Origin of the sequence: Chryseobacterium populi (assembly GCF_000282115.1) — a bacterium.
GTDB lineage: Bacteria > Bacteroidota > Bacteroidia > Flavobacteriales > Weeksellaceae > Chryseobacterium > Chryseobacterium populi.
The window spans coordinates 57,672-115,342 of record NZ_AKJY01000012.1; the positions used below are offsets into that span (position 1 = coordinate 57,672).

Sequence of the window (57,671 nt, forward strand, 5' to 3'; positions counted from 1 at the left end):
GTGCACTGAACGATCTAAAAAAAAATATGGCTAAAGTTTTAAATAACAGTACCGGAAGAGTTCAGTTAAGTTCTCTGGTCATTACCAACAAGGCCCGTTTCTATATCTCGGTTTCTTTAGGTGAGTTCTTTTTTGAAGGTGATCGTTTTTATGCTATTTCCCCTGAAAGCCCGATGGCTAAAAAAATGATGGGAATGGTACCTGGTGATTCATTTACTTTAAATAATATTCACCAGGAGATTGTTGAGGTACTTTGATTTTATTTAATGTATCAGGATAAAAATATTCCAAATATTCTATAACGTTCATCTTTTAGCTTATTCTCCATGATATTTGAGAAATTACGAAGAAACAGATTTAACCAGTGGATTATTATTCACTTAAGGTACTTGATAGGGTTTGCCTTTTTCCCATCTGGCCTGGTAAAATTATTGGGAAACAGATTTACCGTTCTTTCGAAAGATACTCCGATCGGGTATTTCTTTGAAGCCATGTATCAATCAGGATTTTACTGGAATTTTTTAGGGCTTTCCCAGGTTATTGCCGGAATTTTACTTATGACACAGCGTTACGCATTATTGGGCACACTGATGTTTTTAGCTATTTTAAGCAATATCTGGATCATTACCATCAGCCTTTCTTTTACCGGAACCTGGGTGATCACCTCTTTAATGATGATTGCGGTGGTGATATTAATCATCTGGGATCATCATAAACTGCTTCCTCTCTTTACATACAACCGTTCTGTTACGGTGAAAATGTACCCCGATCCGGGACGTTCCTGGATGGTTGCGGGAATGATCTATACAGTTTGTTTTTTAGGGTTGTCATTACCGGGGCCAATACAGAAAGGCCTACAGCAATGGATTTCAGTAGGGTTGGGCTTGTCAGTACTGTTTACATTTGTGCTCACCAATTATAAAGCTTATAAAAATCGGGGGGTATTGTTAAAAAATCATATTTAATTAAGTGTCATGCATTCAATTACATATTGTAAATTTGTCTCATGAATAAAGCGGAAATTTTAAAAGAAATTATAGAACAAAGAAGAAGTATTTTCCCAAAAGATTATTCTGAAAATGAAATATCAGGGGAAGTTATCAATGAAATACTGCATTCAGCCTCATTAGCTCCCAATCATAAACGTACGAAACCATGGCGTTTTAAAATCTTCAAAGGAGATGAAAAATCCCGCCTGGCTTCAGAAATGCAGGCTATCTATAAAACTACCCAACCCGAACAGCTTTTCCTGGAGAAAAAATACCAGGATATAGGTTTTAAAATTAATAAAGCGGATGCTGTTATTTCCATTATAGTCAATTTCAGCGGAATGGTGCCTGAATGGGAAGAAATAGCTGCCGTTTCCATGGCGGTTCAGAATATGTACCTTACCTGTACGGCCAATAATATCGGCTGCTATTGGAGTTCTCCCGGTATTGTAAATCATCTTAAAAAATCTTTAACCATTGAGGAAAATCAGAAATGTCTGGGACTTTTCTATATGGGAAGTATTGATTAAAATGATTTTGTCTGAAAAATATTATTTACAAATAATGTTCTTTTAGAGGTTAATCTTACGTGAAAATATCAAATGTTTTTTAATACATATTTCAGCAGGTTTAAATTAAAGAAAATTCTGTTTTCATAGAGCCCTGATTAGGGTTTGGGTTTTTTGATTTTGTCCAGATAAATATTATCTTGGCCATGAATTTAAAACCAAATGTTATGAGAAAAAAAATATTATTAAAGGCTGTACTCTTGTGTACAGCAGGTATTTTCAGTGGTCTGAGTAGTCAGTGTCCAAGTACCACAAGTATTTATACCCTTACTACTAATGGAAAAAAGTATGAAGTTGTGAAGTTGGGAGCATCTTGGCCGCAGGCAGCACAATGTGCTGTGCAGAGAGGCGGATATCTGGCAGAAATTAATAGCATGGCTGAGCAAAATGCTGTTTTTACAATGCTTCAGAGCACAGCAGCGGGTATTAATCTAAATAATACCACGGCTCCGGACGGAGGAGGAGCTTCTTATGTTTGGATCGGAGGATATACAAATTTTCCGAATCAATGGCTATGGGATGGCAATAATGATAATTCCGGGACTTTCTTTTGGTCTGACGGTCCACTGACAAGCGGTGGAGTACCAATCTATACTAATTGGGGGTTTGGTCCTGGAGGAACAGAACCAGATAATTTTCAAGGAGTGCAGAATAATTTGGGGCTTGCATTAACAGCATGGCCAATGGGACAGGCAGGGCAATGGAATGACTTGTATGGAGGAACTTTATTATACTATGTCATCGAATATGACTCTACATTAGGAACAGATGATCTTAAATCAAAACCGGAAGCTGTTCGCCTGTATCCGAGTGTAGTGAACGAGTTCCTGCAAATTAAAGCAAATAAAAATATAACAGGCATTGCATTCACAGATGTTACCGGAAGAAAACTGAAATCAGTTTCTATAAACAACAAATCTGATGAAAAAATAGATTGTACCTCATTGGTCAACGGGATTTATTTTGTTGAAATTATATATCAGGATAACACTTCATCTAAGCATAAGATCATAAAGGCTGTTTCAAAGTAAACAGCCTTTTATATGAAAATTTATTTCTTTTTAACCAGTTGATAAGTCGGGCGTACCGGATTGGTCGTATTGAAAATAATATCGTAAGTTCCGGCTTCCACGTTGATATTTCTGCCATATTGCACAAGCTGATTGCTGTCATTAATACCGGGATCCACTGTCCATTCGTTATTGCCTCTGAATTTTATCTGGCCGGATTTTAATTGAACATTTTTAGCTTCAAGAACATCCATGTTCTTTTCATTCGGAATTAATTTGATATCCGGACCGTTCCAGCCATTTGCTGTTGCGTTTCCCGTAACGCCGATAAGAAAATTGTCACTGATCTTTTTCGCTTCCTTTACTACTTTATCTTTAATAACAATGTTTAAGATGGTGTTTTTACCATTGCTGTCGGACTTGAATTCAAAAAAAATTGTTTCACCATTTTGATTGTTAATGTAAAATTTTGTACTGTTTTCCGTAAAAAGATTACCCTCACCCTCATTGGTTTCTTTAAAGCTTAGCGCATTATCATTAGCTAAAATATAAAAATAAGAGTTTTTTGACTGATATAAACCGGACAATGCTTTTTCATAGGTTGTTCCAATGGTGTTTTTTTTCGGAAGATCATACGTTTGATCAGCAAAAATAGCGATGATCTTGTCAGCTATTTGAAAAACACTGTGGTCTCTAACATTACTCAAAACAATAATAGAAACATCGTCACCCGGAATCGTTAAAAAACGGCATACAAAACCTGGCCCGCCACCATCATGGCCAATGGTTGTTTTTCCTTTCAATTCCTGCTCTTGCCAACCATAGCCGTAATGGTAATTTTTGAAGGGAGTTTGTGCTTTTTCCAAAGTTTCTTTTTTAAGGATTTTATAAGCTTTGAGGCCCTGGTAGAATTTATATAAATCTTCAACCGTAGAATACATGTCACCTGCTGCATGAGGATGGTTGTAATCGTAAACCACCGCTTCACGATAGTTGTGGGCAGACAAATATTCATAGCCGGTTGTTTTGTTTTTATCCTTTAAATCTTTAAAATCAAAACCCGTATTTTTCATTCCGAGCGGATCCAGAATATACTGTTGAATGGCTTTTTGGTATGGTATACCGCTTACCTTTGTGATAATATGCCTAAAAGATAATAATTGGGATTGCTGTAGCCCCAGCTGGTTCCCGGAGAAAAGGCAAAAGGTTTTCCGTAAAGAGATTTCAGAAGCAGGGCTTCACTTTTTGTTTCCTCCGGATTGGTACCTTCAGGAATTCCGGAAGTATGGGTAAGTAAATTCTCTATGGTAATACTATCTCCCTTAGGAAAATCGGGATAATATTTGGAGAGTTTATCATTCAGAGACAATTTTCCTTCTTCGTTTAAAAGGAGAATTATGGTAGCAGTAAATGTTTTTGTTGTAGAATAGATGCGGTATCTGCTTTGGTTGGTGTTTTTTTTCTGGGTTTGAAAATCCTGAATACCAAAGCTTTTTTCGAAAATTATTTTTCCTTTTTCTGCCACCAGAACACTTCAGTTAAAATGATTCAGACCATGATAAGTATTGACTAATGTATTCATTTTTTCTTCTTTTGTCTGGCTTTGAACTTTTACAGCAGATAAAAGAATAAGGATAAAAAACAGTTTTTTAGCATTTTGTAATTTTGTGGGTCAAATATCCTGATTTTTCCAGTGATTTATTGTGGCGGAATAAAAATATTAAGATAAATTTTGCAGAAAGGGATTTATTATATGAGGGATTAATTTTTTTTATTATCTTTGCACTCTTAAATATTTAACTGGGACGAGTTCCCATAAAATTCAAACATTATGTCAGTAAAAATCAGATTACAAAGACACGGTAAAAAAGGGAAACCTTTCTTCCACATCGTGGTTGCAGATTCTAGAGCAAGAAGAGATGGTAGATTCATCGAAAAACTAGGAACTTACAACCCAATTACTAACCCTGCAACTATCGATTTGAACGTTGATTCTGCTGTAAAGTGGTTAAACAACGGAGCTCAACCAACTGATACTGCTAGAGCGATTCTTTCTTACAAAGGTGCACTTTACAAAAAACACTTACAAGGTGGTGTTGCTAAAGGAGCTTTTGATGAGGCTGAAGCTGAAAAAAGATTCAATGCTTGGTTAGAAGCTAAAGATGCAAAAGTACAAGGAAAAGTAGAAGGCTTATCTAAGGCTCAGGCTGATGCTAAAAAAGCTGCTTTAGAAGCTGAAATCAAAGTAAACGAAGCTAGAGTAGCTGCTGCTGCACAAGCTGAAGCTGATGCTAAGGCTGCTGAAGAAGCTGCTAACGCACCTGCTGAAGAAGTTGTTGCTGAAGAAACTACAGAAGGAGAAGCTCCTGCTGCTGAGACTGAAGAAAACACTGAAGCTTAAGAAAAATCCTGTATGCGTAAAGAAGATTGCTATTTATTAGGAAAAATCACACGCAGACATGGCCTTGCGGGAAACGTTATCCTGAAACTGGATACTGATCAACCCGAACTTTACAATAAACTGGAATCAATATTCGTTGAAATCAACGGATTATTGGTTCCTTTTTTTATTGAAAGATCATCCTGGAGCAAATCTGATGCCCTGAATATTGCATTTAAAAACTCTTCTGAAGCACTGGTAGACCAATCACTGGGCAAAAATGTATACCTGCCGCTTGCTACCCTCCCGAAACTTTCCGGAAAACAGTTTTATTACCACGAAGTAATAGGTTTCAATATTCTTGATGAAAATGACAATGACTGTGGAGTGATCAGATCTATCAACGATCAGACTGCCCAAAACTATTTTGTGACCAACTTAGACGGAAAAGAAGTGGTGATTCCAATCATCAAAGACTGGATTTTTGAGGTTAACAGAGACGAAAGATTCATTAAAATGCAACTGCCGGAAGGCCTTATCGATGTCTTTTTAGTTCCTTCTAAAAAAGACGAGTAATTTTTATTTATTACTCATTTCCATCCATTCATTTTTATTACTCATTACTATTCACGATTAATGCAGGTAGCAAATAGTCCTGAACTATCATATCAGCCTGTGAATGAGCGTAAGGCTTATTATAAGCTCTAGCTGTAATTACAATCACCAAAGGAAGCTCTGTAAATATAATGATCTTATTTCCGCCGTTTCCGCTCGACTGGAAAGCTTCAAATTTTTTATTTCCCACTGCATATACTTTTCGCCAGAATAAATATCCATATCCATCAAAATCCTTGTTATCTGAAAAATAATTGGTAAATGATTTTCTGATCCAGTTTTGATCAATGATTCTCTTTCCATTCCATGTTCCGTTATTTTTATACACTTGTCCGAATTTTGCAAAATCAAGGGCTCTCATCCGTAAGCCACCTGCCATTGACACTTTATGCTGTGGAGTGTACTGCCACTGATATTTATTGATTCCTAAGGGGTTAAAAAGCTTTTGATGGGCATAATTTTCCAGGCCTCTGGGAACCGATTGATCCAAAATATCCCCTGCCAGTACAACACCTGCCGTAAAATAAGCCCACGTTTTTCCTGCCGTATTTTCTGTCATGGGTAAATCCAGTACAAATTTAACCCAGTTATCGGTAGGATACATATTTTCTTCATTTCCGGGAGAATCATAGTTGTCGTCATTCCCGTCAAATCCTGAACTCATCGTCAGCAGGTTTTTTATGCTAACATTATCTTTCCTGAATGAATGATTTTTAAACGTTTTTACCTCATAGAATTCACTGATTTTTTGATCTTCATTTTTGAGATAGCCATCTTTTATCGCTATACCTGTCAAAGCAGAAGCAAATGATTTTCCAACCGAACGTGTATCCTGCAGGCTGTCTCTTCCGGACTGGCTGAAATATTCTTCTAAAAGCAGTTTGTTATTTTTAACGACAACAATACCGGTAATATCCCTGAATCTGTTTTCTGCTATTTTCTTATTTAAAGTTTTAATTTTTTCTGTATTTATTTTTTCATCCGAAATTTTCCATCCGCTGTTGGGCCGAATAGGCTGAACATTAGTCTGCTGTTCAGAAACCTTTTTTTCAGGAATTACCAGATTAATCTCACCTTTTGCGATAATATTTCCTGTTTTTAAATCACCTGTTTTCAGATAAGGGCGGATTTCAATTTTCATGATATGGTTTCCCGGTTCCAAAGCATCGATTCCGTTGTTACCCAGGTAAAAGCGCATCCATAAATACCTTCCCCAGGAATCTTCATTTTTTACACTGATCAGAGGAATTCTGAAGGTGGTTTTCACTTTTTTGCTTTCCGGGGATCCTGCTCCCGGATTCAGGTTTTCCTGATAGATTAATTTTCCGTCAACATAAAATGAAAACTGATAATTTCCTTTTTTAATCAGTTCATCAACGGATAAAGAAGAATCGAGCTGGTGAAGATAATTGGCCAGTGAATTATCCATGAAAATCCTGATGTCAAAATCTTTGTCTTCCTGTAGTACCATCGTGGTGAGAAAATCAGTTTCTTTTATACTTTCCAGAGGTATGGGCTTGTTCAGGAAAACAATGGTGTTCAGGTTGCTTTTTTGGACCGGAAGTTCGATTTTATCCGGATTGGTGATATTTTGAGCTTGTCCGGAAATAAAACCGGATATGGAAAACAGAATACATAAAAACAGGGTTCGCATATTATTTTTTATATGAACAAAAATAGACAACCGTTTTCAGATAAAATAGAACAGAATTAACATCTGCTATCGTTGCAGTATCTTTTTATATTTCAAAGGGGTAAGGCCGGTATTGTTTTTAAAACAACGGATAAAATGGCTTTGGTCCGAAAAGCCGCATTCAAGGGCAATATCAGATAACGATTCCGCTTTATGAAGAAGGGTTAAAGACTTTCTGATTTTCAGTTTTCTGATATATTCGCCCATATTACAGTGAAAATATTTCTGAAAATCCCTGCTGAGATGTATCGGATGAATATCCAAAATTTGGGAAAGATCTGTTAAATTGAGTTTTTCGGTGAAATTTTCATGCAACAGCTCATCAATACGATTCACCCAGACCGGTTTTTTTTCAAGCCTATGAATGTGCCGGGCCGATAACTGACTGAAAATATCCAATAAAAGCTGCTGAACAGACAGGTCTGATGCCTGGTCATTGATTTTTGTTTCTTTGAAAATCTGGTAAACCAACAGCTGTAATGACGGATTTTTAAGATTAAAGCTCCCCTCAATACGGTCTTTTGAAACCTGGTATTGCTCAAACCAATCCTTTGAAACCTCAATATGAAACCCTCTTGTGAAGCCGTCAGGTTTAATGTTGTAATGCGGATCTTCCCAATGATGGTACAGCAATGTTCCGGCAGAGCATTCATAGGTTTCTTTTTTATTGGTTTCGATAACATTTCCCTGTAGAAGAAATGTGAAATAGGCATTTTCATGATAATGCCAGTCTACATAAGAATGGGTGTACTCTGTATCCGTAATGGTGAGCCCACCGAGATGGAGGATCTTATTGGTTTGTCCGAAAAATTCACCATTACTGAGGGTATTCATGATAATTTTTGTTTTAAATTTTCAATCTGTTCATACATTTTGTTAAAAAACATTTTTCTGTCCCGGTTTCCCGATTCGTTCAGTGACCTTGAGTTTTTGATCTGATGTTCAAAATAATTCAATGTTTCACTGCATGTTTTGGAATCGTTGATCAAAATATATCCAAACATATTGGTAGGTATGGCAAAAAGTGACTGCTTCGGATGATGGAAAAAGATGTCATTGGAAAGGTGCATCAATTCATTTTCATATAGGTGAAACTTGGGATTGTTTTCTGTCTTCTGCTCGATATATTCGATTAATTCTTTAAGTTCGCTAAGGATAATTTTAGCTTCTTTTTTTTGTAAAAGTCCGGTGTCACAGTAAAAAGAAATTTGCTGTAAAATACTGGAAATTGTCATATTATTCCATAATTCCACTACATTTTGTTCTTCATATTTTTTCCTTAATTCTTTTGTATCTTCTTCAAAGTACGGAGATGAAAATTGTAGAAAAGGAATAAAGACCTGTTTCGCGTTCAGCAAATTCATCCAGACATAAACTTTGAAACGGGAAAGTAAAGTATCCGAAAGGGTATAGAAAAACGGAATATCTTTCGCCGAATAATAAATCGTCATCTCATCAGAAAGCGGCAGATTTTCAAAAACACTGAGATTATTTTGGAAAAAAGACTGCAGATCTTTCGTTTCCGTCACTGCCGAAGTTTTTTGTACTACGATTTGATGGTCTGAAGTGATAAACTGATTTAATGAAATCTGATAATATTTAGCTAATTCCAAAGCCTCCTCAAAACTGAGTTTTGTTTTCAGAGAAGTTCTTCTGTGTGCTGCATCATAGCTGATAGTAAGAACATTGGCAATCTCGTCATTCAATGATTTGAGGCCAATTTTTTTCCGAATTTCCTTAAGCAAACCTTCCTGATGCATTTTTTTGTGATTTTCACAAATGTAGTCATTTATTTTAATTTTTTTTCGCATTGAGTTTTGTGTATTCCACAGATAATTTTGAGGAATAATTTTAAAGAATGAATTATGAAAACACGGTTTGTAATAATTATTGTATTGCTGATCAATAGTTTACTTTACGGTCAGGATAGTTTACAGTCAAATCAAAAAATTAGACTGATTGCTTTTACACCTTTAAAAGATAAAATAGAAAAAGTAAACGGGTTAGCTGTAGGATTGGGGCTTGATCCTAAATTTGATTTTAAGAGTACCGGAGAAACTAATTTTCAAAAAATTAATGGAATTAATTTGGAAGTAAATCCACTGGGTCTTCTAATTTGGATGTTTTATGATCCGTCTAAAAGTAAAAATTCAGAATCTTTTAAAGTTAATGGGCTTTCTATTTCTGCTGGCGGATATCTGCGCGGGATAAGTCACAACGGACTTTCCGTTTCAATGTACAATTACGGATATAAGATGGCCGGAATTATGGTTTCTGCACTTTATACAGATGTTGAAAAAGGAAAAGGTATTTTAATTTCCGGATTGCTGATTTCAACAAAAGAAATGAAGGGAGTAAGCATCTCCGCAGTCAATGATACCGAAATGTTGAAAGGATTACAGGTTGGAATGTATAACAGAGCTGCAAAATCTGGCGGTTTACAGATTGGTTTGATCAATAAATCGGACAATATGCGGGGTTTACAGATAGGTCTTTGGAATAGAAATAACAAAAGAGTTTTGCCTCTTATAAATTTTTAAAATCATGAAAAAGTTACCATACATTTTAATTGCAACAAGATTTATTTTTGCTCCAGCTATCATTTCTTTAGCTTATTTTAAAGGAGATGAATCCAGATTTTTAATTCTGATATTAATGTATTTTGGATTATTAACAGACATTTTCGATGGAATTATTGCCCGAAAAGCCGGGGTTTCCTCAGAAAAATTACGAAGAATTGATAGTCAAACTGATCTCGTGTTCTGGCTTTCACTAGGCTTTGCTTCATATTTTCTCAATCCTGAGTTCTTAAAAAGTGAATACAAAGGGATTCTTTTGATCTTTGTTATGGAAGCACTTTGCTACCTTGTTAGTTTTCTGAAATTCGGGAAAGAAACTTGTACGCACGCCTTTTTGTCAAAAATGTGGGGCTTGAGTTTGCTGATTGCATTTACTTATTTAATAGGATTTCAGGAAGTGGGTTGGGCTTTTTATCTTACGGTTATGCTGGGGTTTGTTTCTCACATCGATGTCATTCTTATTATTTTGTTGCTTCCGAAATGGCAATACGACATTCCCAGTTCTTATCATGCCTGGAAAATCAGAAATGGTAAGCAAAGAAAAAAGACAATATTTTTTAATTAAATGATATTTGAAGCATAGTTTTTAGTTAAATAATTGATAAATGATTTTGTAAAAAGGCAGCGTAATCATCAAATTGCGCTGTTTTTTTGTAACTTTGCCAACATTAATTTTTATACGAAAATTTATAATCAACAAATGAAAAAGCAGACGATTAAAGAAATCCTACAGGATTACAAAAAGGTATTACATCATGACATTACGGTTTACGGTTGGGTAAGGACTTTCCGTGCAAACCGTTTTATAGCGCTTAATGATGGTTCTACAATTAATAATTTGCAGGTAGTTGTTGATTTTGAAAATTTTGATGAAGAGATCATTAATAAAATCAGTACCGCTTCTTCCCTTAAAGTAGTAGGTGAAGTGGTGGAAAGCCAGGGCGCGGGCCAGGCAGTGGAAATTATTGCGAAGAAAATTATTATTTTAGGGGATAACTTTACGGAAGAAAGGGATAAAACAATTCTTCAGCCCAAAAAACATTCACTGGAAGTTTTAAGAGATCAGGCTCATTTAAGATTCAGAACGAACTTATTCGGTGCGGTTTTCAGAGTGCGTCATGCAGTAAGCTTTGCGATCCACTCATTCTTTAACAAAAACCAGTTCTTTTATATCAACACTCCGATTGTTACGGGTGCTGATGCAGAAGGAGCAGGTGAAATGTTTGGGGTAACCAATTTTGACCTGAACAACATTCCAAGAACGGAAGAGGGAGATATTGATTTTGCACAGGATTTCTTTGGAAAAAAGACCAACTTAACGGTTTCTGGGCAGCTTGAAGGAGAAACTGCCGCCATGGGATTAGGAAGAATTTATACATTCGGCCCTACTTTCCGTGCAGAAAACTCCAATACAACCCGCCACCTTGCCGAATTCTGGATGATTGAACCGGAAGTGGCTTTCAATAACCTTGAAGATAACATCGACCTTGCTGAAAACTTCCTGAAGTATGTCATTCAGTATGTGTTGGATCACTGTAAAGATGATCTTGAATTCCTTGATAAAAGATTTGAGGAGGAGCAAAAAACAAAAGCAGAAAAAGAAAGAGCAAAAGAAGGTCTTATTGAAAAGCTTCAGAATGTGGTAGCCAAACGTTTTATGCGTGTAAGCTATACGGAAGCGATTGAGATTTTACTAAATTCTAAAGAAAATAAAAAAGGAAAATTCCAGTATCCTGTTGAAAAATGGGGAACGGATCTTCAGTCTGAGCACGAAAGATTTTTAGTGGAAAAACACTTTGAAAGCCCGGTAGTTTTATTTGATTATCCGAAAGAGATCAAAGCATTCTATATGAAGCTTAACGATGATAATAAAACCGTTGCTGCGATGGATGTCCTGTTCCCGGGTATCGGAGAAATTATCGGAGGTTCTGAAAGAGAAGCAAGGCTGGATGTACTGAAGCAGAAAATGGCAGATATGCATGTAGATGAGCACGAGCTTTGGTGGTATATGGATACGAGAAAATTCGGTTCAGTGCCTCACGCAGGATTTGGATTAGGTTTGGAAAGGCTTGTCCTTTTTGTAACGGGAATGACTAACATCAGGGATGTGATTCCTTTTCCAAGGACCCCTAAGAATGCTGAATTCTAGATATAAAAAAGCCTTAAAAGTAAATTTTAAGGCTTTTTTTATTTTTCAATAGCTTATTATGTTGAGTAAGTTACAGCAAAAATCATGCTAAATATAGTTTTTATCGGATAAATTTATTAAATTCGTAGAATATGTTATGGTAAAACACAAAGAGGACTATGCTTAAACAACATTTACAACTCAAGTTAGGACAGAAATTAGCGCCTCAGCAAATCCAGTTGATGAAGTTGATCCAACTTCATACATTGGAGTTTGAAGAGGAATTGGAGAGAGAGTTAGAAGAAAACCCGGCACTGGAAATTGTAAAGGAAGAATCTAAAGAAGATGAATATTCTTCCCTGGAAGATACTTATGAAAGTGAAGGTACGGAAAGCATTGAAACTGATTTTGATGTGAATGAATATATTTATGATGATGAGCCGAGCTATAAAACGGCATCAAGCAATTATTCAGCCGATGATGAAGAATTTGATAATGAAAGTCTTTTAACGGAAGGGCAGTCTTTATACGATTATCTGCTGGAGCAGATTCACCTTGCCAATATCCATGAAGAAGATGTAAAGATTGCGGAATATATTATCGGAAATTTAGATACAGACGGATATTTAAGAAGGGAAATAAAGTCGATCGTTGATGATCTTGCTTTTTCACAGGGGATTTATACAACTAAAGAAAAAGTGGATGATATCCTGGAAAACTACGTGCAGAAACTGGATCCGCCGGGAGTGGGAGCAAGAGGTTTACAGGAATGCCTTTTACTGCAGATTGAGAAAAAAGTAAGCTCGGATAAAGCCGTTTCTTTAGCAGCCAATATTCTGAGGCACCAGTTTGATGCCCTTACGAACAAGCATTATAATAAAATCATTCAGAAGTATGATATTGATGAAGAAGATTTAAAAGATGCATTGGAAGAGATTTCAAAACTTTCTCCTAAAGTAGGCGGTAATTTTGATACCCAGACAATTACGATCAACCAGGAGATTATTCCGGATTTTGTCATTCAGGTGAAAGACGGAACGGTAATTCCTATGTTGAACAGTAAAAATGCTCCGACTTTAAGGGTTTCCGAAGAATATAAAGATATTCTGACCACTTATTCACATGATAAAAATTCATCTGAGCATAAGCAGGCCGCTTTGTTTATCAAGCAAAAACTGGATGCGGCAAAATGGTATATTGATGCCATCAACCAGCGTCAGAATACTTTGTTACAGACGATTACCGCTATCGTTAAATTTCAGAAAGATTATTTCATCACCGGTGATGAAAAATCATTAAAGCCAATGATCCTGAAAGACGTTGCAGATATTACAGGCTTTGATATTTCCACGATTTCAAGGGTGGTTAAAAGTAAATATGCAGATACCCCGAACGGGATTGTTTATCTTAAAGATTTATTTTCCGACAGTTTAACGAATGACGATGGTGAAGAGGTTTCTACAAAAGAGATCAAAACCCATCTTCAGGAAGTGATCAGCAAGGAAAACAAAAGAAAACCGCTTACCGATGATGCATTGGTAGTGATCCTGAAAGAGCAGGGCTACAATATTGCGCGGAGAACCATTGCAAAATATAGGGAACAGCTTAATATTCCTGTAGCGAGATTAAGAAAAGAACTTTAAATAAAAAAGCATTTCAATCTGAAATGCTTTTTTATTGGTTTAAATTTATCTGATATTATCCAGCCCCAATTCTTTCATAGAAATTTCACGCATTTCCACTTTTCTGATTTTTCCGGAAATGGTCATTGGAAATTCATCAACAAATTTCCAGTATTTTGGGACTTTATAATGGGCAATTCTTCCTTTACAATAATCGAGAAGTTCATTTTCCGTTATCTCAAAGCCCTTCCTTATTTTTACCCAGGCCATTACTTCCTCACCAAATTTTTCACTTGGTACCCCGATAATCTGTACATCGAGAATATTACGATAAGTATACAGGAAATCTTCAATTTCTTTAGGCGAAATATTTTCCCCGCCACGGATGATCAGGTCTTTGATCCTGCCGGAAATGGTAATATAGCCCTCATCATCCATTACAGCCAGATCACCGGTATGCATCCATCTTGCATCATCCAGTACTTTTCCGGTGTTTTCAGGATCGTTCCAGTATTTCAGCATGACAGAATAGCCCCTGGTACAGAGCTCTCCGTGTTCTCCACGGTTGACTACTTTTCCGTTTTCATTGATGATTTTTATTTCAAGGTGGTCCTGAACAGTTCCCACAGTGCTTACCTGCTTTTCAAGAGACGTCCCGATTAAAGTCTGAGTGGAAACCGGGGAGGTTTCCGTCATTCCGTAGCAGATACTCATTTCTTTAATATTCATCAGGTTTTCCACTTTTTTCATGATCTCTGGCGGGCATACAGAGCCGGCCATCACCCCGGTTCTCAGACTTGAAAAATCATAGGTTTCAAAATCTTTTACGGCCAGCTCGGCAATAAACATAGTAGGAACACCATACAAAGATGTACATTTTTCATCTGAAACAACTTTCAATGTAATATCCGGATCAAAGCTGTCATTCGGGATCACAATACACGCACCGTGGACTGTACAGCATATATTTCCAATCACCATTCCAAAGCAGTGATAAAATGGAACGGGAATGCAGACCCGGTCTTTTTCAGTATAATTCAGCCGTATCCCGATAAAATATCCGTTATTCAGGATATTGTGGTGGGAAAGGGTAACACCTTTCGGAAATCCGGTAGTTCCGGAAGTATATTGAATATTTACTGGATCATCAAAATCAACTTTGTCTTCAATGCTGTGTAGTAATTCGTCAGGAATATGTTCACCGTTTTTCAGAAACCGTTCCCAATTGTCATCGAAAAAAATTTCTTCTTCAAGATTCGGGCAGACTTCTTTGGCATATTCCACCATTTCTTTATAATTACTGTTCTTAAAATATAAAGAGGAAAAAATAAACCTGATTTCGGATTGATTGAGAACATAGGTAAGCTCATGGGTCCTGTAAGCAGGATTAATGTTTACCAGGATTGTTCCTATCCTTGCCGTGGCATATTGCAGCAATACCCATTCATATCTGTTGGAAGACCAGATTCCGATTCTGTCCCCGGAATTTGCTCCTAAATGGATAAGGGCTTTAGCGACTGCAGTTGTCTGATTGTAAAATTCTCTGTAAGTGGCACGGTAATTCTGATGTACGGAAATCAGTGCTTTCTGGTCAGGATATTTTTCAGCGGTTTCTTTTAAATTGTTTCCTATTGTTTGTCCTAAGAGAGGAATATCCGAAGCTCCGGATACGTAAGATAAAGCCATAATAAAAGATTTGGTTAATTAAAATTAACAAATAAATCTCTAAAATAAGGGCAATGAAACTTTAATTTTCCTGGGATTCGATGTCTTTCAGCTGCTTTAGGTTTTTATCCAATCTTTTCATGATAATTCCGTAAACCAATCTGTAATATATCCAAACCAGGAAAACACTCATGGCTGTACTTACTACAATACCAATAATGAAACCGATAAGTGAGGAGCCGGTAACCTCAATATTCTGAGTATTGAGGATATAAAATATAAAGACCGTAAAAATTGACGTAAAAGCAATTAATAAAGCGATGTTGATTAAGATAAAGGCATTCACCGTTTTTTTGAACTGAATGATTCTTATGATAAACTGTTTTAAATTTTCTTCAATTTTTATTTGTTTGTAATTCTGATAGAACTTATAAACAAAATAGGCGGTAACTGATAAGCTTAAAACTTTTAATGCCAGATAGATATTGTCGAAAGAATTTTCAAGTTCAGGAGTTCTTTTTGCTCCCATTCTTTCTAAAATATTAAGGAAACTATTAGATTCTTTACCCTGTATAATGTAAAATAATCCTAAAATAGTAAAGAACAAAAATTCTGCGACGCTGATCCAATAAATATATTTCACATAATTACGTGATTTCTTATTCAGCATCTGAAGGATCTCATTGTTGTCGTATTTTTGCTGAACAGGTTGTTCCTGCCAAGTTTTCTTAAAGTTGTCTAAATCAAATTCAGGCATATTTTTCCATCTGTTCTTTAAGGGTTTTCTTTAATCTGTTCATCTTCACACGTGCATTTACTTCGGTGATCCCGAGGTTTTCTGCGATATCCTTATAAGGCAAATCATCCAGGTACATCATGACAATAGCTCTTTCTACATTCGGTAAAGTTTTGATTACGGTGTACAAAAGAGAAATCTGCTGCTGTTTATCATCATCTTCCTCCAGAAAGTCCCTGTGATTGATATCCAGTTCGTTGGTAGGAAGGCTTTTGCTTTTTTTTCTGAAAAGGGTAATGGCTGTATTAAGGGCTACACGGTACATCCATGTAGAAATTTTTGAATTTCCTTTAAAAGAATCGTAGCTTCTCCAAAGCTGTAAAACGATTTCCTGAAAAAGATCTTCCTCATCTTCCAGAGAATTGGTATATAAACGCGAAACCTTGATAATCAATCCCTGATTATCTTTGATGAGTTGCGCAAATTCTTTTTCTTTAGAAGCCAAAATAGATTTATAATGGCACGAAGATAATAATAATACGTTAATTGATGAATAGTTATGAATTATAAATTATAAGTTATGAATTTTGATGGCTGATTTTCCTTTCTTTTTAAAGATTTACCAGGCTGGGAACTCATAATTTATAACTCATAACTAATTTGTATCTTTGCACCCACGAGAAAGTCGGCTTGTTGATCTCTGTTTTGGCAGAGGTAGGAAAGTCCGGACACCACAGAGCAGCAAAGCGGATAACATCCGTCACCCGTGAGGGTAGGACAAGTGCAACAGAAAGCAGGTACAGTTCGGCTGTAGTGAAACCAGGTAAACTCTTTGCGGTGCAATGGTAAGTATATCGGTTCTTTTCAGCAATGAAAATAGGAGTTGCTCGCTCTGAAAACCGAGGGGTAATCAGCTAAAGTTTTGCAGTAATGTAAAGCGCAGATAAATAACAGGCACTTCTTTCAGGAGTACAGAATCCGGCTTATAGATTTTCTCGTGATTTTTTTATTTTGGCGAGTGCCAAAATAATCTGAGTGTCTTATTCGTTTTCCAATGTTTTTTTAGCTTCCAGTAAACCTTGCCGATCTTTTTCAGAAAGCTGCGGATATTTCAGATTCATTTTTTCTAAGGTATCAATGATGATCTGTATAGCTGCTACTCTTGCAAACCATTTATCATCTGCCGGCAATACATACCAGGGTGCATGGTCTTTGGAAGTTTCGTTAATAGCATTTTCGTAAGCTTGCATGTATTGATCAAAGAGGGCTCTTTCAGGAAGGTCTCCGATAGAAAATTTCCAGTTTTTATCCTGTTCATTAATCCGGTCCAGAAGTCTTTGTTTTTGTTCTTTCTTAGAAACATTCAAAAATATTTTTACAACGGTAGTTCCGTTTTGGGAAAGATTTTTTTCAAAATTACGGATGCTTTCATACCTGTTTTCCCAGAATGTGCTGTCGAAATCTTTTATGGACTTCCAGGTTTTTTCACTGAGGTTATACTCAGGATGTACTTTACAAACCAATACACTTTCATAGTGTGAACGGTTGAAGATACCGATCATGCCTTTTTGAGGCAGTGCCAGATAATGTCTCCATAAAAAATCGTGGGAATATTCTTTTGAGCTTGGTGTTTTAAAACTTGTCACATTACATCCCTGAGGATTTACCCCTCCGAATACATGCTCAATTAAGCTGTCTTTTCCCGCGGCATCCATTGCCTGAAGAACAACGAGAAGAGATTGGCTTCCGTCTGCATATAATTTTTCCTGAAGCTCACGAAGTTTTTCTTTCTCTGCAATTAATAACTGGGCTCCTTCTTCTTTGGTGAGCTTACCATTGTATTCTGTTGAAGTTTTTTTTATTGAAAATTTTCCTTTTACCAGGAAATCATCTGAGAAATTGGTGTCCATAGATTGATTATAATTTAATTAATGATGACTCATTTTATTTCTAAATTAATGTTTAGCTGTAAGTGTAAATATCTAAAGCCTGATATCTTACTTCAACATAAATATAATAAAAAACCGCCTCAACGAGACGGTTTCTTTATTTTTTTGAGTAAAGATTACTTCACAGCGGCAACTTTTTTAGCTTGTTTTGCAGCTTTCTTAGCAGCTTTTATTTCCGATTTAGTTTCTACTTTTGGAGCAGCAGCTACCTCAGGAGCATTAGCGTCTACGTTACCTTTAATATAGATTACGCTTCTGCTGTTGGCAGGGTCGTTAGAGAATACTTCAATCATTTTGTTGAATCCTCCGTTAAGAGCTGTGTTGTATCCAACTTTGATTTTAGCAGATTTCCCGGGCATGATTGGGTCTGTGCTGAATTCAGGAGTTGTACATCCACAAGATGGTTTTACGTTTGAAATTACCAAAGGCTTATCACCAGTGTTAGTTACTGTGAAAAATCTGGTACCGTCAGAGCTGGGCTTAATAGTACCATAATCGAAAGTCGTTTTATCAAAAGTGATAGTTTGTGCAGATGCCAAAGCAAATGTCCCGAATAATGCAATTCCTGCAATTAATTTTTTCATATTCTTGAATGTTAATATGTTTGTTAGATAAATTTTGAAAAACAAAGTTAAAAATTATTTTAATTCATACTTAAAATTTTTTTTCTTTAGACTATTTTTGCAAATTGTAAGCCAAAGAAATAGAATTTATGCAGATTTCAGAAAAATATAATCCACAGGAAACAGAACAAAAATGGTACAGCTATTGGTTGGAAAACAAGTATTTCCATTCAGAGCCTAATGACAAACCACCCTATACTGTGGTAATTCCACCGCCAAATGTAACAGGGATTTTACACATGGGACATATGCTGAACAATACCATTCAGGATGTTCTGGTCCGCCGTGCAAGAATGCAGGGCTTTAATGCCTGCTGGATTCCTGGAACAGACCACGCTTCAATCGCTACCGAAGCGAAAGTGGTTGCCAAGCTGAAATCTGAAGGAATCAGTAAATCAGATATTACCCGTGAGGAATTTTTGAAGCATGCATGGGAATGGACCAATAAGTATGGCGGAACGATCCTTGAGCAGCTGAAAAAACTGGGATGCTCCTGCGATTGGGACAGAACCCGTTTTACGATGGAAGAAAAACTTTCCCAGCAGGTGATAAGAAGCTTTGTTGATCTTTATAACAAAGGTTTGATTTACAGAGGCTACAGAATGGTCAACTGGGATCCGGAAGCAAAGACCAATATTTCTGATGAGGAAGTAATATTTAAAGAACAGAATGGAAAATTATATTTCCTTAAATATAAAATTGAAGGCTCGGAAGAATTCCTTTCTGTAGCAACCACACGTCCCGAAACTATTTTTGGAGATACTGCTGTTTGTATCAACCCACATGATGAGAGATACACTGGTCTGAAAGGTAAAAATGTAATTGTACCTATTGTAGACAGAGTGATTCCTATCATAGAAGATGAATATGTGGATATTGAATTCGGAACGGGTGCGTTGAAAATTACGCCGGCTCATGACATTAATGATTATGAAATAGGGCAGAAGCACCATTTGAAAATGATTGACGCTTTGGATGATGACGGAAACCTCAACGAGCACGGATTGCATTATGCCGGGAAAAACAGATTTGAGGTAAGAAAACAGATCGCAAAAGAGTTGGAGGAAAAAAATCTTTTGTTAAAAGCAGAAGATTATGTGAATAAAGTGGGAACTTCCGAAAGAACAGGGGCTATAATTGAACCTAAAGTTTCGGTTCAGTGGTTCCTTAAAATGTCTGAAATTGCTAAACCTGCTTTGGATGTAGTAATGGATGATGAGGTAAAATTCTATCCCGAAAAGTTTAAGAATACTTATAAATACTGGATGGAAAATATCCGTGACTGGAATATTTCCCGTCAGCTGTGGTGGGGACAGCAGATCCCGGCATTCTATTATGGTGATGGGGAAAATGATTTTGTAGTTGCAGGAACGAAAGAAGAAGCCTTAATTTTAGCCAGACAGAAAGTTAATGATGATCAACTGACCACTGACCACTTAAGACAAGATGAAGATGCTCTTGATACCTGGTTCTCATCATGGCTATGGCCAATGTCTGTATTCGACGGGCTGCTTGATCCTGAAAATAAGGATATTCAGTATTATTATCCTACTTCAGATCTTGTTACCGGTCCGGATATTATCTTTTTCTGGGTGGCCAGAATGATTATGGCCGGGTTGGAATACAGAAGAGAAGTTCCGTTCAAAAACGTTTATTTTACGGGAATTGTAAGAGATAAGCAGAGAAGGAAGATGTCAAAATCTTTAGGGAATTCTCCGGATCCGTTGGAACTTATGGATAAATATGGAGCAGATGGAGTTCGTGTTGGAATTTTATTGAGTTCTGCAGCAGGAAATGATTTGCTGTTTGATGAAGACTTAATGCTTCAGGGAAGAAATTTCATGTCAAAGATTTGGAGTGCTTTCCGATTGATCAATATGTGGAATCATGAAGATAAACCTGCAAACTCAACCGAAATACAGGCAATTGAATGGTTCGAAAACAAATTAAATAAAACTATCGCTGAAATTAACGATCAGTTTGAAAAATTCAGAATTTCTGATGCTTTACATTTGATCTATAAATTAATTTGGGATGATTTCTGTTCCTGGTATTTGGAAGCGATCAAACCTAATTATGGAGAAGGAATTTCTAAAGAAGTTTACAATAAAACAGTTGCTCTTTTTGAAGAATTAATGAAATTACTACATCCGTTCATGCCTTTCTTAACGGAAGAATTATGGCAAACAATTTCAGAAAGAAATATTGAAGATGCATTAATTATTGCGCAGCAGAAAAAAGCAGGAGAATTTAATGAAGATATCATTAAAAACTTTGAAACTGCATCTGAAATTATTTCAGGGGTTAGAAATTACCGCCAGACAAAAGGAATTTCACCAAAAGAAGCAATTGAAGTTTTTACAAATGTTTCAGAATTTCCGAATGAATCTATAATTAAAAAATTAGCTAATGTTTCGGATGTTCATTTTGGAGAAAAAACAGATAAACCCAGTTTTACTTTCCTTGTCGGATCCACCGAAATTTCGATTCCGTTAAGTGAAAACCTGGATTTAGGGGAAGAAAAAGAAAAAACGGAAGAAGAACTGAAATATTTGAAAGGATTCTTAATCTCTGTTGAAAAGAAACTTTCCAATGAAAAGTTTGTCGCCAATGCAAAGCCTGAAGTAGTAGAGGTTGAGCGCAAAAAACAAAAAGATGCGCAGGATAAAATTGCCATTTTAGAAGACAAGCTGAAGAGTTTGTAAATCTGAGATAAATAAATTTGTCGGAATGTCAGGCTGAGCATACGCTCAGCCTGACACAAATAAATGAATAGAATAGCGAAATGACACATCTAGAAAATATAAAAAAAATATTCTCAAAAGACTTTGTTGAAAGCCCTTTACTGGAGAGTTTTGAAGTTGGGAAAATTTATCTTTCCAGCGGAAAACTGGTTGCTTGTGATCCTTTGATCACGAATGATATGCAACCTTTTTCCACCACATTTCCGAAAGGGGATTTTTCTGTTTTACTGCATAAAGAAAGAGAAAGTAATTGTGTAGCTTATGCAGAAATCATTTTTGGAGATGCTGAAGTATCGGAATGGGAACTGGCTACTACACCGGGACAGAAAATAAGAGACCTGGCAGAAGGGGAAGTTTTCGGTTACCCTGTAGAAAGTGGAATGGGGTGTTTTATGGATGTTGATACACAGGAACGGCTTAATGAGCTGGAAAAAAAATTATACCATAGTAAAGGAGTGGATTTCCGGGGAATTTATGAAGAATTTTTTCATGAATATTTCTTTGATGAAAATGGTGCTATAGATCAGTATGCGTTTTTAAAGCCTGCAGAACAGCATCCGGGAATCATCTTTGCTTTTGAAACAGGATATGGAGAAGGTTTTTATGCAAGCTATATAGGATACGGCAAGAATAACAATCCTATAAAAATAGTGACTGAGTTTATTGAAATAAGTTAATTATTTTTTATATTGTCCTTCCTCTTTTGTTACTTTTGTATAATTAATATAAAGCACAATGAATTTCTCCTCAGAACAACCCAAAATTATTGTTGTAGGTAGCTCTTCAATCGATTTGGTCCTGGAAACAGAAAAGCTTCCTGTATCGAATGAAACCGTTATGGCTGTGAATTCAGACAGTTATTTTGGTGGAAAAGGAGCCAATCAGGCTGTTGGAACAGCCAGATTGGGAGCGAGTGTATATTTCATAGGCTGTGTAGGAATGGATCCGCTGGGGCAGCAGATCATGAGAAACCTGGTAAGTGAAAACGTTAATGTAGGATTTGTTGTTGAAACTGATCTGGAATCTACAGGAACGGCTTATGTGACCACTTCAGACGGAAATGCTGCAATTGTAGTCATTCCGGCGGCTAATAAGCTTTTAGGTATCCAACATGTTGAAGATGCAGACCGGTATTTTCATACTTCAGATCTTGTTCTCGTACAGCTTGAAGTATCAATGGCGGTGGTAGACTATACAGTCAGAAAAGCTAAGAAATATGGAAAGAAAGTAGGTCTTTATGCTTCGCCGGCAGCAAGGGTAAGCGAAGAAATTTTAGAAAATGTAGATTTTGTAATCGTTAAAAGCAGTGAATTATACATTGTTTTTGGTGAAGAGCAGCGGGAAGAAGTTCTGAGAAAATACTTCAACAAAGTTTTCGTAAGGGACGATACCAATTCCACTATTTATTTTAATGGAACTGAAATGAAATATTTCAGGAATGACAGGGATAACAAAACCGTTCATAAAATGGGAATGGGAGATGCGTTCACTTCGGGATTTGCAATTGCCCTATGTCACAAAAACTCTATCGAAGATTGTGTGAAGTTTGGGAATGAGGTTTCCCTGAGGGTTTCCATGAAACAGGGTTCGCAAACCGGATTGCCGAGAATTGAAGATTTCTTTTCCTAAAGCTATTTACTACATATCGAAAGTTGAAGAGTCAGTATTCTAGTCATAGATAAAATTTCCACTTTTATAGTGGATTTTTTCTTTTACAATATGGAAAAACTTTTTCTTACTACAAAAGATCATGTTTCTGTTACGGCACATCTTTTCTTGCCCGAAAACAATAATCACAAGCTTTTGCTGATTAATTCCGCGACAGGAGTGAAACAGCAGGTCTATTTTTCTTTTGCCAGGTATTTTTCCGAAAAAGGATTTACAGTGATTACTTATGATTACCGGGGAATCGGGTTCTCAAAGCCGGAAAATATGAAAGGTTTTAATGCTTCCATGAGAATCTGGGGCTCTGAAGATTATAAGGCTCTTACAGGCTATATAAGAACCCGTTTTGCAGATTATGAAAAGTTTTGCCTGGGGCATTCTGTAGGTGCTTTGATTCTTGGAATGAATGAAGACTCTGAGATCTTTAAAGAATTTATTTTTGTAGGAACCCAGAATGCCTTTGTGGGAAACCTGAGATTTAAAACCAGAATAGAAGCTTATCTTGGCTTTGGAATTGCCCAGCCTCTCACCACACAGCTGTTGGGTTATTTTCCGGCCCATTGGTTCGGATTGGGAGAAAGTCTTCCGAAAAATTGCGCTTATGACTGGAGAACCTTAATTTTGAATAGAAAATCTACCAACGGTTTGCTGGAAAAAATTAATGATTATTCTAAAAGATTAAAACAGAAGGTTTTTGTGATCCGTGCGGAAGATGATACCTGGCTGACGGAAAAGGGAGTTAAAAGTCTTCTGAATAATACTTACCCTAATCTTAAACCTACGTACAGGCTTATAAAGACTTCCGAATCCGAAAAAGGGGAAATAGGGCATGTTAATTTCTTTAGAAGCTATAATCAAAAGCTTTGGAACATTATTTTAAATGAATTGATATAAATGAAAACTACGATTGAAAAAACAATAGAATTTGTAAAGGAAAAACTGAAAGGAGCAGAAGCGGGGCACGACTGGTTTCATATTGAAAGAGTTTGGAAGCTTTCCAAAAAAATAGCCCGGGAAGAAAATTGTGACCAGGAAGTTGTGGAACTTTCAGCTTTGCTTCATGATATTGCCGATCCTAAATTTTATGACGGAGATGAAACAATAGCATTAAAAGTTTCCCGTGAGTTTTTAGAAAGTCAGCGTGTTCCTGAAGAAATGATTGAAAAAGTGCTGTTTATCGTTAAGAATATTTCATTTAAAAACAGAGGCGAGGCACCGAAAGATCTCCCGATAGAGCTTAAAATTGTGCAGGATGCCGACAGGCTTGATGCCATCGGGGCAATTGGTATTGCAAGGACATTTAATTTTGGAGGGTTTAAAAATAACCTGATGTATCATCCTGATATTGAGCCTAAAATGAATATGTCTAAGGAAGAATATAAAAAATCTGACGGAACCACGATCAACCATTTCTACGAAAAGCTTCTGCTTTTAAAAGAACTGATGAATACGGAAAAAGGTAAAGAAATGGCTCAGGAAAGACATCATTTCATGCTGGCATTCCTGGATGAGTTTTATAAAGAATGGAATGTTGACTAATATTCTGCTCAAGACTTCTTAAATAAGTATATTTGCAATATGGGATTAATCGTCTTTGTTATCTTTTTATGTCTGCTTCTCTCTCTCTTTTTATCAAAGGTAAAATCAGGAAGAGCAGCTAAATGGGTAAAATTATTCCGTATTGCAAGTCTTATATTTTCAATATCTATTTTCACATACTGGTTTATCAAGAAGAGTGCGGTCGGTATTGTCAGCAATTCTGTCGGACTACAGGTGGTCAATAAGCTTCCGCAAAGCCTGGATTTTTATGTAGTCAACGTTAATAATCCGGATAAAAGCGGTGTTCTGGAAGCAAAGCACATCGGAAAAATCCGTCCGGAATATTACAGGATAGAGTACCTTAAGATGGAAAAATCTGATGAGTATTGGATCGTAGGATATCTTGGGAAGAAAAACCTGGTGTATTTTTCCCAACATTCGGTTCCCAATAAGAACATTGATCAGATTGTTGAAGTCCGAAATTACATCAATCAGAGTGTAAGGCTTTCCGACCTGGCAAAAAAGCAGGTAGAAGCCTACAACTATGAAAATGTAAAGCTTGGGATCTGGGTTACACTGGATCTTCTTCTTCTCTTCCTTAATCTCGTTCTCCTGCTCAGGGTGAGAAAGTAAAATCTTATTGTTGACCTTAATGATCAAAAGCTTCTGCGAATTAAGGATAATCCAGGATCTGCATAATTCTTTCTTTGAATTCTTCAGGGCAGTTTTTTACCAGTTTGTCTTTATTCTGTTTGCTTATTTGCTGAGGTTTCAGCCATTCGATCACATTGGTGGTAAGGCTGTTATGGTCACTCAGCCTTTTTATGGTATTATTTTCAAAAAAAGTATATTGATCGGCAAGCCAGTTTCCGGTAATACTGATCGTACAAATTTCCTTTTCCATAATCATTATTTTAGAGGGTTTCAATATCGATTATCATACTCTCTAATATATTGATTTTTTCGTTGTGAAAGGGCATTTCAATAATAAAAAATATTTTACACATAATGGTGATTTATATGTAAAAATAAAATATATTTTAACAAATAATTGTAAAATAATTAATGAAATTAATAAAATAATTAAAGTTGTTAAAATAAAGTTCCGGTACTTTCAGTCGCCATTGTTGGGATTGGTAAGTCGGTTTTCCAACTCTCATTCATTTTTTTGATGAAATAAGCAGATAAGAGCGGGGATGCTTTTTCAATATTCTGGTGTACAAAAAAGTAAAGATTCTGAAGGCCTTCTTTTTTCCATTTTGTTAAATGTTCCAGCCAATCATCTAATCTTTCATAATCACTTTCTGCATTAGCACCAACATACCGGATGAATGCAGTAGGAGTTGTAAGCCTCATATGAAGCATATCTCTTCTTCCGGCAGTATCCACAATAATATTAGTGATCTGATGGGCTTCAAACAGGTCGCAGGTGGTATTGAAGACCTCTTCATCAGTAAACCAGTCCGTATTTCTAAGCTCAATAGCCAAAGGAACCTCTTTCGGCCATTCTTTAACGAATTTTTCCAGCCTGTCATAATCTTTTGGCTTGAAATTATCATGAAGCTGCAGGAATACCATTCCCAGTTTTTCATCAAAATTCATTACGGAAGTTGCAAACTGAGTTACGGGTTCAGTGACATCAATAAGCCTTCTGAAATGAGAAACGGTATTGGTGATTTTAGGGAAGAATTTAAAATGTTCCGGAGTTTTCTCTTTCCATGTTATTACCTGTTCGGCGGTAGGCATTCCGTAGAATGTAGCATTAAGCTCAATAGAATTGAATTGTGTGGCATAATAGGTCAATTCATCCTTTGTTCCTTTAGGGTAAAATCCTTTAAGATCGGTTTTATTCCATTTTGCACAGCCGATAGAAATATTTTCCAGTCCTTGTTTATTCCGGCTTAAAATTTCTTTCGTTCTGGAATGGTCTTTTGGTAACGTAAAATCTATCTTTGAAGGATCTTCTACTTGTCCGAATTTCATATATGAGGTTTTTGGAAATTATACTGTATAACAAATATAAAACAAAGAATCCGTCTCACCATAAAATGTGACGGATTCTTGATTAATATGCTGTGTTTATTATTTGTAGTTTATGCTTCGCAGGCAGAGCATGTTACAAAGTTAACCATCATTTCTTTGGACACGGAAGAACTTCTTTGATAGTAAAGAGTTTTCACCCCTTTTTTCCATGCTTCTATGTAAAGATAATTGACATCTTTTACAGGCATTGTAGAGGGGATCTGAAGGTTCAACGACTGAGCCTGGTCGATATACTGTTGTCTCTGGGCAGCCTGAGAGATGATTTCCATCGGAGAGATCTCTTTGAATGTTTTGAATACTGCTTTTTCTTCGTCAGTCAATTCCGTTAAATGTTGTACTGAACCGTGGTTCAGCATGATTGTTCTCCATGTTTCTTCATTGTCAAGCCCTTTTTCTTCCAGCAATTTAGCAAGGTATTTGTTTTTACGCATAAAGTTTCCTTTAGCTAAACCTGCTTTGTAATAGTTGGATGCGAAAGGCTCAATTCCCGGAGAAGTCTGTCCTAAAATTGCAGAACTTGAAGTGGTAGGAGCAATGGCCATTGTTGTGGTATTTCTCACTCCGTATCCTTTCAATAATTCAGGTTCTCCATAGATATTGGCTAATTCTTTTGAAGCCTGGTCTGCCTGTTCTTTAATATGTCTGAAAGCTCTTGCATTGAATTGGGTAGCTTCAAAACTTTCAAACGGGATCATATTTTTCTGTAAATAAGAATGGTATCCTAAAACTCCTAATCCCAGGGCTCTGTGACGCATTGCAAAGTTTCTTGCCCCTTGTAAGTAATAGTTTCCTTCAGTTTTCTCAATAAATTCTGACAAAACAGCATCTAAGAAATAGATCGCTAATTTTACCGCATCCGTATCTTTCCATTCGTCATATAATTCCAGATTCATTGAAGACAGACAGCAGATGAAAGATTCTTCTCTGGTGGAAGGAAGCATGATTTCAGAACAAAGGTTACTTGCATTTACGGTTAATCCTAAATCTTTGTAAACCTGCGGCTTGTTTCTGTTGACGTTGTCTGTAAAGAAAATATAGGGAAGACCTTTTTGCTGACGGCTTTCCAACACTCTCGCCCAGATTTTACGTTTTTCCATATCACCATCGATCATATCCTGCATCCAGTAATCCGGAACACAGATTCCTGTAAACAGGTTCTGGATTGGGCTTCCGATGTCTTTGATAGATAAGAATTCTTCGATATCACCGTGGTCGATGTCCAGGTAAGCAGCAAAAGCTCCTCTTCTTACACCTCCCTGAGATACTACATCCATTGCAGTATCAAAAAGTTTCATGAAAGAAACGGCTCCTGAAGATTTTCCGTTATCGGTTACTGCAGTTCCTCTGTTACGAAGTTCCCCGAAATATCCTGAAGTTCCGCCTCCGATTTTAGTTTGCATAATGACCTCACCCATTTTGTGAGTGATTCCTTCAATGCTGTCCGGAATATGAACGTTAAAACAAGAAATAGGAAGACCTCTTTGTGTTCCCATATTGGCCCATACTGGGGATGAAAAGCTGATCCATCCTTTGGTGATCATTTCCTTGAAAGCAGGCTGTAGTTCAGGCTTATATAATTTTTTGGCAGCTGCAGTAGTGATCCTGTCGATAGCTCCTTCTACGGTTTCTCCTTTTAACAGATAGCCTCTGTTAAGCATTTGCTCAGACTCTTCATTGAGCCACCATATATTTGTAGTTTGTTCTTCCATAGTTGTTATATTTTCGAATTCCGGGCAATTGTATATCCAGGAATTTTGCTTTTTATATTGATTGTAAAATTTCTACTTTGTGGGAACCGTTCAGTCCGCTTTCATCTCTTAATCTCTGAAATTCTTTAAAAGACGGAACATTCAAAACCTCATGCTGAACCTCTTCATTGATATAATTGGAGTAATGAACAAAGGTAACACCGTCTTCCTTTATAAACACTTTATATTCAAATGTTTCCTGGTTTAAATTTTTGAAATCATTCAGGAAGTTCTGAATATTGGCTTTGTTTTCTGAAACAAAATCAGGGTTTATAGTGTAAGATACAATTACATTGATCATTATTTATGTTTGGTTTGTGCTGATTATGGTCATATTGGGGAACAAAGGATCTTTGTTACAGATACTTTGATCCGGTTATCATAACGTTGCGAATACTAACTGCCCTGACGCTCGCTTCGCTCGCGCCATTTCTCTATTTAAAACAAATCGTTCGCAGTAATGCTCTTATCGTGTTTTGTATAATCTACAGGTCTTTTGGCGAAGAAATCATCCATAGAATTAGCAAAAACTTCTTCCTCAAACCATTTCATCGGACGGTATTGTTCCGGAGAAACATTGTAACGGGTATTCATGTTGATTTTCTTTAAGCTGTCATCAACACGGTATTTCATGAAGTTTAGAAGGTCTTCTTTTGAGAAAACACTTAATTCTCCCAATTCGAAGATCCAGTTAAGGATTTCACCTTCCAGTTCTACCGATTGGTCTACCAGGGTATAGATGTCTTCGATATCGGAATCTGTTAATAATTCAGGTTGTTCCTCACGGATTTTGTTGATTAAATAAATTCCGGCATTTGCGTGGATTTGTTCATCTACTGAAGTCCATGCAATGATATTGGAAACATTTTTCATGTATCCTTTAAATCTTGTGAAAGAAAGGATAATGGCAAACTGAGAGAAAAGGGATACGTTTTCGATCAGAATGCTGAATAACAATAGAGAAGAAACGTATTCTTTCGGGGTAGCAGAGTTGGCGTGTTTAAGAACGTTTGACAGGAAGTCAATTCTCTTTTTCACAGCAGGAATTTCTATTACATGGGTAAATTCTTCATTATATCCCAATACTTCCAATAGACGGGAATAGGCTTCGGAATGACGGAATTCACATTCTGCAAAAGTAGCTCCCAACCCATTAAATTCAGGCTTTGGAAGGTGATTGTATAGGTTTCCCCAGAATGTCTTTACAGACACCTCGATCTGTGCAATAGCCAGAAGTGCATTTTTCACAGCATGTTTTTCGTGTGGCTCCAACTGCGAATGAAAATCCTGAACATCTGCAGTAAAATCCACTTCAGAATGCACCCAGAATGATTTATTGATTGCCTCTACAAATTGAAGAACCTCAGGGTATTCAAATGGTTTATAACTTACTCTTTTATCAAAAATTCCCATATTAAAATGTCTTTAAAATTAAAATAATTAGATCACTGTGGATAAAATGCAAGAAATATTTAACGTTCTGATTGTTTGGAACTTATATTTAAAAGTTATTCACTTACATGAAGTATGTATTTCTTGTTACGTGCGAAGCACAAAGTTCGAAAAAAAGAACTGATTTTAAAAGGGGTAAATACTAATTGGCTGAGTTTTAACCGTAAAAGTTTTCCACATTTACATGAAAGGTGCACGGATATGGACTTACATACAATTATCCGTGAAAAATGAATGAAATTGTGAAGTTACAATTAAACACATTATTGTAAACGTCTATAAATAAGTATAAAATTAATTAAACACTAATTTATTTGAATAAATTTTAATTCTTGTAACAAATCAAAAGTAACTTCTACTTATTAGATATAAAAACAAACATCACTTAATGTTAGTAATTCAGGATTTACATAAATCATACGATACGGGTAAAAGTAAATTACACGTTCTCAAGGGGATCAATCTTAATATTTCCGAGGGCGAGTTTGTTTCTATTATGGGAAGCTCCGGTTCCGGGAAATCTACACTCCTTAATATTATAGGTATTCTTGATGAAAAAGATTCAGGAACTTATGAATTAGATGGGGTACCCATTGAGCATTTGTCCGAAGTGAAAGCAGCAGAATACAGAAGCAAATTTCTGGGATTCATTTTCCAGTCTTTCAACCTGATCGGTTATAAAACGGCTTTGGATAATGTCGCCCTTCCTTTATATTATCAGAATATACCAAGGAAAGAACGTAATCAGAAAGCAATGGAATATCTGGAAAAAGTGGGACTGGCACAGTGGGCCAATCATCTTCCCAACGAACTTTCCGGAGGGCAGAAACAAAGGGTTGCGATTGCAAGAGCTTTAATCACCAATCCTAAAGTGGTTTTGGCAGATGAGCCTACAGGAGCATTGGATTCTAAAACGACCCATGATATTATGAAGCTTCTTCAGGACATTAATAACGAAGGGAAAACCATCATTGTTGTAACCCACGAGCCGGACGTTGCAGCACAGACGAAAAGAAACGTTATTTTAAAGGACGGAATCATAGAAAGTGATGAGTTTATAAAGCAGATTGTATTATAACAATTTGAAAATTTGGAAATGAGATAATTTGAAAATTGGAGTTAAACTTTAATTTTTCAATCTTTTAATACTATAAAAAATGTTTGACCTAGATCGTTGGCAGGAAATATTCAGTTCTATCCGCAGTAATGTATTGCGGACGGTACTTTCGGGGTTTACGGTGGCTTTGGGACTGTTTATTTTTATTGTTCTTTTCGGGATTGGAAAAGGGCTTCAAAATGCTTTTACAGAGGGATTTGCTAGAGATGCACAGAATCTTATCACGATCTATACCGGTAAAACCACAATGGCTTATAAAGGACTTCAGTCTGACAGAACAGTCACGATGGATAATGAGGATTATGATTTTCTGATCAATACTGATAAAGAAAAAGTGGGTGATGCCAGCCCAAGATACAGCACCAGCTTAATGGTGAAATACGGGAAAGAAAGTGGTACTTACCAGATCAACGGGGCAAAACCGGGAGAGCAGGTTATTGAGAACAGGAAAATGCTGGACGGACGTTATCTTTCACCTATGGACCTTGCAAAAAAGCAGAATGTGGCTGTGATCGGAAGAATGGTGCAGCGTGACCTGATCAAGAACGGGAGCCCGGTAGGAAAAGACCTGAATATCAACGGAACCATGTTCAAAATAGTAGGTGTGTTTTCTGATGACGGTGGAGACAGGGATGAAAGACATATTACAGTTCCTATTACAACCCTTCAGCAGATGAAAAAGGGATCAGACACGGTAAATACCGTATATATTGCCTATAATGAAAAACTGACCCCTCAGGAAGCCATAAAATATGGTGATGAGCTTAAAGATAAATTGAAAGCAAGAAAAAATGTTGCCCCTGATGATGAAAACGGAGTGGGAGTCTGGAATAATGCCCAGAATATGGAAGGAACATTTCAGTTCATGTTTGTGCTTACAATCATTGTAGGATTTATTGGAATGGGAACACTGCTTGCGGGAATTATAGGCATCAGCAATATCATGGTGTATATCGTAAAGGAAAGAACCAAAGAGATCGGGGTGCGTAAAGCTATCGGAGCCAAACCGAGGAGTATTGTGGCACTGATTGTACAGGAAAGTGTCGTGATAACGGTAGTTTCAGGTATTGTTGGGGTTGCAGTGGGAGTACTTGCTCTTAGTTTAATAGGAGACAGTCTTGAAGAATTTTTCATCAAAAACCCTGGTGTAGGATGGGGAACCATCTTTATGGCATTTATAGCTTTGGTGTTTGCCGGGCTTATTGCCGGGTTCGTTCCTGCATACAGGGCTTCCAGGATCAAACCGATAGAAGCATTGAGAACGGAGTAAGCAAAAAAGGTAAAAGGCAAAAAGCGAATTTGCTGATAAAGAAAGAATGTTTAATCAATTTTGCTGTTTCGCAGTTTTGCCTATTAACATATAACAAATAACTCAAAGAAGTGAACATTTTATTTAAAAAAGATACTTGGCAGGAGATTTATTATTCACTGAGAAATAATAAGCTTCGGACGTTCCTTACCATGATTGGTGTGGGCTGGGGAATGTTTTTATATGTGAGTCTTCTTGGAGCAGCGAAAGGGATGGAAAACGGTTTTGATAAATTGTTTTCAGGATTTGCAACCAATTCTATTTTCTTATTTGCACAGGCAACTTCCATTCCGTATGACGGGTTTCCCAAAGGGAGAGAAGTTCATCTGAAGCTATCCGATATGGATATGCTGAAACAGAGAATTACGGCGATAGATTATATCTCACCACAGAATTCCAGGGGAAGCTTTACCGGAACACCAGGAGAAACGATGTCAAGAAATGGTAAAAAAGGAACCTATGGCCTTACGGGAGATTATCCGGTAGGAAATAAAATTTCAGAGAAGAAGCTTATTTTCGGGCGTTATATCAATGATGCCGATGTAATGGGCAATAAGAATGTAGCCGTAATTGGTGAAGAGATCTATAAGAACTTTTTTGATGCCAAGAAAAATGAAAATCCAATCGGAAAATCGATCAATGTAAAAGGAATATTCTTTAATGTTATCGGGGTTTTCCGGGTGAAAAAAGGCGGTGGCTTCGAAAGTGACCAGATGGCATTTATTCCACTTTCTACCTACACAAAAATGTATAATGCCGGAGAGCAGATTGATATGTTTGCCATTGTAGGTAAGCCTAATGCAGATTTAAATATAGTAGAGGAAGATGTAAAGCAGGTGCTGAAAGCTGAAAATAAAGTATCTCCGGAAGATACCAATGCTTTTGTAAGTTTCAATATTGGAAAAGAATTTAAAAAACTGACAGGTTTTCTTACCGGGATGCAGCTTCTGACCATTATCGTAGGAACTCTGACGATCCTTGCCGGAGTTATTGCGATCTCTAATATACTTCTGATTACCGTAAAGGAACGGACTAAAGAAATCGGGATACGAAGAGCTTTGGGGGCAAAACCTGCTGAAGTAAGAAATCAGATCCTGCTGGAAAGTGTTGTGATTACACTGTCTTCAGGATTGCTGGGCTTCATGTCAGGAATTTTTGTCCTGATTATTCTTAATATCGTTACCCAGAATCAGGACAAGTTCCCGTTCTATAACCCGACCGTTAATTATGGAAACGTATTCGGAGCCATGGCAGTAATGGTAATTCTCGGTTTGATCATCGGAATGATTCCGGCACAGCGTGCAGTGAAGATACGGCCGATTGAAGCCCTGAGATCAGAGTGATGATGTGTGATATGATGATGTGTTGATTTAGAAATGAAATAATTTGGAAATGATAACAGGCTTTCTTAAATATTTAAGTCTTTAATTAATTTTCTCCCTTTAATTAAATAGTAAAAAATAAACTAGATATATGAAAAAGAAATTCACTTGGAAAAAAGCCATTTATATTGTACTGGGGCTTTTATTTGCAGTGGCATTGTTCTCCGGGATCGGGTATCTCGTAAAATCAAATTCTAAACAGAGTGAAGCCTTCCTGACCAGAAAACCAAGCTACCAGAATATGGAAGACAAGGTAATGGCTACCGGGAAAATTATTCCAAAAGAAGAGATTGAGATCAAGCCGAACATTGCAGGAATCATTGATAAAATTCTGGTAGATGAAGGAGACAAAGTAGTGGCGGGACAATTGATTGCAACAGTAAAAATTATTCCTAATGTGGCAGAAGTAAACAATGCCCAGCAGGAAGTGGTGAATTCTCAATTACAGATCAGTAATGCTAAAATGAATGTGGATAATATGCAGAAGCAGTTTTCTATGCAGGAAAAACTGTATAAGCAGGGCGTGATTTCCAAGCAGGAATATTTAAACTCGCAGCAACAACTGTTTTCACAGCAGCAGGCTCTTAAAAATGCCAATCAACAACTGGCTACAGCTCAAAAAAGGTTACTGATTGTAAAAACAGGTGCCACTCCGGAACTGCAAGGTCTGGCAACAACCCAGATACGTTCTAAAGCAGCAGGTACCGTTCTTGAAGTTCCTGTAAAAGTGGGAAGTCAGGTAATTGAGGCCAACTCGTTCAACGCGGGTACAACGATCTGTTCTATTGCAGACCTTAATTCACTTATCTTTCAGGGAGAAATAGATGAAGCCCAGGCCGGAAAGCTGAAGCAGGGAATGGACATGAAAATCGTGATCGGTGCCCTTCAGAATAAAACATTCCCGGGAAAACTGACCATGATCGCTCCTAAAGGAAAAGATAACCTTGGAACCATAAAATTTCCTGTAGAAGGAGATGTAAACAACCCTAATAATGAATACATCAGAGCCGGATTTTCTGCGAATGGCGAAATTGTCCTGAAATCTGAAAAAAATGCACTACTGTTAGATGAATCACTGATCCAGTACGAAAAGAAAAACGGTAAAGACATTCCTTTTGTAGAAGTGAAGCAGCCTGACGGAAAGTTCAAAAAAGTCTACGTAAAACTGGGAGCCAGCGACGGGATCAATGTTCAGATTCTTTCAGGAATTACCAAAGACTCCGAAGTGAAAGTGTGGAACCCTTCTGATAAAGATAAGGAAGAGCTTAAAGAAAAGAAAAAATAATAAACTAACCAGATAAATGCATCTGAGGTCCCGGGAATTTTCCGGGATTTTTTTATGACTTAAAATATCCTCAGGATTGTTATGTAATAAAATGATGGAATGGGATGTCTCTTAATAAACTAACTTCACCCCTAAACCTAATATTTCCATATGAATAAAAACACCCTGATTTTACTTTTGCTTATTGTTGCCAAATTTGCCCTGCAATATTCATTAATCGGTCCTGGATATGAATTGCATCGCGATGAATATCTACACCTTGATCAGGGAAATCATCTGGCCTGGGGATATTTATCAGTTCCGCCGGTCAATTCCTGGTGGGCGTGGATAATTAAAATGTTAGGCGGTTCTGTATTTTGGGTCAAATTTTTTCCGGCTTTATTCGGGGCATTAACGATTGTTGTGGTCTGGAAAATAATTGCAGAATTAAAAGGGAATTTATTTGCTCAGGTTTTAGGGGCGACAGGTGTTTTGTTTTCGGTCTTTCTTCGTGTGAATATGCTTTTTCAGCCGACTTCTTTGGAAGTAGTGTGCTGGGCCATGATCTACTATTTTCTGATTAAATATTTAAACACGGAAAAAGTGAAATGGCTGTATTTCGGGGCAATTGTTTTTGGAATTGGTTTTTTAAACAAATACAATATTGCTTTTCTGTTTTTCGGACTTATTTCTGCGATCTTGTTGACAAAGCAAAAGAAGGTCTTTTTACAGCCGCATCTTTATTGGGCCGGTATTTTAGCATTATTGATCATTTCGCCCAATATTGTATGGCAGTACAACCACAATTTTCCGGTCATCCACCATATGAAGGAACTTTCGGAAAGACAGCTTGTGAATGTTGACCGGCTTGATTTTTTAAAGGCACAGGTTCTTTTCTTTATTGGATCTGTAATTGTGATTGTTGCCGGGTTTTATGCGTTGCTGTTTGATAAAAGATTTGAGAAATACCGGTTTTTCTTCTGGGCTTATGTGATGACCATTGCTCTGTTTTTATTTTTTAAAGCTAAAGACTATTATGCGATTGGGCTTTATCCCGTTTATATTGCTTTCGGGTCTGTTTTTCTGGGTTATCTTTTTGAAAAAGGTTGGAAAAGGTTTCTTCAGCCTGTCAGCATTTTAATTCCTGTTATATTGTTTGTACCCCTGTACTATGTGGCGTTTCCTAATAAAAGCCCGGGATATATCGTCGGTCATCAGGAGGAATACAGAAAATTCGGGCTGCTTCGATGGGAAGATGGGAAAGACCATTCCTTACCGCAGGATTTTGCAGATATGCAGGGCTGGAGAGAGCTGGCTCAGAAAGTAGACCGGGAATATGCTCAATTTCCAGTTTCAGAAAATACTTTGGTTCTTTGTGATAACTATGGGCAGGCAGGAGCAATCAACTATTATACAGAAAAAGGAATAAGAGCAGTCTCTTTTAGTGCAGATTATATCAATTGGTTTGATTTGGGTAAAAAATATACTAACCTGATAAGGGTTAAAGGATCATCAGAAGAAGGTGCCGAACTGAAAGAAACAGGCCCTTACTTTGAAAGTTCTGAAACTGTGGGCTTAATAACCAATACATTTGCGAGAGAGCACGGTACAACCATTTTTAGTTTTAGAAAAGCAAAAGTGGATATCAATGAAAAAATAAAAAAAGAAATTGAACATGAGAAAAATGAGTATTAAATTATATTTTTGTTCAAAAGAAGTTTATTTATGAAGTCATTATCCGGAATCCTGTTTTTATTTTTTACGATGATTATCTTGAATTGTCAGCCTCAGAAAACATCCTCTGACAAGACTAAGATTGTTTATCAGTCTGATAATTTAATCATTACCCAACTTTCAAAAAATATCTATCAGCATATTTCATTTTTAAATACGGAATCTTTCGGAAAAGTTTCATGTAACGGGATGATTGTGGAAGATGGGAATGAAGCGGTAATTCTGGATACTCCGACTAATGATGAAAGCTCTGAAGAACTGATTTCCTGGATTAAAAATAACCTTCATTCAAAAGTAAATGCTGTTGTGGCAACCCATTTTCATGATGACTGTGTGGGCGGGCTGAAAGAATTTGATAAAAATAATATTCCGTCTTATGCGAATAATACAACTATTGAGCTCGCCAAAAAAAATAATGCCAACGTGCCTGGTCATGGATTTAATGATGCAATAACACTGAATGCCGGAAAACAGGAGATTGTAATCAAATACTTTGGAGAAGGGCACACAAAAGACAATGTTGTAGCTTACGTTCCGGAGCAGGAAGCAATGTTCGGTGGCTGTCTGATCAAAGAAAAAGATGCTACAAAAGGATATCTTGGCGATGCCAACGTTCATGCCTGGTCAGAAACTGTTGAAAAAGTGAAAAAAGCTTATCCGGATGTAAAGATTGTTATTCCGGGTCATGGAGATACCGGCGGTCAGGAATTATTAGACTATACGATACAATTATTTAAAGAAAATTAATTCGAACAATTGGAGCAATACCCCGAAATAAATCCGTTAAAATTAACAGGTCGGTATCCTTTTGGTAGCGGAATTTCCAGCTCATTTGGGAGACATTCAATGTTTCCACATTGCAGGCACCTGAAATGAAAATGATTGTGCTGATGTGCCTTTTCTGAACAATGGATACAAAATGCAAAATAATATTTTCCGTCATCACCCAGAATTTTGTGCACAATCCCGTCATCACAGAAGCTGTTGAGTATTCTGTAAATGGTCGCCCTGTCTACCTCTGTGCCTAATTCTTTCTGTAAAATTTCCTGACTAACCGCCGATTGAGAATTCCTTAAAGAATCTAAAATCAGCTGTTTTGCTTTTGTATTTCTCTTAGCCATATGCAAATATAAAAATTATTATTGCGATTTTATCGCAATAATGAAAATTTATTTTATCTTTGTAAAGAGTTGATGAGACAAAGTTGACTGTTGAGACATTCTCACAACCCATCCTCACTCAAACTCAAAACTCATAATTTATAACTCATAACTAAAAATATTGCTCATGGACAACCGATTTTTTGACGTAATCATAATAGGCGGAAGCTATTCCGGTCTTTCAGCCGGAATGGCTTTAGGAAGGTCTTTAAGAAATATTTTAATGATCGACAGCGGAAAACCCTGCAATGAGCAGACTCCTCATTCCCATAATTTTCTGACGCAGGATGGAAAAACTCCGAAAGAAATAAGCACAATAGCAAAAGAACAGGTTATGAAATATGATACCGTACAATTTCATAACGGGCTGGTGATAAAAGCTGTGAAAACTTCTGAAGGCTTTGAAATTGAAACAGCAGCGGGAGAAAAATTGAGTTGTAAGAAGCTGATTGTTGCCACAGGAATTAAAGATAGTAAACCGGATATTCCCGGCTTTAATGAATGTTGGGGAATTTCTGTTATCCATTGCCCTTATTGCCATGGATATGAAGTAAAAAATGAAACGACCGGAATTCTTGCCAATGGAGATATGGCTTATGAGTTTGCTAAAATGATTGCGCACTGGACAAAAGACCTTACTCTATTCACCAACGGAAAAGCTGCTTTCACTTCTGAACAGCTTGAAAAATTAAATGAGCATCATATCGTTGTAAATGAAGATGAAATCAAGGAAATTATCCATGAAAACGGGTATATTCAGAAAGTGCTTTTCCACAATGAAAAAGAAGCCTCATTAAAGGCTTTATATACCAAACTGCCTTTTGAACAGAATCTGAATGTTTCTGAAGACCTGGGCTGCGAATTGAATGAACACGGATTTATCATAACAGATCCTTTCCAAAGAACAAACATTTATGGATTGTATGCCTGCGGTGATAATGTAAATATGATGCGTTCCGTTGCTAATGCAGTAGCCCAGGGAAGCCTTGCGGGAGTTATGGTAAATAAAGAACTTATTGAAGAAAGTTTTTAACTTAATTATAAATGTTTTTGGTGTCCTTGCTGTTCAACGGCAAGGATTTTTTTGTGGAATATACCGGATTAATGTAAAATTTTAATTGCAAAAATCATATTTCGGGGTGTTGAAATCTAGTTGGAAATTCCGTACATTTGGGGGTGAAAAATCTCAAAAACTAAAAGTAAATGGATATTATTTTCGACCTGATTGAAAAAGAAAGACAAAGACAATCCCATGGATTAGAGCTGATTGCATCAGAAAATTTTGTTTCTGATAATGTAATGAAAGCAATGGGAAGCGTATTGACTAACAAATATGCGGAAGGATACCCCGGAAAAAGATATTACGGAGGTTGTGAAGTAGTAGATGAGGTTGAAACTTTAGCGATCAACAGGGCAAAAGAACTTTTCGGTGTAGATTATGTAAATGTTCAGCCGCACTCAGGATCTCAGGCGAATGCCGCTATTTATCTGGCAGTTTTAAAACCCGGAGATAAAATCATGGGAATGGATCTTTCAATGGGAGGCCACCTTACCCACGGTTCTGCAGTAAACTTTTCAGGAATTCAATATAATGTGGTTTCTTACGGAGTGCAGCAGGAAACCGGGTTGATCGACTATGATCAGATGAGAGAAGTGGCTTTAAGAGAAAGACCGAAAATGCTTATTGCTGGTTTTTCTGCTTATTCAAGAGATCTGGATTATGCCAAATTCAGGGAGGTTGCTGATGAAATCGGAGCTACACTTTGGGCAGACATTGCGCACCCTGCAGGTTTGGTCGCAAAAGGATTATTAAATTCTCCGTTTGAGCACTGCCACGTTGTGACCACTACTACTCACAAGACTTTAAGAGGTCCGAGAGGGGGAATGATCATGATGGGTAAAGATTTCGAAAATACATACGGTCATAAAACACCAAAAGGAGAAATCAAAATGATGAGCCAGGTATTGGACGGTGCTGTTTTCCCTGGAATTCAGGGAGGCCCGCTGGAGCACGTTATTGCAGGGAAAGCAGTAGCTTTCGGTGAAGCTTTGGATATTCAGTTTGAAACCTATGCAAAACAAGTGAAATCTAATGCACAGGCTTTGGCAAAAGCAATGATCAGCAGAGGGTTTGATATTGTAAGTGGAGGCACAGACAATCACCTGATGTTGGTAGACCTTAGAAATAAAGGGGTAAATGGAAAGGAAACTGAAAAAGCTTTGGTATTGGCAGATATTACCTGTAATAAAAACATGGTTCCGTTTGATGATAAATCACCATTCACAACTTCCGGAATCAGATTGGGAACGGCTGCAATTACAACAAGAGGCTTAAAAGAAAATGATATGGAAACAATTTCTGAGTTGATCTCTGAAGTAGTTGACAATATCAAAAATGAGGAAGTTCTTGCTTCAGTTAGAAAAAAAGTGAATGAATTAATGGAAGGTAAGGCATTATTTAATTATTAATCGTTACCGGAATTGAAAATATAAAGAATGGGCTTGTGCTCATTCTTTTTTTATAAATATTATGGAAAAGAAGTCTTTTACTTTTGATGAAATAAAACTAAAACTGGTCAATTATTGTGTTTATCAGGACCGTTGCCATGCAGAAGTAGAGCAGAAGATGAGGGAGTTTTTATTAATAGATGAAGCTAAGGAAGAAATTATGCTTTATCTCTTAAGAGAAAATTACTTAAACGAAGAAAGATTCACCAGAAGCTATATCAGAGGGAAATTTTATATAAAGCATTGGGGACGGAATAAAATACGGATCAGTTTAAAGCAGAAGCAGGTTCCCGAAAAGCTGATCAATAAATCTTTTGATGAGATTGATGAAGCTGATTATGAAAAAACCATCAGAAAGATTTTTGAGGATTATTATGAAAAACAGAAAGATTTAAAAGAATACCAAAGAAAATCTAAAACAATAAAATATTTAATAAGTAAAGGTTTTGAGTATGATATTATTCTTAATATTATAGAAAATTAATACAATCATACTTATTTTGATAGCTTTTGGAATTATAATAGCTTAAGAAGTAAAATCTCAGAATAATATTTAAAATATCTTTATTAACACCTAAAGCATTAAGTTTTAGGTGTTTTTTATGATATATCACTTCTCTTCTTTTAATCGTTTTTTAATAATATGTGAAAGAATATGTTTTGAACTAATAATGGCACGAATAATGCATTGTCATTTTACAAATATTAAAAAAATATTAAAATATTTGTTTGCTGAGATGAGCTGTGAAAAAATAAAATCAGGCACCACATTTTTCAAATGGATAATATCCATTATCTTTGCACAACTAATAAAAAATCACTCAAGATTGGATGAAAAGGCTGTATGACGCTTTTAGTGCTCTGTATAACGGAGATAATATTGTGAAAATCACAGAATTGAGATATGTACCCAGATGGCTGGTTATTATTATTGATATTCTGATTGTTTTATTTTCTTTATTTCTTTCACGTATATTTCTGGATAATTTGGCTGTAAAGGTCAATTTTCCGGAATACCGCATGGAAAAAAGATTTCTTCTTATCTTTGTCAATATCCTGTTTATGTATGTTTTTAAAACGTATGCAGGTATTATAAGACATTCTACTTTCTTTGATTTTTTTAAGATCATATTATCTTCAGGAAGTACACTTATTACTCTATTATTCCTCAATTATATAAGTGAATTGATATTGGGTGATTCATTATACCTGTATCCTAACCTTTTTCTTTATTTCCTTATCTCTGTTTCTATAATGTTCTTTTTCAGGATGATTACAAAGCAGTTCTTTAATGCCTTAACAGATATTAAAGGTGCTTCTTCCAAAGTAAGAGTTGCTGTAGTAGGAGTAGGTGAGGTATCGGTAGCATTGGCCAGGGCTATTATGCATAACCCTAATTATCCTTACCGTTTAGCCGGATTTCTTACGAACAGATCGGATTCCAGCAGAGCCATTTTGCTGGGGCATAAAATCTATACCAAAAATCAATTCTTTAGCAACGAGAAACTGATAAAACAATTTGATGCAGTTTTATTGATTAAAGAAATTATGACCAAGCAGGAAATTGAAGAATGGATGACACTGGCGTTGGATAGCGGATTGAAAGTATTGAAGGCTCCTACACTCAGTAAAATGAGAGATTCGGATCTGGTAGGAGGAATCAGCCAGCTTCAGATAGAAGATTTGCTGAACCGTAAGCCCATTAAAATAGAAAGTGAGGATGTAAGGAAAAGACACTTTGAAAAAACAGTTTTAGTAACGGGAGGAGCAGGATCAATCGGTAGTGAAATTGTAAGACAGGTTTCACAATTCAGCCCTTCATTGATTGTAGTGCTTGACCAGGCAGAATCACCTTTATATGAACTGGAATTAGAATTATATGAAAAATTCCCGAATCAGAAATTTAAATTTATTCTGGCGGATATCTCCAATAGCTACAGACTGGAAAAATTATTTAAAACATACCAGTTTTCTATGGTATATCATGCTGCTGCTTATAAGCATGTACCCCTTATAGAAGATAACCCGCATGAAGCTATCTTCGTCAATATATTAGGAACTAAAAACTTAGCTTTGCTATCTAAAAAATACAGAGTAAATCGTTTTGTAATGGTTTCTACGGATAAAGCAGTGAACCCTACCAATGTAATGGGGGCCTCAAAAAGAGCGGCAGAATTATTTGTTCAGTCACTTCAAAATTCACAAGGAAATATCACTAAATTTATTACAACCCGTTTTGGGAATGTTTTAGGATCAAACGGATCGGTAATTCCTCATTTCAGGAAACAGATTGAGAAAGGGGGACCTGTAACGATTACGCATCCGGATATCATCCGTTATTTTATGACTATTCCGGAGGCTTGTGAGCTGGTATTGCAAGCTGGAACTATGGGAAATGGTGGCGAGATCTATGTTTTTGATATGGGTGAACCTGTAAAAATTTTAGATTTAGCTAAAAGAATGATCAAACTATCAGGTTATACACCGGATGTTGATATCAAAATTACATTTATTGGTTTAAGACCTGGAGAAAAGTTATATGAAGAACTTTTAAGTAATAACACAACTACAATTCCTACACATCACGAGAAAATCATGATTTCGAGAGATCCGCTGATGGAATTTGAAGAAGTGGAGGTTCTTTTTAAACAAATTATCATGTCTGCAATCAAAAGAGATAAACTGCAGGTTGTTAGCCTACTGAAAACAATTGTTCCTGAATTTATAAGTAATAATTCAGAATTTGAAGTGCTGGATAAAAAAACAATTCTGGATGAAAATTTGTAAAATAATTAATAATGTTATTTTTGTGAAAAAAATATCAAGAATGAGTTTTAAATATTTTATGTACGGTGGTACTTTAAGTCTGACGTTACTTTCTTGTACGGCAAAACAGGAAATCAATTATATGAAGGATATTGATAGTGTTGCCCTTGAAAATTCCATTAAAAATAGTAGGAGTACTTTACAGCCTGGGGATCAACTAGTGATTACGGTATCGGCAAAAGATACAGAAGTCGTAAAACCATTCAACCAAAATTATTCCTCGGCTGCTACAGTTGCTCAATATACTCTGCCAAGTTCAAATAATCTGCCACAACAGGTTCCTGTTTCAGGACCTACTTATCTTGTGGACACGAATGGAAATATTATTTTTCCTCAGATTGGAGAAATAAGCACTAAAGATGAAAATATTGAAACTCTTAAAGTAAAACTAGCAAACCTTATTAAAGAGTATGTGAAAAATCCTATTGTTGATGTCAAGATTACTAACTTTAAAGTATCTGTTCTGGGAGAAGTTACCAAACCGGGAACTTATGTAATCCCTGATGGAAGTACAACTTTATTAGGAGCTTTGGGATTGGCTGGGGATCTTACCCCTTTTGGAGTTAGAAACAATGTATTGGTAATTAGAAATATAGACGGGCAGATCAGTAAAGAAAGAATAGATCTTACAAGTGCGAATTTTATCAATTCACCTTACTATTATTTAAAACAAAATGATGTGATCTATGTTCAGCCAAATGTTAATAGAGAAAAGGCTGCAAGGTTGGATCCGAATACAGGATTATACATTTCTGTAGCATCAGTAATAGCCTCAATTGCAATAGGGATTTTGGCCTTAACCAGAAACTAATACTTTTAAAAGTTTATCAATTTTTGATATTTTAAGTTTATGTTTATTCACAAATTAAATAAAAATAGATACAGAAGGTTTTGGGTACAAAACTTTTAGTATGGATTTAAATAAAAATATGAAAAAAACAATTATTGCATATTTTGCGTTGCTTGCATTGATTTTTACATCATGTAAACCAAAGCAGCATATGGTATATATGTCAGAGCATAATATGGAGCAGGAGATTTCTCAGGCGAAATTTCAAGGCTTGCATATTCAGGAAGGAGATGTTCTTCTTATTCTTGTTTCCGCTCTGGATGAGGCAGCTGTAAAGCCCTTTAACCTTAATACCACAAACCGTGTGGGAAGTGAGGCTGCCAATGGAGTAAACCAATATGTGCAACCCAGTGAATACCTGGTGAATGCAGAAGGAAATATCAATTTTCCGGTATTAGGTGATGTATATGCTAAGGGAATGACCCAGGTTCAGTTAAAACAGGATCTTGAATCCCGTTTAAAAAGATATCTTACTGATCCTTTGGTAACCATCAATCTCAAAAATTTCAATGTAAGTATTTTAGGCGAGGTTAAAGTCCCGGGACAAAAAGAGAGTGTTTCACAAAAGCTTAATATTTTTCAGGCATTGAGTCTTGCAGGAGATATGACGGATTTCGGAGATCGGAAAAATGTAAAACTTATCCGTACTGGGGATGATGGTGCCGAGCAGGTGATCAATCTGGATATATCCAGATCAGATATTGTAAACTCTCCATATTATTACATGAAGCAAAATGATGTGCTTTATGTGCAGCCCGATAGAAACAAGCAGGTACAGGCTAATTCTAATCCCAACAGAGCCCTTACTTTTCAGATTATTGCCTCTGCATTGGGAGTAGCAACTCTTATTATTTCTTTAACCCGATAACTTAAAATATGCAGCAGATAGAATTTCAGGAAAAAGAAGAAATACTGGATCTTAAAAAGAGTATTAGAAAATATTTACGTAAATGGCTATGGTTTGCCATATCCGTTTTTATATTTATGATTGGGGCATACATTTATCTTAGATATGCTGTCCCAAAATATCAGTCTGAAACAACACTTAAGTTTGACAAGAAAGAGACGGATATTTCGTCTGCTTTATCTGATCTAAATAATTTGGGGATAGGGTTAAACAATGCTGATGAACTAAAAAGTGAAGTCGCAGTAGTAACTTCAAGACCTATTCTTACTCAAGTTGTTAAAAACCTTAATCTCAATGTAGAATATTTCAGTGAGGGAGAAATAAAAGATTCAGAAATATTCACTAAATTACCTGTAACGGGTAAAATATTAACATATAATGAAGATGAGAAATTTAAATCTTCAGAATTTACAGTTAAAGATATTGGTAATAATCAGTTTACTTTAACAAATGAGAAGAAAAAAAATAAAGGGACTTTTGATCAACCGTTACAACTTGATTTTGGAACAGTAATTTTACATAAAAATGAAGAAATTCCTAAAAATTCTAAATATAAAATTGTTTTTCTGAATCCCTTAGAAAAGGTAAAGAGGTTAGAAAAGCAAATACAGGTTGATCTACCTGATCAGAAAGCTTTGTTAATGGAAATTAGTATAATTGGTACTGTTCCTGAAAAATCTGAAGCCATTTTGAATGAAGTTGCTAAACAATATAATCAGGATGGTTTAAGAGATAAAAATTTACAAGCTCAAAATACGCAGGAATTTATAGATAAAAGACTTGAAGTAATTACTCGGGACCTCTCAGGTGTTGAAAATCAAAAAGAAGATTTTCAAAATCGTAATCGTATTGTCGATTTAGAGGCTCAGGCACAATTAGCACTTCAAAATACAAGTGATAATACCAAAGCTCTTCTTCAACAACAAACCCAGTTAGATTTATTAAATTCTCTTAGTGCGGAAGCTTCTAAAGGAGGAAATAACCAGCTTATGCCTTCCAATCTGGGACTTAACCCATCATTGGAACAGGCTATTTCTCAATATAATACGCTACTCATCAGTAGAAATAAAACCCTAAAGCAAGCTACAAATGAAAATCCTGCTGTCGTAGAAATGAATAAAGAAATTTCTGCGTTGAAGGAAATTGTACGTGACAATATTAGTCAGCAAAAAGCAACAGTACAAGCTGCTATTAGTCAATTGAATGGACAGATATCTTCAAATAACGGACTAATAGAAAAAGTTCCGGGACAATCAAAGATTTATCGTGGTATAGAACGTCAACAAAATCTTAAAGAACAACTTTTTCTTTTCCTTTTACAGAAAAGAGAAGAAAATGCAATCAATCTATCAGTAAATGTTCCAAAAGCTAAAATCGTAAACCCGGCCTTTACACACGACATTCCTATATCACCCAAGAGAAATATTGTTTTTCTTGGAGCTATTATTTTAGGATTATTATTTCCTTTTGCTATATTTTATCTGTTTTTTATATGGGATGATAAAATTTATAATAGAGCGGATATTAAAGAGCGATCTTTTCTTGGCGTATTGGCAGACATACCTACTCTTAAGGATAAAGAAAATCATTTGGTTCAGAAAAATGATTTTTCAGAACTGGCAGAAGCTTTTAGGGTACTGGTATCTAATCTCAAGTTTGTATTACCAACTAAAGATACAGCCAAAATAATTATGGTTACTTCTTCGATAAAAGGAGAAGGAAAAACCCTTGTATCGGTGAATTTAGCACTTACATTAGCTAATAAGAACGGTAGATCACTTCTTATAGGATCAGATATTCGAAATCCACAAATTCAGCGATATGATAGTGAACCTATGAAAAGAAAAGGATTGACGGAATATCTATATGATGAATCGATTAATGTAGAGGAACTTATACATACATCAGATACAAATCCTTATTGTGATGTGATTTACGCGGGAAGTATCCCTCCCAATCCACAAGAACTTCTTTCTAATGGCAGATATCAAAAGCTTGTTCATGATATGGCCTCTCAATATGCATATATTATCATAGATTCTGCCCCCTTGATGCTTGTTTCAGATACTCTTAGCATCGCAGATGTAGCTGATGCAACATTATATGTTGTAAGATCCGGAGTATCAAAAAATATTCTGATTGATTTTGCTAACGATTTAGTAAGGGATTCTAAATTATTAAATACATCATTTGTAATTAATGATGTTTCAAAACAAGTAGGAGGTTATGGCTCAAATTATGGGTATGGGTATGGATATACAAGTGATAAGCAAGAAACCTGGTGGCAAAAAATATTAAAAAAATAATTTTTTTAAACACCTCTAAGGAGTGCTATTGAGCTTACATGAAAAAAAATATTATATGAAAACACAAGTTAAAATTGCTATAATAGGATTAGGATATGTGGGTCTGCCTTTAGCACGTTTATTTGCTACAAAATATTGTGTAGTAGGATTTGATATAAATCAAAACAGGGTTACAGAATTAAGTGAAGGTATGGATTCGACTCTTGAAGTTGAAGATGATGCACTCCAATCTGTTTTAGTAAAGAAAAATCCATTTTTTTATTCTATTGATGAAAATAAAGGTTTGTATTGCTCTTCTGATTTAAATGAAATTAAAGAAGCAAATATTTATATTGTTACAGTTCCTACCCCGGTAGATAAACATAATCGTCCCGATTTAACCCCATTATTTAGAGCATCAGAAACAGTTGGGAAAGTACTTAAAAAAGGAGATATAGTTATTTTTGAATCTACTGTATATCCTGGTGTTACAGAGGAAGAGTGTATACCTGTATTAGAAAGAGTATCAGGTTTAACCTTTAATCAGGATTTTTTTGCGGGATATTCACCAGAAAGAATTAATCCTGGAGATAAAGAACATACTGTAGACAAAATTTTAAAAGTAACCTCAGGTTCAACGCCTGAAATTGGTGAAAGAGTTGATGAATTATATAAATCAGTTATTACTGCAGGAACGCATTTAGCTCCTACTATTAAAGTAGCTGAAGCATCAAAGGTTATTGAAAATTCACAGCGTGATATCAATATTGCCTTTGTTAATGAATTGGCTAAAATATTTAATTTATTAGATATTGATACTCATGCTGTTCTTGAAGCAGCCGGTACTAAATGGAATTTTTTACCCTTTAAACCAGGTCTTGTAGGCGGTCACTGTATAGGTGTTGATCCTTTTTATTTGGCACAGAAAGCTCAGGATGTAGGATATTATTCTGAATTAATATTAACAGCAAGAAGATTAAATGATTCTATGGGGGCATTTGTAGCTTCTCAGGTTGTAAAGGCAATGATTAAAAAAGGGATATCTGTAAACGGAGCTAAAGTACTGAATCTTGGTATTACTTTTAAAGAGAACTGTCCCGATGTAAGAAATACTAAAGCAGCTGATGTCATCAAAAGTTTAAAAGAATATTCATTGGATGTTTTGGCCTATGATCCATGGGCAAACCCGGAGGAAGTTATGCATGAATATGGAATTCAATCTATAAATTCATTAAGTGAGGTAAATGAGAAATTCGATGCTATTATTCTTACTGTTTCACACAAAGAATTTATAAGTTTAAACTTATCTCAATATTTAAAAGAAAATAGTGTGATATATGATGTAAAAGGAATTTTAAAAGAATTTGATGCCAGATTATAAGTTTAATATTATATATAAATTATGAAAACAAAACATCTTATCGTTTTTGGAACTCGTCCCGAAGCAATAAAAATGGCTCCGTTGGTTAAAGAATTTTTAAAACATGATGATTTTGATACAAAAGTGTGCGTAACAGCACAGCATAGAGAAATGCTAGATCAGGTTTTGGATTTTTTCGACATACAGCCTGATTATGATCTAGATTTAATGAGACCAAATCAAAATTTGTACTCTCTAACTGCAGATATTATTACCCAGCTGAAACCTGTTTTAGAAGATTTTAAGCCGGATTTTGTTTATGTGCATGGAGATACTACTACAACTATGGCAGCAAGTATTGCTTCTTTTTATTCGGGAGCAAAAGTTTGTCATGTTGAAGCTGGGTTGAGAACTCACAACAAACGTTCTCCTTTTCCTGAAGAAATCAATCGTCAGGTAGCAGGGCGAATTGCAGATTATCATTTTGCACCTACGATTAATTCCAAAAATAATTTATTACAGGAAAATGTAAAAGATAATAGTATCCTGGTTACCGGAAATACGGTAATTGATGCTCTTTTAGATAGTTCTGCTCGTATAGATACTATAGAAAATCAAGAAATTGAATACTTAAAAACAATTGTTGATTCAGATAAAAAGTTAATATTAGTAACCGGGCACAGAAGGGAAAATCATGGACAGGGATTTATTAATATCTGTGAAGCTTTAAAAGAAATCGGTGTAAACAATCCTGATATACAAATTATTTATCCTGTACATTTAAATCCGAATGTGAAAGTTCCGGTTTATGAAATTCTTTCGGGAATTGATAATATACAACTTATCGATCCGTTGGCATATCCTGCATTTGTATGGCTGATGAATCAGTCATATATGATTATTACAGATTCAGGAGGGGTACAGGAAGAGGCACCGAGTCTTGGAAAACCTGTCTTGGTGATGAGAGATACAACAGAGCGGCCGGAAGCTATAGATGCAGGGACAGTAATCCTGGTAGGAACAGATAAAAATAAAATTGTATCAGAAACACAAAATCTATTAGATGATAAAAATCGTTATCAATCGATGAGCGAGCTACACAACCCTTATGGTGACGGAAAAGCTTGTGCACGTATAGCAGAATTTATCAAAACAAAATAATTGAATAGAAAATAATATGAATCCAAAAGTAGTCACAATAGGGTTGGGATATATAGGTTTACCAACTTCTGCATTAATTGCAAATAATAAGATACCTGTTCATGGAGTAGACATATCACAACATGTTGTTGATATCATTAATGCTGGTAAGATCCATATTGTAGAACCTGAACTGGATAAGGCTGTGGCAAAAGCAGTAGCAGATGGTTTCCTTAGGGCAGATACCAAGCCGGTAACCGCGGAAACTTATTTAGTGGTGGTTCCAACACCTTTTAAAGGGAATCATGAACCGGATATTTCTTATGTAAAAGCAGCTACTACAGCTATTATTCCTTTGTTAAAAGAAGGAGACTTATACATCATAGAATCTACATCCCCTGTGGGAACTACAGAAAAAATGATGGAATACATTTTTGCAGAGCGACCAGAGTTAGAAAATAAAATTTATTTAGCATACTGCCCGGAGAGAGTTTTACCTGGAAACGTAATGTATGAATTGGTAAATAATGATCGTGTAATAGGTGGAGTAAATGAAGAATCTACACAGAAAGCATTGGCATTTTACAGACAATTTGTACAGGGAGAGCTGCATTCTACCAATTCCCGTACTGCAGAGATGTGTAAATTAACTGAAAATTCATCTCGTGATGTACAGATTGCCTTTGCAAACGAATTATCTTTGATTTGTGATAAAGCAGGAATTAATGTTTGGGAATTAATTGCGCTGGCCAATAAACATCCTCGTGTTAATATTTTACAACCGGGTTGTGGTGTAGGAGGACATTGTATTGCAGTTGATCCTTACTTTATTGTAGCAGAGTTCCCGATGGAGTCTAGAATTATTGCACAGGCACGTGAAACAAATAATTATAAATCGTTCTGGTGTGCAGAGAAAATTAAAAATACACGTTTAGAATTTGAATTGAAAAATGGTCGTGAGCCGTCAATAGCTATTATGGGATTAGCTTTTAAACCTAATATTGATGATTTACGCGAATCTCCTGCTATTCAGATTACAGAACGTGTTTTACAGGATTCCGGAGATGCCGATTTATTCATTGTAGAACCTAATGTACATGAGCATAAAGTATTTAAGCTAACGGATTATCAAGTGGCTGCAGAAAAAGCTGATATCGTGGTTTTACTCGTGGCACATAATGAATTTAAAAATTTATCGTTCAAAGAAAATCAGATTGTGTTAGATTTTTGTGGAATTGTAAAATAGAAACATGAATATACTTAATCTTATAGGTAGATCTAAAGAATTATTTTCTAATGATATACAAAATCATGAAGCTGAATTGAAATCAATTGTTTCGTCCTCGAAATTTTTGGTAATAGGAGGTGCAGGATCAATAGGTTCTGCAACAACTAAAGAGATTTTTAAACGGAATCCTAAAAAGCTTCACGTTGTTGATATCAGTGAAAACAATATGGTTGAGCTGGTTCGGGATATCAGAAGTCTATTTGGATATATTGACGGCGACTTCCAAACTTTTGCACTGGATATCGGTTCCATTGAGTACGATGCTTTTTGGGAAGCTGATGGAGATTATGACTATGTTCTGAACCTTTCAGCACTAAAGCATGTAAGAAGTGAAAAGGACCCCTATACTTTGATGCGAATGATTGATGTAAATGTTTTTAATACTGATAAAACTTTACAGCAGTCTGTTGAGAAAGGAGTGAAGAAATATTTTTGTGTTTCTACAGATAAGGCGGCTAACCCTGTAAATATGATGGGAGCTTCCAAACGCATAATGGAAATGTTTTTAATGCGCAGAAGTAAAGATATCGCGATTTCTACAGCACGTTTTGCAAACGTAGCATTCTCAGACGGCTCTTTGTTATATGGATTTAATAAGCGTATAGAAAAAAAACAGCCTATTGTAGCACCTAATGATATCAAGCGATATTTTGTTATTCCAAAAGAATCTGGTGAGCTATGTCTGATGTCTTGTATTTTTGGAGAAAACAGAGATATCTTCTTTCCAAAACTCAGTGAAAATCTTCATTTAATAACCTTTGCGGAAATTGCTGAAAAATATTTAAAAGAAATTGGCTATGAGCCCTATTTGTGTAAAGACGAAAATGAAGCCAGAGAATTGGTTCATACTTTGCCACAACAAGGTAAATGGCCGTGCTTATTCACTGGAAGTGATACTACAGGTGAAAAAGATTTTGAAGAATTCTTTACGGATAAGGAAGTTTTAGATATGGATCGTTTTGAAAACCTGGGAGTTATTAAAAATGAACTGAATATTGAAGAAGATAAGCTGAATTTATTTGAGGAAAATATCGATTCAATGAAAATAGCCCGTAAATGGGAAAAACAAAAAATTGTAGATCTGTTTTTTACCATGATTCCAGACTTTGGACATAAAGAGACAGGGAAATATTTAGATTCCAAAATGTAATAATGGAGCATATTCAACAAATGGTCTCGTTTATAAGAGATCAATATAAAACCGATCAGTTTATTCCGTTACACGAACCCCGTTTTCGTGGGAATGAAAAAAAATATTTGAATGATACGATTGATTCTACTTTCGTATCATCAGTGGGGTCATATGTAAACCAATTTGAAAATATGATGGAGGACATCACAGGAGCTGCAAAAGCTGTGGCTGTTGTTAATGGGACTTCTTCATTACAGGTTGCCTTAAGACTTGCTGGAGTACAACCGGGAGATGAAGTAATCACCCAGGCATTATCATTTATCGCTACAGCAAACGCTATTGCATATAACAATGCTTCTCCTATTTTCTTAGATGTTGACCTTGATACGATGGGACTGTCTCCAAAAGCTGTTGAAGCATTTTTGGAAGAATTTGGAGAAATAAGAGATAATGGATGTTTCAACAAATCTACAGGTAAAAAAATTGCTGCTTGTATGCCTATGCATACTTTTGGTTTTCCTGTGCATATGGATGAATTATTAGAAATATGTTCTAAATGGAATATACCGGTAGTGGAAGATTCAGCTGAATCCTTAGGCAGTTATTATAAAGGAAAGCATACCGGTACTTTAGGTTTATTGGGAGGTTTTTCCTTTAACGGAAATAAAACAGTAACCTGTGGTGGTGGTGGATCAATTGTTACCAATGATGTTGAGCTTGCCAGGCATGCAAAATATCTTACAACAACTGCCAAAAAACCTCATCCTTATGAATTTTTCCATGATGAGTTAGGATATAATTTCAGAATGCCTAATCTGAATGCAGCATTGGCATGTGCACAGTTAGAGCAGCTCAACACTTTTATTGAAGATAAAAGATCTTTGGCATTGGCCTATTCAGAACTATTTAAAAGTTTAGGAATCAGATTTCGTCAGGAAATACCTGATACGAAAGCAAATTACTGGTTAATGTGTGTTGAATTGGAAAACAAAATTGAGAGAGAGAATTTCTTAAAATTGACAAATGAGCAGGGGATTATGACCCGTCCTATCTGGACACTTACTTATCGTTTGCCAATGTACGAACATTGTCAGCGCGATGCACAAACTAATGCAGAATTTTTAGAAGAAAGAATCGTAAATATTCCAAGTAGCGTAAGGTAATAATGAAAAAGATCGCAATAATAGGATACTCAGGTCACGCACTTGTTGTATTGGATGCCTGTAAAAAAGCGGATATCAATGTAAGGTATTATTGTGACTTTTCACATGTGGAGAATAATCCTTATGATCTTATATATTTGGGAGATGAAAATAATGAACAGTTCGATTGGAATAATATTGATTTTTTTGTGCTGGGAATTGGTTCTAACCAGATTAGAAGAAAAGTTTCTAAGCTCATAGAATTGAAAGGGAAAAAAAAACTGAATGTTATACATCCAACAAGTATATTGAATGATGGTATAAATATAGGAACGGGCAATTTAATAGCTGCCAATGTGGTAGTTAATCCCTTTGCCCAGATTGGAGATGATTGTATTATTAATACAGCAGCGATAATAGAACATGAGTGTAAGATAGGAAATACAGTGCATATTGCTCCGGGAGTTGTTTTAGCAGGAAATGTTACTATAGGTGATGGTACATTCATAGGAGCAAATTCTGTTATAAAGCAAGGAGTCATAATTGGTGAAAATGTAACAGTTGGTGCTGGAAGTGTTGTTTTGAAAAATATTCCAAATGAAGAAGTATGGGTAGGAAATCCTGCTAAAAAATTAATAAAATGAGTAAAGTAATAATTATAGCGGAAGCAGGTGTAAATCATAACGGATCTTTAGAGAATGCATTTAAATTGGTTGATGCTGCATCAGAAGCTGGTGTTGATTATGTGAAATTTCAAACTTTTAAAGCTGATAAATTAGTTTCTAAATCTGCTAAGAAAGCAGAATACCAGATTACTAATACCGGAAACAATGAGGATTCTCAGTTGGCAATGCTAAAACAATTAGAATTATCACACGCTGATCATGAAAAGATAATTACTTATTGCAGAGAAAAGGGTGTCCATTTTTTTTCCACTGCCTTTGATTTGGAATCATTACAATATTTAAAAGAAATAGGACTGGATTTAGTGAAAATACCTTCCGGAGAGATAACTAATCTGCCTTATTTAAGAAAAGCAGCTCAATTATTTTCTAAAGTAATTCTGTCAACAGGAATGTCATCAATGAATGATATAAAGGCAGCTGTCGATGTTTTTAAAAAGGAAAAGATCAAAGATATTTCTATTTTACATTGTAATACAGAGTATCCTACTCCTATGAATGATGTTAATTTAAAAGCAATGTTAACAATAAAGGATGTGTTTGAAACTCCTGTAGGCTATTCAGATCATACCTTAGGCATTGAAGTACCTATTGCTGCCGTTGCTTTGGGAGCAAACATTATTGAAAAACATTTTACATTGGATAAAACAATGGAAGGTCCGGATCATGCTGCTTCACTGGAACCTGAAGAGCTAAAGAACATGGTTGCCGCCATTAGAAATATAGAAGATGCAATTTCGGGCACCGGCCTGAAAGAACCAAGCCCTTCTGAGATGAAAAATATAAAGATTGCGAGAAAAAGTATTATTGCTGCAAAAGAAATAAAAAAAGGAGAAAGGTTTTCAGAAGAAAATCTTACGGTTAAGAGACCTGGAGACGGGATTTCTCCGATGCAATGGGATGATGTAATCGGGAAGCAGGCCAATAAGGATTTTTACGAAGATGATTTAATAGAATTGTAGATGAAAAAACTTTGCGCTGTAACTGCTACAAGAGCAGAATATGGTCTATTAAAACCATTGATGAATGCCATTAATGCTCATCAGGAATTTGAATTGCAATTATTGGTAACCGGAGCTCATCTGTCTCCAGAATTTGGAAATACATATACACTTATTGAACAGGAAGGCTTTTATATCAACAAAAAAGTAGAAATGCTCTTATCTGCTGATACCGGCAGTTCTATTGTAAAGTCTATGGGGCTAGGAATGATCGGGTATGCAGATGCTTTTTCCCGTTTGAATCCTGATGCTATTATTATCCTTGGTGATCGTTATGAAATGTTAGCCGTTGCTTCTTCGGCTTCGGCGATGAAAATACCAATTATTCATTTACATGGTGGAGAGATAACAGAAGGAGCTTATGATGACTCGTTCCGTCATGCCATAACAAAACTTAGTCATTTGCATTTTGCATCAACGGAAAGCCATCGTGAAAGGATTATCCAATTAGGAGAACAGCCACAAAATGTGTTCAATGTTGGCGCTATCGGAATTGATAATATAGTAAATCTTCCATTATTATCTAAAGAAGCATTAGAGCAAGATCTAGGGATTCGGTTTGCAAAATATAATTATCAGGTAACCTTTCATCCAGAAACACTAGCTGACTTGTCAGCAGAAGAACAGTTTAAGGTTCTGTTGCAAGCTATAAAGAATCAGAAAGAAAGTTTTTTTGTATTTACAAAATCTAACGCAGATACTAATGGGAGGATTATTAATCGGATGATTGATGAATTTGTAACAGAAAATCCACATATTGCTAAAGCATTTACATCCTTAGGCTCATTAAAATTTTTATCTCTGTTAAAACATAGTAATGCAATCATAGGGAACAGTTCAAGCGGAATTATAGAGGCGCCATCTCTCCATACGCCAACCATTAATATTGGCGATAGGCAAAAAGGAAGAATGCAGGCTAAAACAATTATTAACTGTGTTGTTGATCAATTACAAATTGAAGAAGCGATTGATAGAACACAGGATGAAATTTTTATGCAATCTATAAAAAATCTTCAAAACCCGTATGGAAACGGAGATACAACGAATAAAATAATGAAAATCATAGAATCTACTGATTTTTCGAAATTATTAATTAAAAAATTTTACGATAAATAAATCATGAACAATATTCAAAAACATAGTTTAAATAAAACGGCATCTGTTCGCGATGCTTTAATCAAGCTGGATGAATTAGCTTCAGATGCAATAATTTTCATCGTAGATGATCAGCAGGTTTTACTCGGGTCTTTGACAGATGGTGATTTAAGAAGAGGTTTTATTAAAGGTTTAAATTTTGAAGAAGATATTTTAAAATTTGTTCAGCCTAATCCATCTTTTGTAAATGAAGGAGAGGATACTGTTGATTTATTGGAATTATATAAATCAAAGAATTTTAAAATTGTTCCCGTATTAAACAAAGAAAAACAGATTGTAGATATTATTAACTTCAGAGAAAATTCTACGGTCATTCCTGTAGATGCTGTTTTAATGGCGGGTGGTGAAGGCAAGCGATTAAGGCCATTAACTGAAAATACCCCCAAACCTCTTTTGAAAGTAGGTGATAAGCCAATTATTGAGTATAATATAGACCGGCTAAGCTATGTCGGAATTAAAAATATCAATTTAAGCATCAATTATTTAGGTGATCAATTAATTGAACATTTTGGAAATGGAGAAAAAAAGGGACTTAACATTAATTATGCGAGAGAAACAAAACCTTTGGGAACAATAGGGTCTATTCTTTTGGTCAATGATTTTAAACACGATGATATTATCGTTATGAACAGCGATTTGTTAACGAATATAGACTTTGCAGATTTCTATAAACTATATCGAAATAGCGGAGCGGATATGGCCGTAGCTGCTACTTCGTATCATGTGGATATTCCATACGCCGTTTTAGAAGTTGATCCTAACAACAAAGCAAAATCTCTAAAAGAAAAGCCAAGATATACCTATTATTGTAATGCAGGAATTTATCTCTTGAAAAAAAATGTTTTAAAAATGATTCCTGAGGATACATTTTTTGATATTACAGATCTAATGGATAAAGTATTGGAAATGAATCTGAAACTGGTAACTTACCCAATTAACGGATATTGGTTGGACATTGGAAAGCACGAGGATTTTATAAAAGCTCAGGAGGATATTAAACATATAAAATTGTAAATCATGAATAATATTAATAAACCATATTATATAGCAGAAACAGCCTTTCACCATGAGGGTAATATTAATTTCTTAGAAAATTTAATAGATGATATTGCCAAATTGGATATTGATGCGATAAAATTTCATTTGTTATTAGATTTAGAAGATTACATCGTAGAAAATCATCCGGCGAAAGAAGTATTAAAAAAAATATCCTTAGATCAGGAAAATTGGTTAAATATATTTGAAAGAGTAAAAACACTTGGAAAAGAAATCGTTTTATTATGTAATGATTTAAAATCCTTAAAATTTGCAAATCAAATACAGGATTCGTTTCCTATTATCGGAATTGAGTTACATTCTACAGGACTGAATGATTTGTTCTTATTAGAAGAATCAATTCAATTCAAAAAAACAATAATATTAGGGGTAGGAGGATCAACATTCGATGAAGTGCAATATGCCGTTGATTTTTTAAAATCCAATAATAAAAACGATATATTGTTGATACACGGATTTCAAAACTATCCTACAAATTATAAAGATATTAACTTTAAAAGAATAAATCTATTATCCTCTGCATTTGGTTTGCCAATAGGTTATGCAGACCATACAGATCCTAATGATAACAAAAACAAAATAATTTCTACCTTGCCAATTTTGTATGGAGTGAATGTGATAGA

53 protein-coding genes, 1 other RNA gene and 1 pseudogene (2 of these 55 cut by a window edge) are annotated in these 57,671 nt (G+C 35.8%); 40 read left to right on the forward strand and 15 right to left on the reverse strand.

What is annotated here, in order from left to right:
- From PMI13_RS03515 to PMI13_RS03530, 4 genes are all read left to right on the forward strand, one after another.
- On the forward strand, nt 1–257 hold the 3' portion of the coding sequence (locus PMI13_RS03515) for a hypothetical protein (RefSeq protein WP_007840773.1). It extends 193 nt beyond the left edge of the window; 257 of the gene's 450 nt are visible here — the last part of the coding sequence; its start codon lies off the left edge, out of view; the stop codon is at nt 255–257.
- Nucleotides 258–431: 174 nt separating this feature from the next.
- Nucleotides 432–965 (forward strand): DoxX family protein, encoded by a 534-nt coding sequence (locus tag PMI13_RS03520; RefSeq protein WP_156104390.1) that lies wholly within the window; start codon nt 432–434, stop codon nt 963–965.
- 41 nt (nt 966–1,006) lie between these two features.
- Complete coding sequence (locus PMI13_RS03525) at nt 1,007–1,519, forward strand: nitroreductase family protein (protein ID WP_007840778.1); 513 nt, start codon at nt 1,007–1,009, stop codon at nt 1,517–1,519.
- Nucleotides 1,520–1,725: 206 nt separating this feature from the next.
- Nucleotides 1,726–2,589: a T9SS type A sorting domain-containing protein gene (locus PMI13_RS03530; RefSeq protein ID WP_007840779.1), complete on the forward strand. Its 864-nt coding sequence runs from the start codon at nt 1,726–1,728 to the stop codon at nt 2,587–2,589.
- Nucleotides 2,590–2,609: 20 nt separating this feature from the next.
- Here PMI13_RS03530 and PMI13_RS20540 read toward each other — a convergent pair.
- A pseudogene (locus PMI13_RS20540) lies at nt 2,610–4,093 on the reverse strand (serine hydrolase).
- A 306-nt stretch (nt 4,094–4,399) separates the two neighbouring features.
- Here PMI13_RS20540 and PMI13_RS03540 point away from each other — a divergent pair.
- Nucleotides 4,400–4,969 (forward strand): 30S ribosomal protein S16, encoded by a 570-nt coding sequence (locus PMI13_RS03540; RefSeq protein WP_007840783.1) that lies wholly within the window; start codon nt 4,400–4,402, stop codon nt 4,967–4,969.
- A 12-nt stretch (nt 4,970–4,981) separates the two neighbouring features.
- Nucleotides 4,982–5,524, forward strand: a complete 543-nt coding sequence (gene rimM, locus PMI13_RS03545; RefSeq protein ID WP_007840784.1) for a ribosome maturation factor RimM — start codon at nt 4,982–4,984, stop codon at nt 5,522–5,524.
- A 37-nt stretch (nt 5,525–5,561) separates the two neighbouring features.
- On the opposite strand, the gene PMI13_RS03550 is transcribed toward rimM, so the two are convergent.
- From PMI13_RS03550 to PMI13_RS03560, 3 genes are all read right to left on the reverse strand, one after another.
- A complete protein-coding gene (locus PMI13_RS03550) occupies nt 5,562–7,217 on the reverse strand; it encodes a serine hydrolase domain-containing protein (RefSeq protein ID WP_007840785.1) in 1,656 nt (551 codons plus the stop codon).
- Between the two features lie 66 nt (nt 7,218–7,283).
- Nucleotides 7,284–8,090 (reverse strand): helix-turn-helix domain-containing protein, encoded by an 807-nt coding sequence (locus PMI13_RS03555; protein ID WP_007840787.1) that lies wholly within the window; start codon nt 8,088–8,090, stop codon nt 7,284–7,286.
- Nucleotides 8,087–9,067 carry an XRE family transcriptional regulator gene (locus PMI13_RS03560; RefSeq protein WP_238536272.1) on the reverse strand — a complete coding sequence of 327 codons (981 nt, stop codon included), beginning with the start codon at nt 9,065–9,067 and terminating at the stop codon, nt 8,087–8,089. Before PMI13_RS03560 ends, PMI13_RS03555 begins: the two co-directional genes overlap by 4 nt.
- A gap of 54 nt (nt 9,068–9,121) precedes the next feature.
- Between PMI13_RS03560 and PMI13_RS03565 the strand changes: the two genes are divergently transcribed.
- The 4 genes from PMI13_RS03565 to rpoN all read left to right on the forward strand — a co-directional run bounded on the left by PMI13_RS03565 (nt 9,122) and on the right by rpoN (nt 13,606).
- A complete protein-coding gene (locus PMI13_RS03565; protein ID WP_007840791.1) occupies nt 9,122–9,796 on the forward strand; it encodes an LA_2272 family surface repeat-containing protein in 675 nt (224 codons plus the stop codon).
- 4 nt (nt 9,797–9,800) lie between these two features.
- Entirely contained in the window at nt 9,801–10,400 is a 600-nt protein-coding gene (locus PMI13_RS03570) for a CDP-alcohol phosphatidyltransferase family protein (RefSeq protein WP_007840793.1), read from the forward strand.
- A 135-nt stretch (nt 10,401–10,535) separates the two neighbouring features.
- Nucleotides 10,536–11,984, forward strand: a complete 1,449-nt coding sequence (asnS, locus tag PMI13_RS03575) for an asparagine--tRNA ligase (RefSeq protein ID WP_007840794.1) — start codon at nt 10,536–10,538, stop codon at nt 11,982–11,984.
- A gap of 158 nt (nt 11,985–12,142) precedes the next feature.
- Nucleotides 12,143–13,606 carry an RNA polymerase factor sigma-54 gene (gene rpoN / locus PMI13_RS03580; protein WP_007840797.1) on the forward strand — a complete coding sequence of 488 codons (1,464 nt, stop codon included), beginning with the start codon at nt 12,143–12,145 and terminating at the stop codon, nt 13,604–13,606.
- Nucleotides 13,607–13,651: 45 nt separating this feature from the next.
- Here rpoN and PMI13_RS03585 read toward each other — a convergent pair whose 3' ends face one another.
- The 3 genes from PMI13_RS03585 to PMI13_RS03595 form a co-directional block, all read right to left on the reverse strand.
- Nucleotides 13,652–15,271 (reverse strand): AMP-binding protein, encoded by a 1,620-nt coding sequence (locus tag PMI13_RS03585; protein WP_007840799.1) that lies wholly within the window; start codon nt 15,269–15,271, stop codon nt 13,652–13,654.
- A gap of 61 nt (nt 15,272–15,332) precedes the next feature.
- A complete protein-coding gene (locus PMI13_RS03590; RefSeq protein ID WP_007840802.1) occupies nt 15,333–16,007 on the reverse strand; it encodes a hypothetical protein in 675 nt (224 codons plus the stop codon).
- On the reverse strand, nt 16,000–16,491 hold the full coding sequence (locus PMI13_RS03595) for an RNA polymerase sigma factor (protein WP_007840804.1): 492 nt from the start codon (nt 16,489–16,491) through the stop codon (nt 16,000–16,002). Before PMI13_RS03595 ends, PMI13_RS03590 begins: the two co-directional genes overlap by 8 nt.
- A 172-nt stretch (nt 16,492–16,663) precedes the next feature.
- Between PMI13_RS03595 and rnpB the strand changes: the two genes are divergently transcribed.
- Nucleotides 16,664–16,988, forward strand: an RNA gene (gene rnpB / locus PMI13_RS20555) — RNase P RNA component class A.
- Nucleotides 16,989–17,026: 38 nt separating this feature from the next.
- Here rnpB and PMI13_RS03600 read toward each other — a convergent pair.
- Both PMI13_RS03600 and PMI13_RS03605 read right to left on the reverse strand, forming a co-directional pair.
- A complete protein-coding gene (locus PMI13_RS03600) occupies nt 17,027–17,896 on the reverse strand; it encodes a polyphosphate kinase 2 family protein (protein ID WP_007840805.1) in 870 nt (289 codons plus the stop codon).
- A 155-nt stretch (nt 17,897–18,051) separates the two neighbouring features.
- On the reverse strand, nt 18,052–18,519 hold the full coding sequence (locus tag PMI13_RS03605) for a DUF1573 domain-containing protein (protein WP_007840806.1): 468 nt from the start codon (nt 18,517–18,519) through the stop codon (nt 18,052–18,054).
- Between the two features lie 128 nt (nt 18,520–18,647).
- Here PMI13_RS03605 and PMI13_RS03610 point away from each other — a divergent pair, with 128 nt between their 5' ends.
- From PMI13_RS03610 to PMI13_RS03635, 6 genes are all read left to right on the forward strand, one after another.
- Nucleotides 18,648–21,263, forward strand: coding sequence for a valine--tRNA ligase (locus PMI13_RS03610; protein ID WP_007840807.1), 2,616 nt, complete (start codon nt 18,648–18,650; stop codon nt 21,261–21,263).
- An 80-nt stretch (nt 21,264–21,343) separates the two neighbouring features.
- On the forward strand, nt 21,344–21,979 hold the full coding sequence (locus PMI13_RS03615; protein WP_007840808.1) for a DUF4241 domain-containing protein: 636 nt from the start codon (nt 21,344–21,346) through the stop codon (nt 21,977–21,979).
- Nucleotides 21,980–22,037: 58 nt separating this feature from the next.
- Nucleotides 22,038–22,931 (forward strand): PfkB family carbohydrate kinase, encoded by an 894-nt coding sequence (locus PMI13_RS03620; RefSeq protein ID WP_007840810.1) that lies wholly within the window; start codon nt 22,038–22,040, stop codon nt 22,929–22,931.
- Between the two features lie 90 nt (nt 22,932–23,021).
- Nucleotides 23,022–23,861 carry an alpha/beta hydrolase family protein gene (locus PMI13_RS03625; RefSeq protein WP_007840812.1) on the forward strand — a complete coding sequence of 280 codons (840 nt, stop codon included), beginning with the start codon at nt 23,022–23,024 and terminating at the stop codon, nt 23,859–23,861.
- Nucleotides 23,862–24,506 carry an HD domain-containing protein gene (locus tag PMI13_RS03630; RefSeq protein WP_007840814.1) on the forward strand — a complete coding sequence of 215 codons (645 nt, stop codon included), beginning with the start codon at nt 23,862–23,864 and terminating at the stop codon, nt 24,504–24,506.
- A 39-nt stretch (nt 24,507–24,545) separates the two neighbouring features.
- On the forward strand, nt 24,546–25,139 hold the full coding sequence (locus PMI13_RS03635; protein WP_007840816.1) for a hypothetical protein: 594 nt from the start codon (nt 24,546–24,548) through the stop codon (nt 25,137–25,139).
- A gap of 40 nt (nt 25,140–25,179) precedes the next feature.
- On the opposite strand, the gene PMI13_RS03640 is transcribed toward PMI13_RS03635, so the two are convergent.
- The 5 genes from PMI13_RS03640 to PMI13_RS03660 all read right to left on the reverse strand — a co-directional run bounded on the left by PMI13_RS03640 (nt 25,180) and on the right by PMI13_RS03660 (nt 29,710).
- Nucleotides 25,180–25,410, reverse strand: coding sequence for a hypothetical protein (locus tag PMI13_RS03640; RefSeq protein WP_007840817.1), 231 nt, complete (start codon nt 25,408–25,410; stop codon nt 25,180–25,182).
- A 188-nt stretch (nt 25,411–25,598) separates the two neighbouring features.
- Nucleotides 25,599–26,489, reverse strand: a complete 891-nt coding sequence (locus PMI13_RS03645; protein ID WP_007840818.1) for a DUF72 domain-containing protein — start codon at nt 26,487–26,489, stop codon at nt 25,599–25,601.
- Between the two features lie 110 nt (nt 26,490–26,599).
- Nucleotides 26,600–28,267, reverse strand: a complete 1,668-nt coding sequence (locus PMI13_RS03650) for a ribonucleoside-diphosphate reductase subunit alpha (protein WP_262483284.1) — start codon at nt 28,265–28,267, stop codon at nt 26,600–26,602.
- A 43-nt stretch (nt 28,268–28,310) separates the two neighbouring features.
- Nucleotides 28,311–28,598: a hypothetical protein gene (locus PMI13_RS03655; RefSeq protein ID WP_007840821.1), complete on the reverse strand. Its 288-nt coding sequence runs from the start codon at nt 28,596–28,598 to the stop codon at nt 28,311–28,313.
- 137 nt (nt 28,599–28,735) lie between these two features.
- A complete protein-coding gene (locus PMI13_RS03660; RefSeq protein WP_007840824.1) occupies nt 28,736–29,710 on the reverse strand; it encodes a ribonucleotide-diphosphate reductase subunit beta in 975 nt (324 codons plus the stop codon).
- Between the two features lie 427 nt (nt 29,711–30,137).
- Between PMI13_RS03660 and PMI13_RS03665 the strand changes: the two genes are divergently transcribed.
- From PMI13_RS03665 to bla, 6 genes are all read left to right on the forward strand, one after another.
- Nucleotides 30,138–30,827 (forward strand): ABC transporter ATP-binding protein, encoded by a 690-nt coding sequence (locus PMI13_RS03665; RefSeq protein ID WP_007840826.1) that lies wholly within the window; start codon nt 30,138–30,140, stop codon nt 30,825–30,827.
- Nucleotides 30,828–30,906: 79 nt separating this feature from the next.
- Nucleotides 30,907–32,136 (forward strand): ABC transporter permease, encoded by a 1,230-nt coding sequence (locus PMI13_RS03670; protein WP_007840830.1) that lies wholly within the window; start codon nt 30,907–30,909, stop codon nt 32,134–32,136.
- A gap of 110 nt (nt 32,137–32,246) precedes the next feature.
- Nucleotides 32,247–33,518: an ABC transporter permease gene (locus tag PMI13_RS03675; RefSeq protein WP_007840831.1), complete on the forward strand. Its 1,272-nt coding sequence runs from the start codon at nt 32,247–32,249 to the stop codon at nt 33,516–33,518.
- 130 nt (nt 33,519–33,648) lie between these two features.
- Nucleotides 33,649–34,842, forward strand: coding sequence for an efflux RND transporter periplasmic adaptor subunit (locus PMI13_RS03680; protein WP_007840832.1), 1,194 nt, complete (start codon nt 33,649–33,651; stop codon nt 34,840–34,842).
- Nucleotides 34,843–34,992: 150 nt separating this feature from the next.
- On the forward strand, nt 34,993–36,516 hold the full coding sequence (locus tag PMI13_RS03685) for a glycosyltransferase family 39 protein (protein WP_007840833.1): 1,524 nt from the start codon (nt 34,993–34,995) through the stop codon (nt 36,514–36,516).
- A gap of 30 nt (nt 36,517–36,546) precedes the next feature.
- A complete protein-coding gene (gene bla, locus PMI13_RS03690) occupies nt 36,547–37,302 on the forward strand; it encodes a subclass B1 metallo-beta-lactamase (RefSeq protein WP_007840836.1) in 756 nt (251 codons plus the stop codon).
- Here the strand turns inward: bla and PMI13_RS03695 are convergent.
- The gene (locus tag PMI13_RS03695; protein ID WP_007840838.1) at nt 37,299–37,676 is read right to left on the reverse strand and encodes a Fur family transcriptional regulator; all 378 of its coding nucleotides are present in this window, start codon (nt 37,674–37,676) and stop codon (nt 37,299–37,301) included. The genes bla and PMI13_RS03695 overlap by 4 nt on opposite strands.
- Before the next feature lie 166 nt (nt 37,677–37,842).
- Here PMI13_RS03695 and PMI13_RS03700 point away from each other — a divergent pair, with 166 nt between their 5' ends.
- The 17 genes from PMI13_RS03700 to PMI13_RS03780 all read left to right on the forward strand — a co-directional run.
- Nucleotides 37,843–38,748 carry an NAD(P)/FAD-dependent oxidoreductase gene (locus PMI13_RS03700; RefSeq protein WP_007840841.1) on the forward strand — a complete coding sequence of 302 codons (906 nt, stop codon included), beginning with the start codon at nt 37,843–37,845 and terminating at the stop codon, nt 38,746–38,748.
- Between the two features lie 170 nt (nt 38,749–38,918).
- Nucleotides 38,919–40,184, forward strand: coding sequence for a serine hydroxymethyltransferase (gene glyA, locus PMI13_RS03705; RefSeq protein WP_007840848.1), 1,266 nt, complete (start codon nt 38,919–38,921; stop codon nt 40,182–40,184).
- Between the two features lie 61 nt (nt 40,185–40,245).
- Nucleotides 40,246–40,707, forward strand: coding sequence for a regulatory protein RecX (locus PMI13_RS03710; RefSeq protein ID WP_007840850.1), 462 nt, complete (start codon nt 40,246–40,248; stop codon nt 40,705–40,707).
- Between the two features lie 347 nt (nt 40,708–41,054).
- Nucleotides 41,055–43,010, forward strand: coding sequence for a polysaccharide biosynthesis protein (locus tag PMI13_RS03715; RefSeq protein WP_007840851.1), 1,956 nt, complete (start codon nt 41,055–41,057; stop codon nt 43,008–43,010).
- A 40-nt stretch (nt 43,011–43,050) separates the two neighbouring features.
- A complete protein-coding gene (locus PMI13_RS03720; RefSeq protein WP_034669404.1) occupies nt 43,051–43,860 on the forward strand; it encodes a polysaccharide biosynthesis/export family protein in 810 nt (269 codons plus the stop codon).
- 118 nt (nt 43,861–43,978) lie between these two features.
- The gene (locus tag PMI13_RS03725; RefSeq protein ID WP_156104391.1) at nt 43,979–44,767 is read left to right on the forward strand and encodes a polysaccharide biosynthesis/export family protein; all 789 of its coding nucleotides are present in this window, start codon (nt 43,979–43,981) and stop codon (nt 44,765–44,767) included.
- A gap of 8 nt (nt 44,768–44,775) precedes the next feature.
- Nucleotides 44,776–47,112, forward strand: coding sequence for a GumC family protein (locus tag PMI13_RS03730; protein ID WP_007840854.1), 2,337 nt, complete (start codon nt 44,776–44,778; stop codon nt 47,110–47,112).
- A 55-nt stretch (nt 47,113–47,167) separates the two neighbouring features.
- A complete protein-coding gene (locus tag PMI13_RS03735) occupies nt 47,168–48,472 on the forward strand; it encodes a nucleotide sugar dehydrogenase (protein ID WP_007840855.1) in 1,305 nt (434 codons plus the stop codon).
- Nucleotides 48,473–48,493: 21 nt separating this feature from the next.
- Nucleotides 48,494–49,612 (forward strand): non-hydrolyzing UDP-N-acetylglucosamine 2-epimerase, encoded by a 1,119-nt coding sequence (gene wecB / locus PMI13_RS03740; protein ID WP_007840856.1) that lies wholly within the window; start codon nt 48,494–48,496, stop codon nt 49,610–49,612.
- 16 nt (nt 49,613–49,628) lie between these two features.
- Nucleotides 49,629–50,837 carry a UDP-N-acetyl-D-mannosamine dehydrogenase gene (gene wecC, locus PMI13_RS03745; RefSeq protein WP_007840857.1) on the forward strand — a complete coding sequence of 403 codons (1,209 nt, stop codon included), beginning with the start codon at nt 49,629–49,631 and terminating at the stop codon, nt 50,835–50,837.
- A 4-nt stretch (nt 50,838–50,841) separates the two neighbouring features.
- The gene (locus tag PMI13_RS03750; protein WP_007840858.1) at nt 50,842–52,029 is read left to right on the forward strand and encodes a UDP-N-acetylglucosamine 4,6-dehydratase; all 1,188 of its coding nucleotides are present in this window, start codon (nt 50,842–50,844) and stop codon (nt 52,027–52,029) included.
- Between the two features lie 2 nt (nt 52,030–52,031).
- On the forward strand, nt 52,032–53,174 hold the full coding sequence (locus PMI13_RS03755; RefSeq protein WP_007840859.1) for a LegC family aminotransferase: 1,143 nt from the start codon (nt 52,032–52,034) through the stop codon (nt 53,172–53,174).
- A 2-nt stretch (nt 53,175–53,176) separates the two neighbouring features.
- Nucleotides 53,177–53,797: an acetyltransferase gene (locus tag PMI13_RS03760; protein ID WP_007840860.1), complete on the forward strand. Its 621-nt coding sequence runs from the start codon at nt 53,177–53,179 to the stop codon at nt 53,795–53,797.
- Nucleotides 53,794–54,798, forward strand: a complete 1,005-nt coding sequence (gene neuB, locus PMI13_RS03765) for an N-acetylneuraminate synthase (RefSeq protein WP_007840862.1) — start codon at nt 53,794–53,796, stop codon at nt 54,796–54,798. Before PMI13_RS03760 ends, neuB begins: the two co-directional genes overlap by 4 nt.
- Nucleotides 54,799–55,953: a UDP-N-acetylglucosamine 2-epimerase gene (gene neuC / locus PMI13_RS03770; protein WP_007840868.1), complete on the forward strand. Its 1,155-nt coding sequence runs from the start codon at nt 54,799–54,801 to the stop codon at nt 55,951–55,953. It begins immediately after the preceding gene.
- Between the two features lie 3 nt (nt 55,954–55,956).
- Entirely contained in the window at nt 55,957–57,006 is a 1,050-nt protein-coding gene (locus PMI13_RS03775; RefSeq protein WP_007840869.1) for a nucleotidyltransferase family protein, read from the forward strand.
- Between the two features lie 3 nt (nt 57,007–57,009).
- Nucleotides 57,010–57,671, forward strand: the 5' portion of a protein-coding gene (locus PMI13_RS03780; protein ID WP_007840871.1) for an N-acetylneuraminate synthase family protein. Its footprint extends 400 nt past the window's final position; the window shows 662 of its 1,062 coding nt (coding positions 1–662); it begins with the start codon at nt 57,010–57,012; its stop codon lies off the right edge, out of view.

What these genes read in the sequence shown, in the direction of transcription:
- PMI13_RS03665 (WP_007840826.1), top strand. Translation starts at nt 30,138, where the DNA reads ATGTTAGTAATTCAGGATTTACATAAATCATACGATACGGGTAAAAGT.
- PMI13_RS03715 (WP_007840851.1), top strand. Translation starts at nt 41,055, where the DNA reads ATGAAAAGGCTGTATGACGCTTTTAGTGCTCTGTATAACGGAGATAAT.
- PMI13_RS03725 (WP_156104391.1), top strand. Translation starts at nt 43,979, where the DNA reads ATGAAAAAAACAATTATTGCATATTTTGCGTTGCTTGCATTGATTTTT.
- PMI13_RS03755 (WP_007840859.1), top strand. Translation starts at nt 52,032, where the DNA reads ATGGAGCATATTCAACAAATGGTCTCGTTTATAAGAGATCAATATAAA.
- glyA (WP_007840848.1), top strand. Translation starts at nt 38,919, where the DNA reads ATGGATATTATTTTCGACCTGATTGAAAAAGAAAGACAAAGACAATCC.
- PMI13_RS03635 (WP_007840816.1), top strand. Translation starts at nt 24,546, where the DNA reads ATGGGATTAATCGTCTTTGTTATCTTTTTATGTCTGCTTCTCTCTCTC.
- PMI13_RS03540 (WP_007840783.1), top strand. Translation starts at nt 4,400, where the DNA reads ATGTCAGTAAAAATCAGATTACAAAGACACGGTAAAAAAGGGAAACCT.
- PMI13_RS03730 (WP_007840854.1), top strand. Translation starts at nt 44,776, where the DNA reads ATGCAGCAGATAGAATTTCAGGAAAAAGAAGAAATACTGGATCTTAAA.
- rimM (WP_007840784.1), top strand. Translation starts at nt 4,982, where the DNA reads ATGCGTAAAGAAGATTGCTATTTATTAGGAAAAATCACACGCAGACAT.
- PMI13_RS03775 (WP_007840869.1), top strand. Translation starts at nt 55,957, where the DNA reads ATGAACAATATTCAAAAACATAGTTTAAATAAAACGGCATCTGTTCGC.
- PMI13_RS03530 (WP_007840779.1), top strand. Translation starts at nt 1,726, where the DNA reads ATGAGAAAAAAAATATTATTAAAGGCTGTACTCTTGTGTACAGCAGGT.
- PMI13_RS03585 (WP_007840799.1), bottom strand. Translation starts at nt 15,271, where the DNA reads ATGGCTTTATCTTACGTATCCGGAGCTTCGGATATTCCTCTCTTAGGA.
- neuB (WP_007840862.1), top strand. Translation starts at nt 53,794, where the DNA reads ATGAGTAAAGTAATAATTATAGCGGAAGCAGGTGTAAATCATAACGGA.
- PMI13_RS03550 (WP_007840785.1), bottom strand. Translation starts at nt 7,217, where the DNA reads ATGCGAACCCTGTTTTTATGTATTCTGTTTTCCATATCCGGTTTTATT.
- PMI13_RS03655 (WP_007840821.1), bottom strand. Translation starts at nt 28,598, where the DNA reads ATGATCAATGTAATTGTATCTTACACTATAAACCCTGATTTTGTTTCA.
- PMI13_RS03700 (WP_007840841.1), top strand. Translation starts at nt 37,843, where the DNA reads ATGGACAACCGATTTTTTGACGTAATCATAATAGGCGGAAGCTATTCC.
- PMI13_RS03525 (WP_007840778.1), top strand. Translation starts at nt 1,007, where the DNA reads ATGAATAAAGCGGAAATTTTAAAAGAAATTATAGAACAAAGAAGAAGT.
- wecB (WP_007840856.1), top strand. Translation starts at nt 48,494, where the DNA reads ATGAAAACAAAACATCTTATCGTTTTTGGAACTCGTCCCGAAGCAATA.
- PMI13_RS03555 (WP_007840787.1), bottom strand. Translation starts at nt 8,090, where the DNA reads ATGAATACCCTCAGTAATGGTGAATTTTTCGGACAAACCAATAAGATC.
- PMI13_RS03600 (WP_007840805.1), bottom strand. Translation starts at nt 17,896, where the DNA reads ATGGACACCAATTTCTCAGATGATTTCCTGGTAAAAGGAAAATTTTCA.
- PMI13_RS03605 (WP_007840806.1), bottom strand. Translation starts at nt 18,519, where the DNA reads ATGAAAAAATTAATTGCAGGAATTGCATTATTCGGGACATTTGCTTTG.
- PMI13_RS03685 (WP_007840833.1), top strand. Translation starts at nt 34,993, where the DNA reads ATGAATAAAAACACCCTGATTTTACTTTTGCTTATTGTTGCCAAATTT.
- PMI13_RS03640 (WP_007840817.1), bottom strand. Translation starts at nt 25,410, where the DNA reads ATGGAAAAGGAAATTTGTACGATCAGTATTACCGGAAACTGGCTTGCC.
- PMI13_RS03620 (WP_007840810.1), top strand. Translation starts at nt 22,038, where the DNA reads ATGAATTTCTCCTCAGAACAACCCAAAATTATTGTTGTAGGTAGCTCT.
- asnS (WP_007840794.1), top strand. Translation starts at nt 10,536, where the DNA reads ATGAAAAAGCAGACGATTAAAGAAATCCTACAGGATTACAAAAAGGTA.
- PMI13_RS03750 (WP_007840858.1), top strand. Translation starts at nt 50,842, where the DNA reads ATGAATATACTTAATCTTATAGGTAGATCTAAAGAATTATTTTCTAAT.
- PMI13_RS03680 (WP_007840832.1), top strand. Translation starts at nt 33,649, where the DNA reads ATGAAAAAGAAATTCACTTGGAAAAAAGCCATTTATATTGTACTGGGG.
- PMI13_RS03630 (WP_007840814.1), top strand. Translation starts at nt 23,862, where the DNA reads ATGAAAACTACGATTGAAAAAACAATAGAATTTGTAAAGGAAAAACTG.
- PMI13_RS03625 (WP_007840812.1), top strand. Translation starts at nt 23,022, where the DNA reads ATGGAAAAACTTTTTCTTACTACAAAAGATCATGTTTCTGTTACGGCA.
- PMI13_RS03735 (WP_007840855.1), top strand. Translation starts at nt 47,168, where the DNA reads ATGAAAACACAAGTTAAAATTGCTATAATAGGATTAGGATATGTGGGT.
- PMI13_RS03610 (WP_007840807.1), top strand. Translation starts at nt 18,648, where the DNA reads ATGCAGATTTCAGAAAAATATAATCCACAGGAAACAGAACAAAAATGG.
- PMI13_RS03570 (WP_007840793.1), top strand. Translation starts at nt 9,801, where the DNA reads ATGAAAAAGTTACCATACATTTTAATTGCAACAAGATTTATTTTTGCT.
- PMI13_RS03720 (WP_034669404.1), top strand. Translation starts at nt 43,051, where the DNA reads ATGAGTTTTAAATATTTTATGTACGGTGGTACTTTAAGTCTGACGTTA.
- rpoN (WP_007840797.1), top strand. Translation starts at nt 12,143, where the DNA reads ATGCTTAAACAACATTTACAACTCAAGTTAGGACAGAAATTAGCGCCT.
- PMI13_RS03660 (WP_007840824.1), bottom strand. Translation starts at nt 29,710, where the DNA reads ATGGGAATTTTTGATAAAAGAGTAAGTTATAAACCATTTGAATACCCT.
- PMI13_RS03760 (WP_007840860.1), top strand. Translation starts at nt 53,177, where the DNA reads ATGAAAAAGATCGCAATAATAGGATACTCAGGTCACGCACTTGTTGTA.
- PMI13_RS03590 (WP_007840802.1), bottom strand. Translation starts at nt 16,007, where the DNA reads ATGCCTGAATTTGATTTAGACAACTTTAAGAAAACTTGGCAGGAACAA.
- PMI13_RS03560 (WP_238536272.1), bottom strand. Translation starts at nt 9,067, where the DNA reads ATGCGAAAAAAAATTAAAATAAATGACTACATTTGTGAAAATCACAAA.
- neuC (WP_007840868.1), top strand. Translation starts at nt 54,799, where the DNA reads ATGAAAAAACTTTGCGCTGTAACTGCTACAAGAGCAGAATATGGTCTA.
- PMI13_RS03695 (WP_007840838.1), bottom strand. Translation starts at nt 37,676, where the DNA reads ATGGCTAAGAGAAATACAAAAGCAAAACAGCTGATTTTAGATTCTTTA.
- PMI13_RS03670 (WP_007840830.1), top strand. Translation starts at nt 30,907, where the DNA reads ATGTTTGACCTAGATCGTTGGCAGGAAATATTCAGTTCTATCCGCAGT.
- PMI13_RS03565 (WP_007840791.1), top strand. Translation starts at nt 9,122, where the DNA reads ATGAAAACACGGTTTGTAATAATTATTGTATTGCTGATCAATAGTTTA.
- PMI13_RS03710 (WP_007840850.1), top strand. Translation starts at nt 40,246, where the DNA reads ATGGAAAAGAAGTCTTTTACTTTTGATGAAATAAAACTAAAACTGGTC.
- wecC (WP_007840857.1), top strand. Translation starts at nt 49,629, where the DNA reads ATGAATCCAAAAGTAGTCACAATAGGGTTGGGATATATAGGTTTACCA.
- PMI13_RS03645 (WP_007840818.1), bottom strand. Translation starts at nt 26,489, where the DNA reads ATGAAATTCGGACAAGTAGAAGATCCTTCAAAGATAGATTTTACGTTA.
- PMI13_RS03615 (WP_007840808.1), top strand. Translation starts at nt 21,344, where the DNA reads ATGACACATCTAGAAAATATAAAAAAAATATTCTCAAAAGACTTTGTT.
- bla (WP_007840836.1), top strand. Translation starts at nt 36,547, where the DNA reads ATGAAGTCATTATCCGGAATCCTGTTTTTATTTTTTACGATGATTATC.